General features: G+C 70.0%; 30 protein-coding genes, 1 tRNA gene, 2 pseudogenes and 1 riboswitch. Of the genes and pseudogenes, 16 read left to right on the forward strand and 17 right to left on the reverse strand.

Translation table 11 applies throughout. The features are described from left to right. Positions 1–424: 424 nt before the first annotated feature. The gene (locus FHS38_RS17500; RefSeq protein ID WP_184734518.1) at positions 425–973 is read right to left on the reverse strand and encodes a MarR family winged helix-turn-helix transcriptional regulator; all 549 of its coding nucleotides are present in this window, start codon (positions 971–973) and stop codon (positions 425–427) included. Positions 974–1,197: 224 nt separating this feature from the next. Here FHS38_RS17500 and FHS38_RS17505 point away from each other — a divergent pair, with 224 nt between their 5' ends. Next, positions 1,198–2,529, forward strand: coding sequence for an MFS transporter (locus FHS38_RS17505; protein WP_184734519.1), 1,332 nt, complete (start codon positions 1,198–1,200; stop codon positions 2,527–2,529). A gap of 101 nt (positions 2,530–2,630) precedes the next feature. On the opposite strand, the gene FHS38_RS17510 is transcribed toward FHS38_RS17505, so the two are convergent. After that, positions 2,631–4,418, reverse strand: coding sequence for an ATP-binding SpoIIE family protein phosphatase (locus FHS38_RS17510; protein ID WP_184734520.1), 1,788 nt, complete (start codon positions 4,416–4,418; stop codon positions 2,631–2,633). A gap of 287 nt (positions 4,419–4,705) precedes the next feature. After that, positions 4,706–6,049, reverse strand: coding sequence for an NAD(P)/FAD-dependent oxidoreductase (locus FHS38_RS17515; protein ID WP_184735024.1), 1,344 nt, complete (start codon positions 6,047–6,049; stop codon positions 4,706–4,708). A gap of 401 nt (positions 6,050–6,450) precedes the next feature. On the opposite strand from FHS38_RS17515, the gene FHS38_RS17520 reads away from it, so the two are divergent. Both FHS38_RS17520 and FHS38_RS17525 read left to right on the forward strand, forming a co-directional pair. Further along, on the forward strand, positions 6,451–7,188 hold the full coding sequence (locus FHS38_RS17520) for a TetR/AcrR family transcriptional regulator (RefSeq protein ID WP_184734521.1): 738 nt from the start codon (positions 6,451–6,453) through the stop codon (positions 7,186–7,188). Between the two features lie 905 nt (positions 7,189–8,093). Then, a complete protein-coding gene (locus FHS38_RS17525; RefSeq protein ID WP_373301844.1) occupies positions 8,094–9,791 on the forward strand; it encodes a sigma-70 family RNA polymerase sigma factor in 1,698 nt (565 codons plus the stop codon). Between the two features lie 281 nt (positions 9,792–10,072). On the opposite strand, the gene FHS38_RS17530 is transcribed toward FHS38_RS17525, so the two are convergent. Beyond that, complete coding sequence (locus FHS38_RS17530; RefSeq protein ID WP_184734523.1) at positions 10,073–12,256, reverse strand: asparagine synthase-related protein; 2,184 nt, start codon at positions 12,254–12,256, stop codon at positions 10,073–10,075. Positions 12,257–13,108: 852 nt separating this feature from the next. On the opposite strand from FHS38_RS17530, the gene FHS38_RS17535 reads away from it, so the two are divergent. The 10 genes from FHS38_RS17535 to FHS38_RS17580 all read left to right on the forward strand — a co-directional run bounded on the left by FHS38_RS17535 (position 13,109) and on the right by FHS38_RS17580 (position 27,147). Continuing rightward, the gene (locus tag FHS38_RS17535) at positions 13,109–14,617 is read left to right on the forward strand and encodes an NsdA family TPR-like regulatory protein (protein ID WP_184734524.1); all 1,509 of its coding nucleotides are present in this window, start codon (positions 13,109–13,111) and stop codon (positions 14,615–14,617) included. Positions 14,618–14,969: 352 nt separating this feature from the next. Beyond that, a complete protein-coding gene (lhgD, locus tag FHS38_RS17540; protein ID WP_184735026.1) occupies positions 14,970–16,178 on the forward strand; it encodes an L-2-hydroxyglutarate dehydrogenase in 1,209 nt (402 codons plus the stop codon). Between the two features lie 203 nt (positions 16,179–16,381). Further along, positions 16,382–17,107 carry a tRNA (guanosine(46)-N7)-methyltransferase TrmB gene (trmB, locus tag FHS38_RS17545; RefSeq protein WP_221495123.1) on the forward strand — a complete coding sequence of 242 codons (726 nt, stop codon included), beginning with the start codon at positions 16,382–16,384 and terminating at the stop codon, positions 17,105–17,107. A 228-nt stretch (positions 17,108–17,335) separates the two neighbouring features. Continuing rightward, entirely contained in the window at positions 17,336–18,673 is a 1,338-nt protein-coding gene (locus FHS38_RS17550; RefSeq protein WP_184735028.1) for a PrsW family intramembrane metalloprotease, read from the forward strand. A 109-nt stretch (positions 18,674–18,782) separates the two neighbouring features. Then, entirely contained in the window at positions 18,783–19,208 is a 426-nt protein-coding gene (locus FHS38_RS17555; protein ID WP_229822709.1) for a very short patch repair endonuclease, read from the forward strand. Between the two features lie 132 nt (positions 19,209–19,340). Beyond that, the gene (locus FHS38_RS17560; protein WP_184734526.1) at positions 19,341–20,879 is read left to right on the forward strand and encodes an ATP-binding protein; all 1,539 of its coding nucleotides are present in this window, start codon (positions 19,341–19,343) and stop codon (positions 20,877–20,879) included. 22 nt (positions 20,880–20,901) lie between these two features. Beyond that, the gene (locus FHS38_RS17565) at positions 20,902–21,888 is read left to right on the forward strand and encodes a PD-(D/E)XK motif protein (RefSeq protein WP_229822687.1); all 987 of its coding nucleotides are present in this window, start codon (positions 20,902–20,904) and stop codon (positions 21,886–21,888) included. Further along, a complete protein-coding gene (locus tag FHS38_RS17570; protein WP_184734528.1) occupies positions 21,885–24,872 on the forward strand; it encodes a Z1 domain-containing protein in 2,988 nt (995 codons plus the stop codon). Before FHS38_RS17565 ends, FHS38_RS17570 begins: the two co-directional genes overlap by 4 nt. Before the next feature lie 57 nt (positions 24,873–24,929). Further along, positions 24,930–25,895 (forward strand): DNA cytosine methyltransferase, encoded by a 966-nt coding sequence (locus FHS38_RS17575; RefSeq protein ID WP_229822685.1) that lies wholly within the window; start codon positions 24,930–24,932, stop codon positions 25,893–25,895. 67 nt (positions 25,896–25,962) lie between these two features. Next, the gene (locus FHS38_RS17580) at positions 25,963–27,147 is read left to right on the forward strand and encodes a DNA cytosine methyltransferase (protein ID WP_184734529.1); all 1,185 of its coding nucleotides are present in this window, start codon (positions 25,963–25,965) and stop codon (positions 27,145–27,147) included. Here FHS38_RS17580 and FHS38_RS17585 read toward each other — a convergent pair. The 3 genes from FHS38_RS17585 to FHS38_RS17595 are packed head-to-tail and all read right to left on the reverse strand — an operon-like array spanning position 27,122 to position 31,124. After that, positions 27,122–28,057, reverse strand: a complete 936-nt coding sequence (locus FHS38_RS17585) for a DUF6339 family protein (protein WP_184734530.1) — start codon at positions 28,055–28,057, stop codon at positions 27,122–27,124. The genes FHS38_RS17580 and FHS38_RS17585 overlap by 26 nt on opposite strands. Next, positions 28,054–29,028 (reverse strand): hypothetical protein, encoded by a 975-nt coding sequence (locus FHS38_RS17590; RefSeq protein ID WP_184734531.1) that lies wholly within the window; start codon positions 29,026–29,028, stop codon positions 28,054–28,056. The genes FHS38_RS17585 and FHS38_RS17590 overlap by 4 nt, the downstream gene beginning before the upstream one ends. Beyond that, on the reverse strand, positions 29,025–31,124 hold the full coding sequence (locus tag FHS38_RS17595; protein WP_229822684.1) for a helix-turn-helix domain-containing protein: 2,100 nt from the start codon (positions 31,122–31,124) through the stop codon (positions 29,025–29,027). The genes FHS38_RS17590 and FHS38_RS17595 overlap by 4 nt, the downstream gene beginning before the upstream one ends. 252 nt (positions 31,125–31,376) lie before the next feature. On the opposite strand from FHS38_RS17595, the gene FHS38_RS17600 reads away from it, so the two are divergent. Further along, the gene (locus tag FHS38_RS17600; RefSeq protein ID WP_184734533.1) at positions 31,377–31,526 is read left to right on the forward strand and encodes a hypothetical protein; all 150 of its coding nucleotides are present in this window, start codon (positions 31,377–31,379) and stop codon (positions 31,524–31,526) included. A gap of 249 nt (positions 31,527–31,775) precedes the next feature. Further along, positions 31,776–31,985 carry a DUF397 domain-containing protein gene (locus FHS38_RS17605; protein ID WP_184734534.1) on the forward strand — a complete coding sequence of 70 codons (210 nt, stop codon included), beginning with the start codon at positions 31,776–31,778 and terminating at the stop codon, positions 31,983–31,985. Here FHS38_RS17605 and FHS38_RS17610 read toward each other — a convergent pair. Beyond that, positions 31,931–32,509 (reverse strand): N-acetyltransferase, encoded by a 579-nt coding sequence (locus tag FHS38_RS17610; protein WP_221495110.1) that lies wholly within the window; start codon positions 32,507–32,509, stop codon positions 31,931–31,933. The two genes, FHS38_RS17605 and FHS38_RS17610, sit on opposite strands and share 55 nt — an antisense overlap. A gap of 125 nt (positions 32,510–32,634) precedes the next feature. On the opposite strand from FHS38_RS17610, the pseudogene FHS38_RS17615 reads away from it, so the two are divergent. Then, positions 32,635–32,934 (forward strand): annotated as a pseudogene (locus FHS38_RS17615) (hypothetical protein). A 56-nt stretch (positions 32,935–32,990) separates the two neighbouring features. Here FHS38_RS17615 and FHS38_RS17620 read toward each other — a convergent pair. The 9 genes and pseudogenes from FHS38_RS17620 to FHS38_RS17660 all read right to left on the reverse strand — a co-directional run. Continuing rightward, on the reverse strand, positions 32,991–33,935 hold the full coding sequence (locus FHS38_RS17620; RefSeq protein WP_184734535.1) for an aldo/keto reductase: 945 nt from the start codon (positions 33,933–33,935) through the stop codon (positions 32,991–32,993). A gap of 111 nt (positions 33,936–34,046) precedes the next feature. Then, positions 34,047–35,549: an MFS transporter gene (locus tag FHS38_RS17625; RefSeq protein ID WP_184734536.1), complete on the reverse strand. Its 1,503-nt coding sequence runs from the start codon at positions 35,547–35,549 to the stop codon at positions 34,047–34,049. 157 nt (positions 35,550–35,706) lie between these two features. After that, positions 35,707–36,990, reverse strand: a complete 1,284-nt coding sequence (locus FHS38_RS17630; protein WP_373301842.1) for a M23 family metallopeptidase — start codon at positions 36,988–36,990, stop codon at positions 35,707–35,709. Between the two features lie 10 nt (positions 36,991–37,000). Then, positions 37,001–37,169, reverse strand: a riboswitch (cyclic di-AMP (ydaO/yuaA leader). Positions 37,170–37,389: 220 nt separating this feature from the next. Further along, complete coding sequence (locus tag FHS38_RS17635; RefSeq protein ID WP_184734537.1) at positions 37,390–38,652, reverse strand: PP2C family protein-serine/threonine phosphatase; 1,263 nt, start codon at positions 38,650–38,652, stop codon at positions 37,390–37,392. A 307-nt stretch (positions 38,653–38,959) separates the two neighbouring features. Next, positions 38,960–40,606, reverse strand: a complete 1,647-nt coding sequence (locus FHS38_RS17640; protein WP_184734538.1) for a DEAD/DEAH box helicase — start codon at positions 40,604–40,606, stop codon at positions 38,960–38,962. A 224-nt stretch (positions 40,607–40,830) separates the two neighbouring features. Beyond that, positions 40,831–41,034, reverse strand: coding sequence for a cold-shock protein (locus FHS38_RS17645; protein ID WP_130878768.1), 204 nt, complete (start codon positions 41,032–41,034; stop codon positions 40,831–40,833). 205 nt (positions 41,035–41,239) lie between these two features. After that, positions 41,240–42,058 (reverse strand): DUF6227 family protein, encoded by an 819-nt coding sequence (locus FHS38_RS17650; protein WP_184734539.1) that lies wholly within the window; start codon positions 42,056–42,058, stop codon positions 41,240–41,242. A gap of 447 nt (positions 42,059–42,505) precedes the next feature. Continuing rightward, positions 42,506–42,578, reverse strand: a tRNA-Lys gene (locus FHS38_RS17655). 142 nt (positions 42,579–42,720) lie between these two features. Next, positions 42,721–43,018: pseudogene (locus FHS38_RS17660) on the reverse strand (DEAD/DEAH box helicase); the annotation flags it as partial.

Consider the following 43,018-nt stretch of genomic DNA (forward strand, 5'->3'; position numbering starts at 1 on the left):
TTTGGCACGCTGTTGAGTTCTCAAGGAACGGACGCTTCCTTTGTACTCACCCTCTCGGGCTTTCCTCCGGGCGCTTCCCTTCGGTATTTCGTGTTTCCAACCTTACCAGATCCGTTTTCCGTTCCGTTTCCGGTTCGGATTTCGTTTCCGGCCCCCTGTTGGAGCGGGGTGTTTCGCGCCTTCCGGCGTGATCACTACTTTAGCGGATTTCCCCCGCGGCTCCTAATCGGAGCCGAGTCACGAATTTCGGCATGCCGAAATCGTTCCCGTTCAAGGGCCGTGCAGTAGAGATTGCCGCCGGTGCGGCGTGAGTGGCTGTCGCAGAACCGTTACGGCCCCGCGGCAACCCGGAGAACATTACGTATCGCCCTGACCCGTGTCAACCCCGGTACGGGCGCCTCCCGTAGGGCCTCTCAGCCGGGGCTCAGTCGAGGTCGCTGAGGCGGCCGCCGGCATCCGGCTGGGCCTCTTCCACGCGGCGGAGCAGCCGGGTCAGCATCTCGCCGAGCTGGCCGCGCTCCTCGCCGGAGAGGTCCTGGAGCAGGTCCTCCTCGAAAACAGTGGCCCTGCGCATGGCCTCCAGCCACTTGCCGCGTCCCTCTTCCGTGATGCCGACGATGACGCGGACGCGGTTGTTCTCGTCACGCTCACGGGTGACGAGGCCTTCCGAGACCATCCGGTCGATCCGGTGGGTCATCGCGGCCGGGGTGAGGCCGAGGCGCTTGGCGAGGTCGCCGGGGCCCATGCGGTAGGGGTCGCCGGCGAGTACGAGGGCCTTGAGGACCTCCCACTCCGCGTTGCTGATGCCGAGCTCGGCGGTCTGGCGCCCGTACGCGACGCTCATGCGCCGGTTGAGCCGACTGAGTGCGGAGACGACCTTCTCCACCTGCGGATCCAGGTCCTGGAACTCGCGCTGGTAGGCGGCGATCTGTTCGTCGAGGCTCGGCTCGGGGGCGCCGGAGGTGTCAGGCATGAGCCGCAGTATGACACGAGGGCTTGCCGTTAAAGACCTTTGATGTGTACTGTTTAGCTTCGAAGTTTAGAGTTGAAGTCTTCAGGGCTGGACTCTCCGCCTCGGACTCCTCTGCTTCGGCAGAACCAGTCAGCACCAAGTCAGTACCTCTTGAACCCCTTACTCCTTCGGACCCCGTGGGCTGCTGCCAGCGGGCTCCGTTCTCTCGACCTAGGTAGGTGAGTGTGACCACCGCGATGGGCGCAGCGCTGCGCCGGATCCAGCTGGGGAACGCGTTGAGTGCGTTCGGCAGCGGCTTTACCGTCCCGTTCCTGTTCATCTATGTGTCTCAGGTGCGGAACCTCGGCGCGAGCACGGCAGGCATCGTGCTCGCGACGTTCGCCGTGGCCGCGCTTGTCGTGCTGCCCTTCGTCGGTCGGGTCATCGACCGACGGGGTCCGCTGCCTGTGGTCGTCGCCGGTACGGTCTCCGCCGCCGTCGGATCGATGGGGCTCGGCCTCGCGAACAGTGAGCCGTTCGTCGTCGCCGCTGCCGCAGCGCTCGGTGCGGGCATCGCGGCGATCCAGCCCGCGCTGGCCACGATGATCGTCTGGTGTTCGACGCCGACCACCCGGTCGCGGGCCTTCGCGACGCAGTTCTTCCTGAACAACCTCGGCCTCGGTGTCGGTGGTCTGCTGGGCGGGCAGCTCGTGGACACGTCGGACCCGTCGAGCTTTGTGCGGCTCTTCGCGATCGAGTCGGTGATGTTCCTGGTGCTGGGTGCCGTGGTGGCGACCGTGCGGCTGCCGAAGGCTCCCAAGGTCGAGGGCGCCGTGCCGACCGACGCGGCGGCCAAGGGCGGCTGGCGGACCCTGCTCAAGGACCGGGCGATGGTCCAGCTGTGCGTGCTGGGCTTCGTGATGTTCTTCGCCTGCTACGGACAGTTCGAGTCGGGGCTCGCCGCCTTCGCGGTGGAGGTCACCCGGATCTCTCCGGCGACGCTGGGTATCGCCCTCGCGGCGAACACGGCGGCCATCGTGCTCGCGCAGTTCGTCGTGCTCAAGATGGTCGAGGGGAAGCGGCGCAGCCGGGTCATCGCGCTGGTCGGCGTCATCTGGACCGTGGCCTGGGTCATGGCCGGGGTCTCCGGGCTCGTGCCCGGGGCGCACGGTGTCGCCACCGCGCTGCTGATCTCGACGTACGCGCTCTTCGGTATAGGGGAGTCGATGCTGTCGCCGACGATGGCTCCGCTGGTGGCGGACCTGGCGCCGGGGCGGCTGGTCGGTCAGTACAACTCGGCCTTCGCTCTGGTGAAGCAGTTGGCGCTGGCGGTGGGCCCGGCCGTGGGCGGTCTGATGGCCGGTGCGGGGATGTACGTCACCTATATAGCGATGCTGGTCGTGTGCTCGCTGGGCATCAGCGTCCTGGCGCTGCGGCTGGGCCGTCGGCTCACCCCGGCACAGGACAACCCCTTGCGGGGGATCATCGTCGCGCGCTCCAAGGCGCCCGAGGGCGCTGCGGCCGGCGAGGTCGCCAAGGGCGCCGACGCGCCGGAGCGGGTGGCCGTGTCCGCGTAGGGCTCATTCGTTCGCACCGCGCCTGTGGCCCCGGAACTCGACGTTCCAGGGGCCGCAGGCGCTTTGTCGTGCCCGGCTGTCGGTCGGATCCGCTCCGCTGGTCATGACGTGTGTCCGGCGGGGAGGGCGAACTCGCACCAGACGGCCTTGCCGCCGCCGGGTGTGCGGCGGGAGCCCCAGGAGGAGGCGATGGTGGCGACGATCGAGATCCCGCGGCCCGCTTCGTCGGCGGGCTCGGCCCGGCGGCGGCGCGGGAGGTGGTCGTCGCCGTCGGTGACCTCGATGATCAGCCGGCGGTCGGTGCGGCGCATGCGCAGCCGCATCGGGGGTGTGCCGTGCTGGAGGGAATTGGCGACGAGCTCGCTCGCGGCCAGGACGCCCAGGTCGCGCAGCTCGGTGGGGAAGCGCCAACTGGCCAGGACGCCCGAGGCGAAGGCACGCGCGCGTGGCGCGGCCTCGACGCCGCCGAGCAGCTCCAGCGCGGCGTTGTGGAAGAGCTCGGCGTCGTGGCCCGTTCGGGCTGGGTGCTGGAGGACGAGGACGGCGACGTCGTCGTCGTGGTCGGCGGTCACTCCGAGGGCACGGATGAGCCGGTCGCACATGACCTGGGGTGAGCCGGTGGCGCCGGAGAAGGCGCGCTCCAGGGCTTCGACGCCGTCGTAGATGTCTTCGTCGCGCCGCTCGACGAGGCCGTCCGTATAGAGGACGGCGCTGGAGCCGGGGCCGAGGGGCACGGTGCCCGAGGTGTGCAGCCAGCCGCCGGTGCCCAGCGGGGGGCCGGTGGGCTCGGCGGCGCGGCGGACGGTGCCGTCGGGGTCGCGGACGAGGATGGGGAGGTGCCCGGCGGAGGCGTAGACGAGCCGGCCCTCGTTGGGGTCGTGGACGGCGTAGACGCAGGTGGCGATCTGGCTGGGGTCGATTTCGGTGGCGAGGCCGTCGAGCAGTTGCAGGACCTCGTGGGGTGGCAGGTCGAGGCGGGCGTAGGCCCGGACGGCCGTGCGGAGCTGGCCCATGACGGCGGCGGCGCGGACGCCGCGGCCCATGACGTCTCCGATGACGAGGGCGGTGCGCCCGGCGCCGAGGGTGATGACGTCGTACCAGTCGCCGCCGACGGCGGCGTCCTTGCCGCCGGGTTGGTAGGTGGCGGCGACGCGGAGGTCGTCGGGCTGTTCGAGCTCCTGGGGGAGCAGGCTGCGCTGGAGGGTGACGGCGGCCTCGCGCTGCTGGCGCTCGCTGGCGCGCAGCCGCTCGGCGGCCTCGACCTGGTCGGTGACGTCGGCGGCGAAGACGAGGACGCCCGGCTGGGTGGCTTCCGTGCCGTCGGGGCCGTGGGCGGCGTCGCGGGTGCCGATTTCGATCGGGGAGCAGGTGAACGTGTAGTAGCCGTGCCGGGGACGGGTGGCGGGGTCCGGGTCGGCGTCGGTGGGCGTGGGCGCCTCGGCGGCGGGGTTGACGGTGCCGTCGGCGGAGACGCGGCGGGACTTGACCGTACGGGGTTTGCCGCTGCGCAGGACTTGGTCCATGAGGGGGAGCAGGCCGAGCTCGGCCAGCTCGGGGAGGGCCTCGCGGGCGGGTGCGCCCGTGGTGCGGGGGCCGAAGAGGGCTGCGTAGGCGGTGTTGACGTAGGCAATGCGGTGGTCGGGGCCGTGCACGAGGGCGACGAGGGCCGGGACCTGGCCGAGGATGTCGTGGACGGAGAGCCCGTCGAGGGTGGGGACGGGGCTGTCGGGCGCGGGTGCGCCGGCCGGGGTGGTCTCGACGCGGGCGGCGGGCACGGCGCCGCCGGTCGTGGCGGCCGTGGTCGACGAGGGTGCGGCGGTGCGGTCGGTGCGCGCTGCGGCTCGGCGCTGCGTTCCGGGGAGCCGGGCGCTCCAGCGGGTGAAGTTCACTGAGGATTACCTCGCGGAGTCGTTCCGGACCAGCTCGGCCGGCTCGGCGGCGTCCTGCGGCTCAGCCGCTGGCTGAGCCGCGCGCCCGGCACGGGGCTGCGGTTGGCGGTGCGGGGGCCGGCCCCCGAGGTAAGGCAGCAAACGTCCGAATCCTCACGCTTGTCACTCTTCGCAGGTACGAGCCCACCCATGGTCACATGACCAGTGTGGCCGACCGGACTGACATCCGTGAGACGTCGCGCCCCGAGGGGGAGTTCCCGGTGCCGTGCGGGGCCGTGCGGCGCGCCTCAACTCGCCTCCGGATGGCGTCCGGTGCCCGCGGCGAGTTCGAATTCGGCACGGGGGTGTTCCAGCGAGCCGAGCGAGACGATCTCGCGTTTGAAGAGGCCCGCGAGGGTCCATTCGGCGAGGACACGCGCCTTGCGGTTGAAGGTGGGGACCCGGCTGAGGTGGTAGGCGCGGTGCATGAACCAGGCGGGGTAGCCCTTGAGCTTCTTGCCGTAGACGTGGGCGACGCCCTTGTGGAGGCCCAGGGAGGCCACGGAGCCGACGTACTTGTGCCGGTATTCCAGGAGCGGTTCGCCGCGCAGGGAGGCGAGCACGTTGCGGGCGAGGACCTTGGCCTGGCGGACGGCGTGCTGGGCGTTGGGCGCGCACTCGGTGCCGGGTTTCTCGGCGGTGAGGTCCGGGACGGCGGCCGCGTCGCCCGCGGCCCAGGCGTGTTCGGCGCCGTCCACCTGGAGGGCGGCGGTGCACTTGAGGCGGCCGCGCTCGTTGAGGGGCAGGTCGGTGGCGGCGAGGATCGGGTGCGGCTTGACGCCGGCGGTCCACACGAGGGTGCGGGTGGGGAAGCGGGAGCCGTCGCTGAGCTGGGCGACGCGGTGTTCGCAGGAGTCGAGGCGGGTGTCGAGGCGGACGTCGATGTTGCGGGCGCGTAGCTCGCGGACGGCGTACTTGCCCATCTCCTCGCCGACTTCGGGGAGGATCCGGCCGGTGGCCTCGACCAGGATGAACTTCAGGTCGTCGGGCTCGAGGTTGTGGTAGTACCGGGCGGCGTAGCGGGCCATGTCCTCCAGCTCGGCGAGCGCTTCCACGCCCGCGTAGCCGCCGCCGACGAAGACGAAGGTCAGGGCGGCGTCGCGGACCGCGGGGTCGCGGGTGGAGGAGGCGATGTCCAGCTGTTCGAGCACGTGGTTGCGCAGACCGATGGCTTCCTCGACGGTCTTGAAGCCGATGCCGAACTCGGCGAGGCCGGGGACCGGGAGGGTGCGGGAGACGGAGCCCGGGGCGAGGATCAGCTCCTCGTAGTGGACTTCGACGGCTCCGGTGCCCTCCTCGTGGGTGGCGAGCGTCTTGATCGTCGCGGTGCGCTTCGCGTGGTCGATGGAGGTGACCTCGCCGACGACGACCTGGCATTTGGGCAGGGTGCGGCGCAGGGGGACCACGACGTGCCGCGGCGAGATGGAGCCGGCCGCGGCTTCGGGGAGGAACGGCTGGTAGGTCATGTAGGGCTCGGGGTCGATCACCATGACCGTCGCCTCGTCCCGTTTGAGCTTCCGCTGGAGGCGCAGCGCGGTGTACATCCCTACGTAGCCGCCGCCGACAACCAGAATGCGCGCCGGTTCCTTCACCAAGGCCCCTCCTCGCGTGTGGCCCGGCCCGAGGGTCGTCCGGCCGGGGTGCCGGGTCCCCCCGGCCGAGCACAGCTCCTCCCATGACGCACTGCCGACGGGAGTTTGTCCACAGGCCCGGCGAATTGTGTGACCGGCCGCGGAGCTGATCCCTCCAGGGGGAGTGGCGCATTCCGTGGGGAAAGTCCCCAGGTCAGGGGGGATGCGGTGGGGTGCCGCAGTGGTGCAGAATCGACGGGGATGGGGGCCGTACTCCAAATGGGGGTGGCCTGTGCGGAACTACCCCCTTCTTTCTTGACCGGGGCTCAACTATGTTCGTACTCCGTCGGGGTGTCGAGACGTGCCCCGGCAGTCAGGGCGGGGAGTCTCCGGGGGGAGACGTCATAACCGGGGGAAGTCTTATGCACATTCAGAGCTCTCATTGGTCGGCTGCTGTCGCGACGCCGGACGGCAATGGTGGCCGCAACACGCCGCTGCGTGTGGATGCTCAGCGCAATCTCGAACATGTTCTGCGAGCGGCTCGCGAGGTCTTCGGCGAGCTGGGGTACGGGGCGCCGATGGAGGACGTGGCGCGCCGGGCCCGGGTGGGTGTGGGGACGGTCTACCGCCGCTTCCCCAGCAAGGACGTCCTCGTACGGCGGATAGCCGAGGAGGAGACGGCGCGGCTGACCGAGCAGGCGCGGACGGCGCTGGGCCAGGAGGACGAGCCGTGGTCGGCGCTGTCCCGGTTCCTGCGCACGTCGGTGGCCTCGGGCGCCGGGCGGCTGCTGCCGCCGCAGGTGCTGCGGGTCGGCGTCGACGTGGACTCCGAGGAGCCGACGGCGCGGGTCCCGCAGCAGCGTCAGCCGGGCGCCACCGGGGGCCAGTTGCACGAGCTGCGGCTGGTCGAGCAGCGGCCCGTGGTGGTCGAGGACCGCGAGGACTCGGGTGCGGCGGCGCTGCTGGAGGTCGTCGGCCGACTGGTCGACCGGGCGCGGGCGGCGGGTGAGCTGCGGGCGGATGTGACGGTCGCGGACGTCCTGCTGGTCATAGCCACGGCAGCTCCTTCGCTGCCGGACGCGGCTCAGCAGGCCGCGGCGTCCTCGCGGCTGCTGGACATCCTGCTGGAGGGTCTCCGGTCCCGTCCGGCCGTCGGTTAGTTCTCCGGTTTCCGGGTCGGCGCCTGTCCGGGTCGGCCCGGGGCCGTAGGTCCCGACAGCCGTTGAGGATCCGGCCTCGGTCGGGTCATTGCGGGGAAGGGCGGGCAGTCCGTTCGGGCTGGCGTCCAGTTCTTGCGGCTTCCGCGCCTCTTGCGGTTCTTGGCTCGGGCGTACGCCCGAACGGGTGGGGGATGTTCGGAAAGGCTTCCTCGTTCGGGTGACGGCGAGTGGTCCTGTGTGCGAACTCGCCCCGGACGAGTGGTTGCCGGTCCGGGTGGGGTCGTTGCGGTGTGCTCTGTGCCACGCTGGCCCGATGTTCGGGTGTGCCTGCGTGTACGGGAGCCTCCGCTATGGGCGTTGACGGGCGGGACGATCCTCGCGGGGACGAGCATGCGGGTGCGCTTCCGGCGCGTCATGTGCCCAGCCAACGCGGTCCGTCCGCTGTCGGCCGGTCCGCTCCTGGTCCGGCCGCCGCCGATCCGTCGGTCCCCAGGCAGGGTGGTTCCGGCCCTACTGCTTCCGGCCCTGCTGCTTCCAGCCCGGACGCTTCCAGCCCGGCTGCTCCCCGTCGGGAGGCTTCCCACCTGGACGCCTCCAGCCCGGACGGGCGATCTGGCATCCGCTCCTCTCGCGGCCGGTCTCGTGGAGCCCCCTCGCACAGGGCCCCTTCTCGTGGCGTTCCGGGACTCGGTGGCGGACGTCGTGGCGCTGCCGGGCGGGATGGCGGGCAGGGTGGCGCCGACCGTGACGCCGATCGTCGTGATGCCTCCGTCGGCGGTGCTTCGGGCGATGGTTCGGCGGGCGGCTCCGGCCCCGGGGGAGGTTCCGGAGGCGGTTTCGAGGGGCGCGGCGCATCGGACGGCGACGGTGCCGCCCCTCCGTCGGACACCGAGTTGGTGGCGCGGATGCGCGCCGGTGACAGTGGCGCGTACGAGGAGCTGTACCGCCGGCACGCGGACGCGATCCGCCGGTACGCCCGCAGTTGCTGCCGTGACGACCACACCGCCGAGGACCTCACCAACGAGGTCTTCACCAGCACGTTGCAGGCGGTCCGGGGCGGCGCGGGCCCGGACACGGCGGTGCGCGCGTATCTGCTGACCACCGTCCGGCGGGTCGCCGCGGCCTGGGGGAAGACGGCCAAGCGGGAGCAGTTGGTCGAGGACTTCGCGGTCTTCGCCTCGTCGGCGGTCCGGGCGTCCAGGGCCTCGGACGACGACACGCTCGACCTGGGCGCGGATGTGCGGGCCATGCGCGAGGCCGAGGAGTCCATGGCCGTGCAGGCGTTCCGCAGCCTGCCGGCGCGCTGGCAGACGGTGCTGTGGCACACCACGGTCGAGGAGGAGTCGCCGAGCCAGGTAGCTCCGCTGCTCGGGCTGACCGCCAACGCGACGGCGGTGCTCGCCCACCGGGCGCGCGAGGGCTTGAAGCAGGCCTATCTGCAGGCCCACGTGAGCACGCAGCTGACCTCGGGCGGCGACTGCGCCCGGTACGCGGACCGGCTCGGCGCGTATGCGCGCGGGGGCCTTCGGCTGCGGGCCGAGCGGGGGCTGCGCAAACATCTGGAGGACTGCGCGAACTGCCGTACGGCGGCGCTGGAGGTCGCGGACGTCAACGAACGGCTGCACACGCTGCTGCCGGTCGCGGTCATCGGGTGGTTCGCCGCCGGGTACACGGTCAAGGCCATCGCCGGGCTGGCGGTGGGTGCCGCCGGGGCCGGTACGGCCGCGGGTGCGGGGGTCGCGACCGCCGCGAGCGGGGGTGCGGCGGGTTCCGGCGCGGGGGGTGCGGCCGCGAGCGAGGGGCTGGGCGTGCCCGCGAAGATCGGCATCGCCGCCGGGGCGGTGGCCGCGGCGGGTGCCGTGGTCACGTACGCCCTGACGGGCAGTTCCCCCGAGCCACCGGAGAAGCCCCGCGCCAAGGCATCGGCCGCCCCGGTGTCACCCGCTCCGCAGCCGACACCTACGCCGTCGCCCTCCCCGTCCTCGCCTCCGCCGCCGGACCCGAAGCCCCTGGCCGCTCCCCCGAAGCCCGTGGTCCCCGCACCGACGCCGCCCTCGGCCCCGCCGCCGTCGCCGGAGCCGAAACGGCCGTCTCCCGCGCCCAGTCCTCCACCGCGGCCCTCCCCCACCCCTCCGCCACCGTCGGAGCCCGCCCCGGCGCCCCTCCCCCCGGCCGTCTACCAGGTCAATCAGCTCGCCTACCGCGGTGTCGGCGACGGTACGAAGCCGGAGGTGCGGCTCCTGGAGAGCAGCTGGCTGTGGCAGCGCTACGGGATGCGGATCGGCGGCACGACGTACCGCCACGGCGTGAGCGTGCACGCGGCATCGTCGGTGACCATCGACCTGAACCGTTCCTGTACGTCCTACGACGCCATGGTGGGCGTGGACGACATGACCCTCGGTCTCGGCGCGGTCCGGTTCTCCGTCTACGCGGACGGCCTGCGGCTGTGGAGTTCGGGCGTGGTGCGGGGTGGGGAGGCGGCGGTGCCGGTCCACGCGCCGCTGTCGGGCCACCGGACCATCCGGCTGGTCGTCCAACCGCAGTCCCCCGGCGACCGGGTGGCGGTCGCGGACTGGGCGCAGGCCGGTATCAGCTGCGCATAGCCGCAGGCGGCGGTACCCGCGGCAGGCGGTGCGGGGACGGCGCAGCCGTAGGTACCGCCCGGGTGGATCCGGCGGTTCCCGGCGCGGGTCGGCGCGGCAGCGCACGGCGCGACGGCCAAGCGCCGGCCCGCCACGGAAGCCACTGCGGAAAGCCACTACGGAGACCGGCTGGTCACCTGTGTGCGTTCAGCCCCGAAGCGGCCGGGCGTCGGACCGGTCGGTCCGTACCGACACGTCTGCTCGGGCCCTGCCCGGTCCGCCAGGGCGGCCGGGTCCGCCCCTCACAGGCTCGGTCTCGGCACCACGCCGCCCGCCACCGCCCGCTGCCGGGGCGCCGCCGATCCCGTCCAGCAGGTGCCGCGCCGCGCGAGCAGGCGGCGCAGCCAGATCTCCGTCGAGACCAGCTCCGCCAGGCCGTCCAGCGGCAGTGCTTCGCCTTCGGCCGCCGCGTGGAGTGCGGCCCGTACGACCCTGGCCTCGATCAGCCCGGCGTCGGCGAGCAGGGGCGCGGCGAAGAGCTCCATCAGCGGCTCCACGGACGCCCGGAGTCCCGCCCGTGCCGCCGCCGCGTGGGCGGCGTGGGAGGTGGCGCCCCACCCCGGGGGCAGTTCGCGGACGCCGGAGCCCGCGAGGACGGCGCGCAGGACCGAGGCGCGTGCCCCCGGCTGGACGCGGAGGGCCTCGGGGAGCGCGCGGCAGGCCCGTACGACCTGGTTGTCGAGGAAGGGGGCGTGGAGGCGCTGGCTGCGGATCTCCGCGGCCTGTTCGAAGACGCGGTGGTCGGCCGCGTGGCGGGCGAGTGCGGCGGCGGCGCGGCGTTCGCCGGGGCGTTGCATGAGTCCTGTCGGCCGGACCGCGGCGGCCTGGAGGCGAACCGATACTTCGGCGAGGGCCTCGCCCGTGAGCCAGCGCGCGGCGGGCCCGGGCCGGCACCAGGTGAGGGCGGCCAGTGAGGCGTCGACGGCACCGACGGCGCCTCCCGTGGCCGCCTCGTCGGCCTGGTGCGACCCGGCGAAGCCGGGGCGGAGCAGACGGCCGGCGAGCTCCTCCAGGCCTTCGCGGTAGGACGTGCGGGCCAGTCGGCGGGCGGCGCGGTAGACGGTGAAGGGCACGAAGAGGGACTGCGCGGTGGACCCGTCGGCGCGTGCGAGGGCCGAGACGGGTCTCAGGAGGTGGCGCCGCCGCCGGTCCATCAGCAGATCGGCCAGGCGGGCGGGGTGCGCGTCCAGCACCTGGCGGGCGCCGTGGCCGACGAGGTGGTCCGCGCTGCCCGCCGCCAGCCGGTGCCGGTGCCGCTCGGCGGTGACGAGGGCGGGGCCGGGTTCGTCGGTGAGCGGGCCGCTGCTCAGGTCGGCGTACGGGAGGGCTTCCGTGCCCGCCGCGACGACGACGTGGCGGAGCCGGGGGTTGGCGGCGATGGCGTGGGCGCGGGCGAGCTCGGCCTCACGCGGCCGGCCGGCCTCCGCGGCGAGGTCGTTGAAGGTCACGGCGAGCAGCCGCTCGCCCGCGCCCGAGCCGAGGCCCGGGGGCGTGCCGGGCATGCCGGGCAGCCCGGCGGCGAGCAGCGCCAGCGTCGCGGAGGCGCTGCCGCCGGAGAGGTCGGCGCCGATCCCGGCGGCCGGGGCGCCGCGCGCGGCGCGGCGCTGCGCGGGCCCCATGCCGGGTACGGGGCCGGGGTCGAGGTCTCCGAAGCCGTGCTCCGGTGCGTGGCGAGGGGCGGCGAGCCGGGTCCGTACGGCCTCGACGAGGGCGTCCCGTACGCCCTCGACCGCTCGGTCGGCGGCGAGTTGGGGTGCGGCGACGGCGAGGGAGGCCATGGGTTCGTAGCCGGAGATGTCCCGGGCGCCGTCGCGCAGGATCAGCGCGTGGCCGGGCGGTACGCGGCGGACCCCTCTGTAGGGGGTGCTGTCGCCCAGGGCTTCGGGTGAGTCGGGGAGGGCGAGCAGTGCGGCGAGGTGGCCGACGTCGAGCTGTGCCTCGATGAGGTCGGCGAGGGGCAGGGCGGCGGTGGCGTAGGCCGTGCCGCCGGCCCAGGCGGTGTGGAAGACGGGCCGGGCGCCGGCCAGGTCCCCGGCGATGGTGACGCGCCGGCCGACCTGGGCGACGGCGGTGTAGCTGCCGGGCCAGGCGGTGAGGTGTCTCAGGGCGCCGCCGCGGGCGGCGAGGAGGCCCACGCGCAGCTCCTCGTCACTCGCGCCGCAGCGGCCCAGGACGGCGAGGCGGGTGGCGGGGTCGTCCCGGACGACGCGCACCTCGTCGGGTCTCCAGTCGCCGACGGCCCAGAGGGGGCCGGGGTCGCCCCACAGCAGCTGGGCGCCGACGGGGTGGACCATGGGCGTACCCGGGCCGTCGGGGCGATCGGGGCGGCTGGAATGATCAAGGCCCGGGGAATCGATGCCGGAGTACGCGGCGGCGCGCGGACCGGTCCCGGCGGCGGTGCTGCTCCACCCCACCAACCAGCGCATTGCCGCCTCCACAGGCTGTGGACAAACAACCGACAGCAGTCATCATGCACAGTGAGCCACTGGTTGCGACATCGAAACAGGCAACACATCGGTCGCGTTCCGTCCCTCAACTCGCCTGATAGCAGGGTGAAGTGGCGTGCCGAAGCCTCGCTCGTAGCGTGCATGCGGATTCATGCTGCCACGGGCGACTGACACCGGCCGGGATCGACTTCCCGGACTTGGGTGGCGTGGCGGGCCGGGGCGCACGGCGGGGGGCGACGGGCCGGTGCGAGGCACGCGGGCCGGGGTGGGCGACATCCGGCACGCACGCGTGGATGCCCGGAACGCCCTTACGCACGCGTGGAGTTAGCACTGCCCCGTATCGCGAGGGCGCCATGACGCGTACGCCGTCCCGGTGGCATCACGCGCGGCCACGGAAGCCTCAACGGCCGGGCATACGCTCGAATCAGGCCAAACTCCGGCCGTCCGCTTCAAGGGGGCGCACTCGCGCAGTGCTTCCGCCCGTACGTCCCTGAACGTCACAGTCCGGGAGGCGCTGACCGCCTCCCGGACCGTTCCGCCGCCCGCGGGGAATGAGGCGGCGGCTTCCCCCAGCCCACTGGATCCAGTACAGCGGGCCAACCCACGCATGTTCCATGGAAGCGCTCCCGCAATGGCCCGGACCAGAGCGCACGGGTGGGCGCACGGCCACACACAACCGGAGCACGTGCCCCTCAATGCACGTACATGCGGACCAGAATCTCGCCATCCGGGACAACGCCCCTTAACGGTAGGGATGCGGGGAACTACGCTGGGTTTACGAATGCCCCGTGCCTATGCCGGGGCGGGCGTCGCTGTTGTCGAGGGGTGCGCATGTCCAGGGAGCCACGCGGGCCGAACGAGAAGCTGGGCACCGTCCTCGCCCTCGCAGGGATCAGCAACGCCGGTCTCGCGCGCAGGGTCAACGACCTCGGTGCGCAGCGGGGATTGACGCTTCGCTACGACAAGACGTCGGTCGCCAGGTGGGTTTCCAAGGGAATGGTGCCGCAGGGCGCCGCGCCGCACCTGATCGCCGCCGCGATCGCCGGCAAGCTCGGCCGCCCGGTGCCGCTGCACGAGATCGGGCTCGCGGACGCCGATCCCGCGCCCGAGGTCGGGCTCTCCTTTCCGCGCGATGTCGGCCAGGCGGTGCGCTCCGCCACGGAGCTCTACAGGCTGGATCTCGCCGGTCGGCGCGGTGGAGGGGGTATTTGGCAGAGCCTGGCGGGATCGTTCGCCGTCAGCGCGTACGCCACGCCCGCGTCCCGCTGGCTGATATCCCCCACCGACGCCTCGGTCGCACGCGAGGCCCCGGCCGCGGCCAAGGACGGTGAGCCGTCCGCGAACGGCACCGGAAGCACCAACGGCAACGGCACCTCGGGGGGCGGCGGCCACGGCGGCGGCGGCACGGACGGCGGTTTACCCCAGCGGGTGGGCCACAGCGACGTGGCCAAGCTGCGGGAGGCGGCGGACGACGCCCGCCGGTGGGACTCCAAGTACGGCGGCGGTGACTGGCGTTCGTCGATGGTGCCCGAGTGCCTGCGGGTGGACGCGGCGCCCCTGCTGCTCGGTTCGTACAGCGACGAGGTGGGGCGCGCCCTGTTCGGGGCCACCGCCGAACTGACCCGGCTCGCCGGGTGGATGGCCTTCGACACGGGCCAGCAGGAGGCCGCGCAGCGCTACTACATCCAGGCGCTGCGGCTGGCCCGCGCGGCCGCCGACGTGCCGCTGGGCGGCTATGTGCTGGCCTCGATGAGCCTCCAGGCCACGTACCGCGGCTTCGCCGACGAGGGCGTGGACCTCGCCCAGGCGGCCCTGGAGCGCAACCGCGGTCTGGCCACCGCCCGCACGATGAGCTTCTTCCGTCTGGTCGAGGCGCGCGCCCAGGCGAAGGCGGGGGACGCCCAGGCCTGCGCGGCCGCGCTCAAGGCCGCGGAGGGATGGCTGGAGCGGGCGCGCTCGGGCGACGCCGACCCGCCCTGGCTGGACTTCCACTCCCAGGAGCGCTTCGCGGCCGACGCCGCCGAGTGCTACCGCGATCTGCGGATGCCCCGGCAGGTCCAGCGCTTCACCGAGCAGGCGCTGGCCCGGCCGACGGAGGAGTTCGTGCGCTCGCACGGGCTGCGGCTGGTGGTGTCGGCGGTCGCGGAGCTGGAATCGGGCAATCTGGACGCGGCATGCGCGGCGGGCACGCGGGCGGTGGAGGTCGCGGGGCGGATCTCCTCGGCGCGGACGACCGAGTACGTACGGGACCTGCTGCACCGGCTGGAGCCGTACGGGGACGAGCCGCGGGTCGTCGAGCTGCGGGAGCGGGCGCGGCCGCTGCTGGTGGCGCCGGCGTGACGGTGGCGGTGCGGGCTCTGTGGTCCGCTCCCCGCTGCGCGGTGGTGTCCTCCGGGCGGGCTGAACGGCTGAGCCCAGCCCGATCAAGCCCCTGGGGGCACCCCCAGCGGTAGCTGGGGGAGATTGAGGACGCGCCCGCAGGGTGCCCGCCGGCGGCAACACGGCCCGCAGCCGGAGATCCGCCGGACAGGCAAGGGCATTCCTGGCAATCCCCGCTGGTGAAGCCCCCCATCCGCTCGGGTTTCGAGCCGTTGTCAGTGGCGCAGGTCATGATGGGGACCGTGGGTGAGGCGCTGAGGGGTGCCGAGTGTTCCGGTGCCGGCTGTTCCGGGGAGCGCGGGGAGGTGACGTGGTGACGGCGTACGACTGCGATGTGCTGGTGGTCGGGGGCGGGATCGTGGGGCTGTCCACGGCGTACGCGATCACGCGGGCTGCGCCCGGCACGAAGGTCATCGTGCTGGAGAAGGAGTCCGGGCCCGCGCGGCACCAGACCGGGCGCAACAGCGGAGTGATCCACAGCGGGATCTATTACCGCCCGGGGTCGTTCAAGGCGCGGTTCGCGGTGCAGGGCGCGGCGGAGATGGTGAAGTTCTGCGCCGAGTACGACCTGCCGCACGAGGTGACCGGCAAGCTGATCGTCGCCACGGACCACGCGGAGCTGCCGAGGCTGCACGCCCTGGCCCAGCGCGGCCGGGAGAACGGCATCCCGGTGCGGGAGCTGGGCCGCGCCCAGATAGCGGAGTACGAGCCGCGGGTACGCGGCATCGGCGCCATCCACGTCGGCACGACGGGCGTGTGCGACTACGGCGCGGTGGCCGCCCGGCTCGCCGGCCTGGCGGAGGACGCCGGGGCGTCGGTGCGGTTCGGGGCCGAGGTGCGGATCATCGGGCGGCGCCCCGGGGCGGTCGCGGTGCGTACGGCCGGGGACGAGGTGCTGCGCGCCCGAGTGCTGGTTAATTGCGCGGGCCTCTACAGCGACCGCGTGGCCCGGCTGGCGGGCGACGACCCGGGCATGCGGATCGTCCCCTTCCGCGGTGAGTACTTCGAGCTGGCCCCGTCCCGCGCCGACCTGGTGCGCGGTCTGGTCTATCCCGTCCCGGACCCGGCGTTCCCCTTCCTCGGCGTCCATCTCACCCGCGGCATCGACGGCACCGTCCACCTGGGGCCGAACGCGGTCCCGGCGCTGGCCCGCGAGGGGTACGCCCGGGGGACCGTGCACCCCGGCGAGCTGGCGGGGACCCTGGCCTACCCCGGGTCCTGGCGCATAGCCCGCCGCCACTGGCGGTACGGCGCGGGCGAGGTGCGACGCTCGCTGTCCAAGCGCGCCTTCGCGAACGAGGTGCGCAGGCTGCTGCCGGACGTGACCGAGGCCGACCTGATACCGGCCCCGGCGGGGGTGCGCGCCCAGGCGGTCCTGCGGGACGGCACGCTGGTGGACGACTTCCTGTTCGCGGAGTCGCACCGGATGGTGCACGTATTGAACGCACCCTCTCCGGCGGCGACGGCGTCGCTGCCGATCGGCCGGGAGGTAGCCCGGAGGGCGCTGGCGGCGATGGGGTGAGAATTGACCGTCGGGCTGGTCATCAGTGGCCCCCGCCGGGTGGCCCGCGCGGTGAGAATCCTTGACCCCACCGCCCCCTGACTCCCCCCTGTCCTCACCCTTTCCGCCGTCCGCCCCACCCCCCGTAGAATCGAACCACTGTGTCCGAGAACCTCACCTCCCCAGAAGCCGACGTCCAGCCCGGTCGTGACCGGCGCGAGCCGATGTTCCCCGGCGGCCCCGCCGCCGACCCGGCGGGCTCGCACCACGAACGCCGCATCCGCTCGTTCCAGCCGCGCCGCAGCCGGGTGACCACCGGCCAGGGCGACGCGCTGCGCCGCCTGTGGTCGCGGTGGGGCCTGGACATCGACGGCCTGCGCCCCCTCGACCTCGGCGAGCTGTTCGGCGACCCGAACCTGCCGGTGGTCCTGGAGATCGGCTTCGGCATGGGCGAGGCCACGGCCCAGATGGCGGCCGCCGACCCCGGCACCGGCATCCTGGCCTGCGACGTGCACACCCCCGGCCAGGGCAACCTGCTCGGCCTGGCCGAGCGGAACGGCCTGAACAACGTCCGGGTCGCGAACGGCGACGCGATCATCCTGCTCCGCGAGATGCTCGCCCCCGACTCCCTCGCCGGCATCCGCGTCTACTTCCCGGACCCGTGGCCGAAGGCGCGGCACCACAAGCGCCGTCTGATCCAGCCGGAGTTCCTCGCGCTCGCCGCGACCCGTCTGGCGCCTGGTGCGCTGCTGCACTGCGCGACCGACTGGGAGCCGTACGCCGAGCAGATGCTCGAGGTCCTCACCGCCAGCCCCGACTTCGAGAACACCCACCCCGACGGCGGCTTCGCCCCGCGCCCCGAGTTCCGTCCGCTGACGCGGTTCGAGGGCCAGGGCCTGGACAAGGGCCACGTCGTGCACGACCTGCTGTTCCGCCGCAAGGCGTCGTAGGTACCGGCGAGCGGGGGCTGCCGGGGCCGGCGCAAGCGCACCAGGCAGCCCTGACCTGCACGAACACTTGCAGGATCACCTGCACGAACACCAAACGGTACGGAACGGCACGATCGAGACGATCATGCCGTCGGACGGGCGGAAAACCGTCCGCTCCCCACTCCACCCCTTCGTTAGGGTCATCGAGTGCACGAGTCCCCGTCCCCTCAGCAGTCGCTTCCCGGGCCCATGCCGGCCTACGGGCAGCAGCCGTACGCCCGGCCGGTGCCGGCCTACGAACAGCAGCCGAGCTTCGCCGCGGTCCCCGCGCCGGCAGGCTGGCGCTACAAGCCGCGCCGCGCCCTGTGGGACAACAAGGCGGTACGCGCGGGGGCGGTGATGCTGCTGCTCGCGCTGTGCGGCCTGATCATCCTGGCGCTCGTGCGCGAGCAGACCGGCACCGAGGGCTTCCTGGTGGGTCTCGGCCTCGCCGTGCTGCCCGTCCCCCTGCTCATAGCCGCGTTCCGCTGGATGGACCGCGTCGAGCCCAAGCCCTGGCGGAACCTGATCTTCGCCTTCGCCTGGGGCGCGTGCGCGGCCACCCTGGTCGCCCTGCTGGCGAACACCTTCGCCACGAAGTGGCTCGTGAGCGCCATCGACGTCGCCCAACGCGCCGACACCTGGGGCGCCACCTTCGTCGCACCGGTGGTGGAGGAGAGCGCCAAGGCGGCCGCGATCCTGCTGCTCTTCGTCTTCCGGCGCCGCGACTTCAACGGCATCGTCGACGGGGTCGTGATCGCCGGCCTCACCGCCACCGGCTTCGCCTTCACCGAGAACATCCTCTACCTCGGCAACGCCTTCGCCTCCGACCAGAGCTTCGGGCACTCCGGGCTGGGCTCGACGACGGTGGCCACGTTCTTCATGCGCGTGCTGATGTCGCCGTTCGCCCACCCGCTCTTCACCTCGATGACGGGCCTCGGCTTCGGCATAGCGGCGACCTTCGGCCCCCGCCGCCCCGTCCTGCGCGTCGTCATCCCCATCGCCGCGCTGCTGACCGCGATGGTCCTGCACGGCGTCTGGAACGGCTCGGCCACCCTCGGCGGCCTCGCCTTCCTCGCGGTCTACGCCCTCTTCATGGTCCCGGTCTTCGGCGTCCTGACCTGGCTGACCATCTGGTCCCGCCAGAACGAGCTGCGCACGGTCCGCGCCCACCTCCCCGCCTACCAGGCCGCCGGCTGGCTCACCCCGCCCGAGCCCATCGCCCTGTCCTCGATGCGCGCCCGAGGCATAGCCCGCGACGTGGCCCGCCGCCACGGCGGAAAGCCCGCGGCCCACGCGGTCGCCGAGTACATCTCCTTCGCGACGTCGCTGGCCTTCCTCCGTCAACGCGCTTACCGCGGCACGGCGGGCCCGGACTTCACCGCCCGCGAGCAGGAACTCCTCCACCACCTCTGGCAGCGCAAGCACGTGGCCCAACCGGCGCTCGCCAGCGCGGCAACGACGGTCCCGATGCCGTTCGTGCCCCCGCCGGGGCCGTGGGTGGGTGGGTACCCGGGGTACCCGCAGCAGCCGGGTCGGCATTTCTGACGGGGAACCGCCCGCCCAGAGTGCATGCCGAGGGAGCGCACAGGCGTCCGCTCCGTCTTCTCCACCACCCCGGCGGAATCACCGCCGGCACAATGGTCTCGTGCCCGTCATGCCTTCCTCACCCGGCGTCTCCGCCCGCATGAGTCGCCAGGCCAGCCGAGACACCAACCCCGAACTGGCCGTACGACGGCTGCTCCATGCATCGGGGCATCGCTACCGTCTGCAGCGGCCGGTACCCGGCATGTCCCGTCGAACCATCGACATCGCCTTCCCCAAGGCCAAGGTGGCCGTCTTTCTCGACGGCTGCTTCTGGCACGGCTGCCCGCAGCACGCCACCAGCCCCAAAGCCAACGCTGATTGGTGGCGACAGAAGCTGGACCGCAACATCTCCCGCGACCGGGAGACGACTGCTCACCTGGTCGCGGCGGGCTGGACGGTGTTGCGCTTCTGGGAGCACGAGAATCCGGTCGCTGTCGCCGCAGACATCGCCGCAGCAGTCGCCGCAACGCATGGGTCTGATACCGAACAGTCCTAAAGGTGGCGAGGGTAGACCATGCCGTGACATGCATCCCAAGAATCGAATCCGAGCACCAGCGCCACTATTTAGCGTGCAACCATCGTGACAGCGAGTGAATCCCCGTCTCCGACCGGACACCAAGGGCTGCACATGACCGACTGGAAGTTCGACGTCCCCACCACCGGCACCAAGCGCCTCCCGCCGGATTCCCGCTATGTGCAGGCGTTGAGCAGTCAGGGATACGGCTTCGAGGTAGCCATCGCCGACCTCGTGGACAACTCCATCGACGCAGGTGCGAACGATGTCGTCATCCACTTCCTTCGTGACGGTGATCAGCTGGTCTCCCTCCTGGTCGTCGATGACGGGCGTGGCATGGATGACCAGGCGCTCGACATCGCGATGACTGTCGGAGGGCGCCGCGACTACGAGCCCAGAGCGCTCGGCATGTTCGGTACGGGCCTGAAGTCTGCCTCGCTTTCGCACGCGAACGCCGTCTCGGTCATCAGCACGACGAAGCGCACCAGGACAGTAGGACGCCGCTGGCTGATGGAGCATGCGCGCTCCGACTTCCAGTGCGACATTGTCGATCCGGACTACGCCCAGGCCTTGATCGACCGGTACGACAACAAGCGCCCCATCGAATGGCAGGGAACCGTCATCCGTTGGGACGGCGTCAAAGACTTTCCCAAGCACGGTGGCGGCGGCCAGACCGACCGGTATCTGCAGCGGACCATCAACAAGCTGGGGCTGCACCTCGGCTTGTACCTCCACCGCTTTCTCGCCCGCGACAACTTCAACATCACGATCGCGGTGGAGGATGTCCGTACCCGCAGGGTTTACCTGGACTTCGGCGTCGAGCCACTGGACCCGTTCGGCTACCCCGTGACAGGTAGCGCCGACTATCCGCGAAGGTTCACAGCCGCCATCCCGGGCCTGGATTCGATTCTCACCCTCGATGCCCACGTCTGGCCACCGAAGTCCAACCTCGACGAGTACCGTGCCGTCGGTTCAGTGATCGACCGCCAGGGCTTCTACTTCTACCGTAACGATCGTCTTGTCCAGGCCGGAGGCTGGAACAACTACCGCCAGCCCGAACAGCACCTCTCCCTTGCTCGGGTCGCCATGGACCTACCCACCGAGCCGGGTGACCTCTTCCGACTTACGGTCAAGAAAGCCGGCGTGGAGACGTCCCCTGATTTCATCACCGCGTTGGAAAAGGCCACCGATCCGGTTGGAAATCCGTTCACCCAATACCTCGGTGACGCAGAAGCCGTCTACCGAGAAGCCCGCAAGCGGTCCGGCACCGTTCGCAAGCCGGTGATCGGACCGGGGCGTGGCATCGCCCCGGAGGTGCGCGCCACCATCGAGGAAGAACTCCCCCTGATGCCAGGCGAGGAACCGATCTCGATCCTGTGGCAGAAGCTCAACAGCAACGTGTTCTTCGAGCTCGACCGTGAAAATCGTGTCGTCACACTCAACAACCACTATCGGCAAGCGATCCTGGGCGGCCGGAGCGGAACCCTCAACGATGCACCACTGCTCAAGTCGCTGATGTACCTGATGCTGCACGGGATCTTCGAAAAGGAGTACAGCGGCTCCCGGGAGAAGGACAACCTGCAGCTCTGGCAGTCGATTCTGGTGGCAGCCGCCCGCAGCGAACTCGACCGTGTCGCCGATCATGACAGCTGATTCGCGAGCTGCCTGGTCCGAGGTGGAGGAGTATCTGGCGTCGGGTCGCGGCGTCTCCTTTCCGCTGGCCGGCCCGGCGTCCCCTCGCGTCGACTACGTGGTGACGGATGACCGCGACATCGCGCTCCACCTCCAGTTGGGCCCCAGACAACGGCTTCCCCGCTCTCCGCACCCCCTGATCCGCGTGGAGGAGATCGCCCACCGGGGAATCCGCATGGCCCGGCTGCGAACCACTCAAAGGGAGTTGCTCCGCGACTTCCACGACCTGCTGTGTGCTGTTGCCGACCGTGTCACGGTGGACGGCCGCACGCCCGAGCAGGCATTCGGAGAAACCGTGCGGGCTTGGCGCGCCTTGCTCGACAGGCCCCGGGAACTCGGTGCGGAGAAACGAATCGGCCTGATTGGCGAGCTTGCCGTGTTGACCAACCTGGCCCGGTTCGACGGATGGGCGAGCGCGATCGAATCGTGGAAGGGCCCCCTGAGCGAGGAACACGACTTCAGCCCCGCCGGATACGACGTGGAGGTCAAGGCCACCGCCTCCGAGAAGCGTGTGCACTCCATCCATGGACTCGACCAGCTCACCCCCACCCCCGGACGCCCGCTCTGGTTCGTCTCCATCCAGGTCACCCGAGGCGGGCGGGACGGTGTGACTCTCAGCAACTGCGTGGAATCCGTACAGCGCGAGGTGGCCGAACAGGCACCGGCGGCACTCGACCGGCTCGACCTGCTTCTACATCGACTGTCCCTGCCTCACGGCCGGGACGACGAGCGGTGGCGGTTGCGCAGCAAGCCTCTCGTCATATCGGTTGACAGCCTTTTCCCCCGCTTGGATCGCTCGGTTCTGGACAAGTTGCCCGACGGCGCCGCCGACCGGATAGACACCATCGACTACCGGATCGACATCACGGGGCTGGCGCCTTCTCCACACCCTCCCGCTGCCCTTTGTGACGGGTTCGAGTTCGCATGGCCCCCCTCCGTCTCGGAGCAACATCGAGGAGAGACCGTATGACCGCAAACGAGAGCGGCTCAGTTCAGACACTCCTGTCCCTGCACCACACCGTCCTGGCCGGGATGCAGGCCGGCGTCCCCATGCCTCTGTCCGAAAGCGTCGAGTTCTACGCCCGCATGCAGGCCGCCCTGGTGGACTCGTCCGAAGCGGCCTTCCGTGACGCCCTTGCCGGTGACAGCGAGGAAACGGGCGCGCTACTGCGGTTGTGGCGTAAACAGCTCACGGAATGGGACTACGCGGCCGGCGCAGCCACCGACGTATGGTGCGCCGGCACCGAGGCCCGCACCGACGAACGCCGCACCGTGGTGTTCGATCGGCTCGGCCTGGAACCGGCGACGCGCAAACTGCTCGACACGGAGATTCCAGTCAACAAGCAGGCGGGCCCCGTCGTGATCAGCCGGGAGTACACCCCGTGGCGCGGGCACAGTGCGCCTCGGGGCACGGACTGGTACTGGCCCGCCTACGAGCGCTACCTGCGCGACACCAAGGGCTGGTCGGACGACAGGGTGGCGGACCTGGGCGAGGCTGCGGAACGCGTCGTGGAGCGGATGGCCGACCCCACTTCCGCCGAGGCGTACCAGTCCAAAGGTCTGGTCGTCGGATACGTCCAATCCGGTAAAACCGCCAACTTCACGGGCGTCGTGGCCAAGGCCGTCGACGCCGGCTACCGTCTGGTCATCGTTCTCGGCGGCACCCTCAACCTGTTGCGGGGGCAGACCCAGCGGCGGCTGGACATGGAGCTGGTCGGCAGGGAGAACATCCTCCGCGGCACTGTGGAGACCGAATCCGACTACGCCGACGACCGTGACTGGCTTCGTGGCCGCTTCCTCAGCCATACCGGGCTGCCATCCGAACGCGGCGGCTTCGACATCGAGCGGCTGACCACGCGCGACAACGACTACAAGTCCCTGGCCCAGGGGATTCGCGCACTCGAGATCGAGAAGCGGGAAAAGTCACTCCCCCTGTACGACCCACGCAATCTGGATCAGGCCGCTGCCCGCTTGATGGTGGTCAAGAAGAACAAGTCGGTACTGACCAAGCTCGTCAAGGACCTCAAAAAGATCAGCGGGCTCCTAGGTGAGATCCCGACGCTCATCATCGACGACGAATCGGACGAGGCGTCCGTCAACACCACCAACCCACGCCGCAGCGGCAACGCCGAACGCACGGCCATCAACGAGAAGCTCTCCGAGTTGCTCGGGCTTCTCCCCCGCGCTCAGTACGTCGGCTACACCGCTACTCCGTTCGCCAACGTCTTCATCGACCCCAGCGATTCTGCAGACATCTTCCCCAAAGATTTCCTGATCTCCCTGCCGCGCCCGAAGGGCTACATGGGGGTGCAGGACTTTCACGATCTCGACTCGCACATCCCTGAGGACGAGCGCACCTTCGCAAACTCCAACGAGCTGGCCTATATCCGGTCGATCGACGCAGCTGAGGAGGAGGACGACGACTCCTCGCTGCGCCGTGCCATGGACATGTTCGTCCTCACCGCAGCGGTGAAGGTCTACCGGGAGTCGCAGGATCCGCACGTGCCGGCGGAGGCCTACCGCCACCACACCATGCTGGTCCACGAATCCCGGCTCACCGCCGATCACCGCGAGCTGAAAGGGCGCCTTCTGCGCCTCTGGGACGAATCCGGCTACACGAGCGCCACGGGGTATGAACGCCTCCGAGAACTCTTCGAGTCGGACCTTCTCCCGGTGTCCCACGCGCGGGCCGACGGCTACGCTGTGCCCGGCAGCTTCGACGAGCTCGCCCCCTACATCGGTGCAGCAACAGCCCGCATCGGCGGCGATCTCAACCCTGTCATCGTTGTGAACGGCGACAAGGACATCGAGCGCGGCGAGGCCGACTTCGAACGACGATCCATCTGGAAGATCCTGCTGGGTGGTCAGAAGCTCTCCCGCGGCTTCACCGTCGAAGGCCTGACTGTCTCGTACTATCGGCGTCGCGCGGGCAACGCCTCCACAATGATGCAGATGGGGCGCTGGTTCGGATTCCGCGCGGGCTACCGCGATCTGGTCCGTCTATGGATCGGACGTAACGAGTCGGCAGGCACCAAGGAACTCGACCTCTACGAGGGCTTCGAAGCCATCTGCCGCGACGAGGAGTCCTTCCGTGCTCAACTCGCGAAGTATGCGGTCCTCATCAATGGCCACCCCCAGGTCACTCCCGCTCAGGTGCCACCTCTGGTCTCCCAACATCTGCCGTGGTTGAAGCCGACCAGCCCGAACAAGATGTACAACGCCCGCCTGATGGAGGTGCGCTCGCCGGGCGAATGGCAGGAACCCACCGCCTATCCCACCCAGTCGGCGGCACTGCGGCACAACACCGGTCTGTGGGCACCGGTTCTTGAGGGCTTGTCGTCCACTCCCTCAGACTTCGCCCACCGTGAGGAAGCAACCGGAAGGTTGCACAAGTTCAGCGCGCTAACAGGCATTCTCGCTCCGCATGATCTGCTCGTGCTTCTCCGTTCCCTGAAATGGGGCGCCGAGCAACAGTTCGCGCCCCATCTGACCTACCTCGAAGCGATCACAAAGGTGACCGGTCAGGTGAACGATTGGCTCATCCTCGCGCCACAGCACGCCACCGGAGGAAAGCGTGCTGCCCTTACATCGGACCGCACCTTCTCCTGGTTCGGTCGCGACCGGCGCCGTGGCCCTCTCTTCGGCGCCATAAGCGAACCGAAGCACCGACCCGCCGCCCATCGCATCGCCGGAGCCTTCCCCTCCTGCGGTGACACCGAGACCGAGCGGTACGTCGCCGAACGTCGCGGGGTGGTCACCCTGTACCCCGTGGTGGAGTCCGAATACCGGGCAGCGGTCACGGAGACCGGACGTCTCGACCCCAGCAGGCTGGTAATGGCCTTCTCGTTCATCGCCCCCACCTCGGCGACAGGAACCGACAACAAGGTGGTTCGTTTCACGACTATCAACTCATCGGACGAGCCGATCATCGAGGTTCAGTCTCGAGGTTTTTAGAGGTAATGCTGCCGCGGCATGTACCCATTCGAATCAGTACCGGCCCGAGGGAGAGGAATGGCGATGCCCCCTATACGCTTCACATCATTCGAGATCTGCGCAGGTGCGGGTGGGCAAGCGCTCGGCCTGGAGCAGGCGGGGTTCGATCCGGTGCTGCTCATCGACAGCAATGCTCACTGCTGTAGGACCTTGCACCAGAACCGCCCCCACTGGAATGTGCTGCAGGCTGACGTCATGGACTTCGACCCTGCCGAGCACGACAAAGTGTACGACGTAGATCTACTGAGCGGTGGGCTTCCACGCGTAAAGTCAGCGGCAACCATTCAGCGCGCAGATTCGGATACCGAATGGAAACTCCTTCAGGCCGCGGTATGGATGGCTCATTCCGTACAACCTCGTGCCGTGTTGCTCGAGAATGTTCCCGAACTGGTCACCTCCGAGAAATACGCATCGGACCGCGAGTGGATCGAGGAATGCCTGTCCGACCAGGGATACCGTTGCTCGTGGCAGGTGCTCAACTCGGCCGACTTCGGAGTTCCGCAATACCGAAAGCAGGGCTTTCTCGTGGCTCTGCGTGACCCTCACCACTCCGCCTTCCGCTGGCCCGAGCCCAATGGCACATTCGCGCCGACAGTTGGCGAAGCCCTCGGCTCCTCCATGGCTTCCCGGGGTTGGCCCGGCGCGAGCGCCTGGGCTGCGGCCGCGAACAAGCCTGGTCCTGCCCTGGTGGGAGGCTCGGACAAGCGCGGTGGGGCGGACCTTGGGCCGACCGGGCAGAAGAAGGCGTGGGCCCGGCTAGGGGTAGAGGGCAAGAGCATCGCCGACGATGTCCCGGGACCCCATGACCCGATCGACCTCCTGCCGATGCTCGACGTCCGACAGGCAGCCACACTCCAGTCGTTCCCCACTGATTGGACCTTTCACGGACGCAAGACCTCTGTCTACCGCCAAGTGGGACACGCCTCCCCTCCACCTGTCGCCGAAGCCGTTGGCAAGCGGATCGCGCAAGCTCTGAGCAGATGACAACACAGCGGCCCAGGCGGGCGGGTGGGTTAGTGAACCACCCGCCCCGCCGGCTACACTCGTCGACATGGCCGCCGACAGCACCACCGAACCCATCAGCATTGTTGATCTCTTCGCTGGATGCGGTGGCTTCACTCAAGGGTTTCATTCCCTCTTGACAGCAGGCTCAGGAAAACCGGCCTTCCGCTCCGTCGCCGCCGTCGAGCACGATATCGCCGCAGCATCGACCTACGCCTTGAATTTCGCTGAAGAGGCAGGCGGCATTGATCACATCCATGCGGGTGACATCGAGACATGGTTTCCTGAGGAACTTGGCATTCAGGCCGAAGTGATCCTCGGTGGGCCTCCCTGTCAAGGTTTTTCCGGTCTCGGTAAAGAAGATGCCGACGACCCGCGAAATCAATTGTGGCGCGAATACCTGCGCATCGTGAACACCATCAAGCCGAAGATCTTCGTGATCGAGAACGTGGACCGCTTCCTGCGGTCCCCCGAGTTCGCCCTCCTGCATGCCGCGACGGAGAAGCCTGATGGGGATCTGCGCGACTACCGACTCGTCGAGTTCTCAGTCCTCAACTCAGCCGACTTCGGTGTTCCACAGGCCCGCCGCCGAGCAATCGTCATAGCGGTTCGCCGTGATCTGCAGGGCCTCGCCGAACTCCGGTATCCGCCGCGTACGCACGCGAAGAACGCTGTGGCCGGCGACTCGCTTCTGACCGGGACCGAAATATTGCAACCCTGGGTGAGTGTAGGCCCGGAGGTTTTCGCAAAGACTCCCTACTGGGCGCTGACCACGTCACTCCCCGCCGGCAGATGCGCCCCACTCGGGAAGAGTCTGCCTGGGATTTTCGAGACCACCGACCTCCATGTCGGACGCCGCCCGGTCGAACTGTCGGTACGGCGCTACATGTCCATTCCTCCCGGCGGCAACAGACACGATATTCCCGACGAACTCTCCACCCCGAATTGGATCGCTCATCGGACCGGTTCGCACGACGTCATGGGGCGCATGTACTGGGACCGGCCGTCCGTGACCATTCGCACAGAGTTCTACAAACCGGAGAAGGGGCGCTACTTGCACCCCACGGCCCACCGGCCGATCACGCACTACGAGGCAGCACTGATCCAGGGCTTTCCTCCCGAATTCAAGTGGTGTGGCAGCAAGGTACAGATCGGGCGGCAGATCGGGAACGCCGTACCTGTCGGGCTGTCACGAGCCATTGCGGGGGTCATTCACCAAGCTTTGCGAGGCTGACACCGCCTTGCGGCCCGCTGCCCTCTGCTCCCTTCCGCTGGCGAACAGGCGCCGCCTGCAACAGTTCCTCGAAGTAGCTCGTCAGGCGGTCCACAGATTGTTGTGGAACAGGGCCGTCGTCCGGGCCCTCAGGCAGTCGGTCCCACGGCACGGACGCACTCCACTCGGCATCCCTGATCCAGCCCATGAGGCCGTCTAGATGCAGCGGTTCGTCCGGGGCGAGTACCTCGTACATCAAAGTACATCCTGCCGCGTTGACGGCCGAGGACAGCGCATTCACCTTGTCGCCGAGAAGCGACGTTTCGGCTGCCGTCAAGGACTCGAGGACTCGAACCAGGGCACGCGCGGTGGGGCGGTGGTCGACGACAGAAAGTCGCAGCGTCGTGTTCACCATGTCCTGGTTACTGCAGGCCACCTCTGCAGGCCTGTAGTCCTCTCCGTCGCGGAACATCTCGGCAGCCCACCACAACCTGGCAAAGGCTTGTTTGTAGTGCGGGCCGAGGAAGCGGTCTCCGGTCGCGGACGGACTACCGCCGTCCTTGCCGACAGCCCCCTTGTGCCGCCACACGACATAGTCCGGGGCAACAACCATGGCAAGGTAGGCCCACAACTCCGGCTCAGCTGCCTCGGCCCGGGTCATCCTGATCGTGGCATGCAACCGTGGAGCCAACCAGGCGTCCGCCCGTGTCCGTCGGTCGGCGAATCGTCTCATCGCTTCGTCGAGGAGCCCCCGGACGGGAGCGGTGGCCCATCTGACCCCGGTGTCGGCCAATGGCTTGCTTTCACGGATCAGCGCAACTCGTGGCGGCTCATCGGCGCCACTGCGCACCCCTTCGCTGAGGTACCTGCTCACAATCGGCCCGGGGAGCAACGCCAGCTGCTCCGGAAGGCACGTGTCGGCCCGGCTCATCGGCGAGCCCCCTCATCAACACGATCCAGTACGCGCACCGCGTCTCTCAATCCCTTCGCCACCTTGCTGCGACGAGCTGCCGCGTACTGGATGCTCGCCTGCATCTCCGACCAACTCTGTCCGTCGTTCCGCCGTTTGTGCACCTCATGCAGCGCGCTCTCCAGCGATGCGGCAGGTACGACCTCCGGAAGCATGGACCGCAGGACAGCTCCTCTCCACCCAGAAGGAAGGCGGGGAGTTCCGTCCTCGTCGAAGTCGAGGTCAGTGACAGCGGAATGGAACATAGCCGTCCATGCTTCCTCGGCGATCTGGGCTGCGACGACGTCCCGCATGGCCTTCTCCACCGGGCTACCGGATCCATTCAGGAGATCGATGACGCCCTCGAAGGCAGTGTTGAGGCGTACGGTCGGCATGTCGCCTGTCGCGTCCACCAACCACGGTGCCTCCTTGAACGGCCTGAGCCATTGCTCGGGCCCGTCACGGAAATCAACCTCAATGATGTTCAGCTCCCGCTCACGACGGGGGTCACGGGCGGCCAGGTCCAAGTACCACGGCCTCTCCGTGCCGCCGATCACCCGTCCGGGCACACCTCCGACGGTGGCGACAACAGAGGCGGTCAACACTGCTCGATTACGGTGCATGGCCCGGGCCATGTGGACCCTGCCCGTCCAGGCCCCTTGCTGTGTGGGTGCGAGCCGTGTCACCGAACGCGCGTTGGTGGCACCTTCGGCGAGCACCGCTACACACACCACGTCTTCCCAGGGGCCTTCTGCGATCTCCCGCTCCGGCAGCGTGACACGTACCTCGAAGCGTGCTTCGTCCCAACGCGCGCGCTCGACCTCGTGCAACGCGACTGTCTGCTGTTCTCTGGAGATCCTGGAGTACGGGAGGTCGTGACTGTCGATCTTCGCACTCGCGACCTCCAACCGAACGTCGCCTGCCAACGTGCGGTAGGAAACCGTAGACCTCATGCCATCGCTCCCCGGGCAGTCTGGAGGTCGACGACGAGTCGTGCCAGCGTGGCCGGCACAGGGTGACTGTCCGGATCGGTGACACCAGAGAAGTAAGCGCTTCTCACGCCGGGCTCGATCCGTAGAATTCCATTTTCGATCCGGCAGTTCTCACCTGCCGACAGTTCTGCCCATGCCAACACGGGCCGGCCTCCCGACCGCACATCGAACTTCGCAACAGGCGTGGCCAACCAGGGATCGTCCCGCTGCGGCACTCGCAACTCCGCCTCGATGTGCCAAGCTCCCGTCTCGTCCACACGAGCCGAAAGGCCACAGATTGTCGGCGGGCTCTCGCTTCTCCGACGACTGACCTCGGCACCCAACCGCAACCGCTCCCTGAGAGCCGCCGGGCCGGTGTCGTTTCGGGACTCCTTGCGACCGACGATGCTGCGGACCGCGTTGTCCATCGCGCTACGGAACTCCGCGAGGCGCGTCAAAGCGCCACGTACATAGACAGCTGCCAGCTCGTCCGTCCGGTCCCACTTGTTGTGCTCGGGTGGCTCGGAAGCACGGAGGAAGGCTTCTGCCAATCTGACGTCCTCTCCCTCCCGCCCAGTCGCATAACCGGCGAGAAGGACAGCCTGGAAGGGGTCCGTGCCGAGCGGAATCTCACGCGGTCGCCGTGTCTCAACGGTCATTCGGTTGCCGCGCATGCACACCAGCCTGTTGTACTCGTTGTCGGCGCCGTCGGCGGGAGTCACCAGTAGCACCGCTTCGTGCGACACACCCTTGCCTGCCCGGGCTCCGTCGGTACGCAGGGGAGGAACCCGCAGTTCCACGGTGGTGAGAGCTACCTGGTCACTGGCCGTCAGAACGTCCACTGTCTCGCGGTCCAAGTAGGCCTTGAGCGCCCGTGTCTCCGCAGGGCGATGCGCGTGGGGGTCTACCCGCTCCTCGGGAATTACCTCCTTACCGTTGCGCAGCGCCGTCACCGAAGACTGAAGCAGTGGCAACGTGGAGCGGCCAGAAGTCATGGCTGCCCAAAAGTTCTTCGCCAAGGCACCGACGAGCTTTGCATGCATGTCCGCCAAGCCGAGGGAGTCCTTCTCGGCATCGTCGCCGGCATCGTGGGCGCCGACGATCAGGAACGAGGTACCCGGTTCGGCGCTCTCACGTTGCAGATACAAGCGTTTCGTCGTCTCCTCGTCCGCCCACCAGGATCGGGAGACCCCCTTGTAGGCGGGGGCAGTGTCGGGCTCGCCCAGCCACGCGGGGCCGGCATACGGAACGCCGTCGACCTCACGCCACGGCAGGTCCAACCGCCCGATGAGCCGCCGCTCGGTCCGCCCTTCGTGTGGCTGCGAGAGCGTGCTGTTCATCAGCACCAGCCCCAACCGGCTCGTGGCCCAGAGCGTTGCCTTGCCCAGGCCGTAGGAACCTCCGGCCCGCCCGCCGTTCTCCTTGTGACTATCGAGTTGCCGTCGCACAACAGCAGCAAATCTGCCGTCGTCGTACTCGGAACCGGTCAGCCCCGACGCGTTGTAGTCGTCGATGCGGAGCAGCAACAAGCTGCTGGTGTCACGGAGCCTCCGCAAGCCCTCGGCCAGCACCCGGCCGACCTTCTGCGGGTGCTGCGCGGCCGCGTCGTAATGGGCTTCGAGGTCACTCCAGTGCAGAGCCTCGAGGAAGTTACTGAGGTATTCGCCCGTGAGCTCGTGCAGCGTGTACCGCACGCGTACCGGGCGACCCTGGTCAAGCCTCTCATCGAGGCTGTTCTGGGTGGCCTCGCGCGCCAGGATGGCCAGATCCGCGTCGAACGCGAAGGCTGCGGCGTTGCCGAACTCCCGTCCGCCATCTGCATGAGCCTTCCGGTGGTACCACCTGGCGGCCCCACCGCCTGGTTCCGGTTCACCCATTGCCGTCGTCGCGCCCGGCTCCAGTTGCAGGAACTGCTCAATGGCTCGCAGCTTGTCCGCCCGTGGCATGGCCCGGTTGTTGACCCACGCCGAGACTGCAGCGCGACTCACGTCCAGAGCAGCAGCCAACTGACTCTGGCTGACCTGCTTCCTCTGGAGTTGTCGTTCGAGCCAGGCGCCGAAGGTGTTGGTCTCGCTCATGGTGCTTCTCCGCATCGCCGCACTGTGCACATCAGCACCACCGAGGTTAACTTTGACGTTTGAGCGTCGTCAATTTCCAGTTGACGACCTAGCGCGCAGCCCCGCGAGAACATTCCTTACGGCCGGAATTTTACGCCGGCATTTTGTAAACCCAGGATTGACGTCGCCGCCGGGGTGGGTGCTACGGTTCCTGACGTCCCACCAGACGATCACTCCCAACCCCTCGGGGTTCCTGCCTGGAAGGCTGCGCTCATGTCCGAGCAGAATCGCGTCGAGTACACGGTCGAGGTCGACGAGGAGAGCCCGTCCTCCGTCACCGTTCACCACGCGAAGGGGGGCACCTCGATCATCGTGGACCCCGGGGCCGACACCGTCCGTATCTCATTCAAGCGCGCCCTCTAGACCCCACTGCGCCCTCCTGCGAGTGCCTCGACGGTCGCCCTGTCTCCCTCCGGCAAGTCCTCAGCCGGGGGGAGAGGCGCGAAACGGTCCCCACAGAACCCGACATCTTGCTCAAGCCTTCGCGCGGCCTCGTCCCAAGGTCACGCCATGTCGTTCTCCGCGCACGGCAGCGCAGCGGCCGCAGCGCGTGCCAGCCCAGGCGGTGGCGGCTACCTCCGCCCTTATCGAGCGTGCCCTGAGGGAGATGTGATGCACGACGGACCTTCGGCGATAGCCGCAGACGCATGGTTCAAGTCCTCGTACAGCGGGGCCGGTACGACGGAGTGCGTCGAGGCGGCCTTCCGCTCGCACCACACCGCCGTCCGCGACTCCAAGAACCCCGGCGGCGCCGTCATCGCGTTCCCTCACGGCGCCTGGGCGGACTTCGTCGGGGCCATACGGATCGGGCGGCTCGGCTGAGGGCGCTGGCCGCCGGCGGTGGCGCCCGGGTGGGTCGGGGACAGGAAGACCGCTATGTCGTTCTCCGCGCCCGGCAGCGGGCGTAGTTCGTGCCAGCCCAGGCGGTGGTACGTCGCCATGGTGGCCGTGGCCTTGCGGGCCGTGAGGAGCCAGGAGCGGGCCGCGGGGGCGTCCGTGGTGAGTTCGGTGAGGAGGCGGCGCCCCAGGCCGTTGGCTCGGGAGCGGCGGCGGACGGCCAGTTCGTCGACCTCCAGGGCGCCCATCAGCAGGTCGGTGACGCGTTCCGGGCCGAGCTGGGCCGTGACCTTGCCGTATGCCCGCGCCGTCGGGAACGGGTGCTGGGTGAGCCAGCCCGTGGCGAAGCCCTCGATGCCCGCCGAGGACTGGGCGACGGCCGCGCGGAAGCCGAGTCGCTGTGCATCAGTGGTGAGGCGGGTGCGGAAGTGACGAACGGATTCCTCGCCCTCGTTCCACGGCGGTTCCGTGAACACCTCGGCGTACGCATCGACCAGCGCATCGGCCAATCTCAGGACATTAGGCCCGTACCAGATCACCTGTGCGCTCCTCGGGTCGAAGCCTCCCTCAAGTATCGAATCTACGCGGCGATAGCCTCTGGGGACCGAGCTTTTCCTTAGCCTGGAGGTGCCTTATGGGTCGGATTCCGACGTCTGTTGTAGCCGCGAGCGGGCTTGTGGGTGGTTACGGCGTCGCCCGCTGGACCAAGCAGCGGCCGCTCGGCGGTGTGGCGCTGGCCGCCGCCGGGGCCGTGGCCGCGCGGCAGTGGGCACGGTCGGCCGGGGCGGGGAAGGCCGCCGCGCTGAGCGGGCTGTACGTCGCCGCGTTCGCCGGGTCCCATCCGCTCGCCAAGAAGGTCGGCGCCTGACCGTCCGTCTTCGCCGTCGCCGGTGGGGTCGCCCTCGCCTCCTGGGCCGTCGAGCGCAGGGCCTGACCCGGCCCGTCACGGGGGAGGGCCGGGGGCTGACCCCGGCCCTCCCCCGACCCCCCTTACGCCGACGCCTCCGTCAGACGCTTCAGCTCCGCCTCCGTGAGCGTCACGTCCGCCACCGCCAGCAGTGCCGGCAGCTGCTCCACCGTGCGCGCGCTCGCCAGCGGGGACGCGACCGTCGGCTGGGCGTTCAGCCAGGCCAGGGCCACCGTGGCGACCTCGGCGTCGTGGGCCGCGGCCACCTCGTCCAGGGCCGTCAGGATGCGGCGGCCGCGCTCGGACTCCAGGTGCTTGCCGGCGCCCTCCGCCCGTGCGCTGTCCACGGTCCGGCCCGGACGGTACTTGCCGGTCAGGAAGCCCGAGGCCAAGGCGAAGTACGGGACGGCCGCGAGGCCGTGGCGGGCGGCGACGTCGGCCAGGTCGCCCTCGTACGTGTCGCGCGAGACCAGGTTGTAGTGGGGCTGGATCGCGGCGTACTTCGCGAGCCCGGATTCGTCGGAGAAGGCGAGGGCCTCGGCCAGCCGGTCCGCGGTGATGTTGGAGGCGGCGATCTCGCGGACCTTGCCCTCCTTCACCAGGGCGTCGAGGGCCGTGATGAACTCTTCCACCGGCACCGACGGGTCGTCGAAGTGCGTGTAGTAGAGGTCGATGTAGTCGGTGCGCAGCCGCCGCAGCGATTCCTCGACGCCCGACTTGATGGCGTTCGCGGACAGCCCGCGCTTCTCGGGTTGGCCGCCGCCGACCTTGGTGGCAAGGACGATGTCGGCACGGTTGCCGCGGGAGGCGAACCAATTGCCGATGACGGTCTCGGATTCGCCGCCCTCGTTGCCCGGTGCCCACACGGAGTAGATGTCCGCGGTGTCGATGAAGTTGCCGCCCGCCGCCGCGTACGCGTCGAGGACGGCGAAGGACTCCGCCTCGTCGGCCGTCCACCCGAAGACATTGCCGCCGAGGGCGAGCGGGTGGACGGAAAGATTGCCGATCTTCTTGTGAGTGTCAGCCATGCGGGGACACAACGTCCGGGCGGGGGTTGCTATTCCGCCCGCTTCCGCCGACCGGCCACCCGCTTCCGCCGACCGGTCGCCCGCTACCGCCGCGCGCTCGCGTCGGCCCTTTCAAGCCTCCGCCGTCACCGCCCCCGCCTCCGGCGTCGGTGGGTCCGGCGGACCCGGCGGCGACGACTTCGATGCCGCCGACAGCGGTGCCGCGATGTCCTCCAGCGAGCGGCCCTCCGCCGGTACGGCCAGGAACGCCGCCACCAGCCCGGCCACGCACATCAGCGCCGCGCCGATCTGGAAGGCCAGGACCGTGTCGCCGACGACACCGTTCGCGGTCAGTGAGGCGAACAGCAGCGGGCCGCTGATACCGCCCGCCGCCGTGCCCAGGGCGTAGAAGAAGGCGATCGCCATGGCGCGGGTCTCCATCGGGAAGACCTCCGACACCGTGAGATAGGCGCTGCTCGCGCCCGCCGAGGCGAAGAAGAGGACGACGGCCCAGCAGGCGGTGAGGGTATTGGCGCTCAGATGCCCGCCGCCGAAGAGCGCGGCCGTGCCGAAGAGGAGCACACCGGACAGCAGATACGTCGAGGAGATCATGATGCGGCGGCCGACGGTGTCGAAGAGCCTGCCGAGGAACAGCGGGCCGAGGAAGTTCCCGACCGCTATCACCGCGAAGAAGTAGCCGGTGTGGGACGTGGACACGTCATAGAACGTGGTGAGAATGGCCCCGAAGCCGAAGGTGATCGCGTTGTAGAGAAACGCCTGGCCGATGAAGAGCGCGAGGCCGAGAATCGCCCGTCGCCGGTACTTGGAGAAGACCGTGCGGGCGATGGTGCCGAAGCCGATGCTCTTGCGCTGGTGGATCGTGATCTGCCTCGTGGGTGGTGGCAGCACCTCGCCTTTTTCCATCTCGATGCGTTGCTCGATGGAGGCCACGAGCACTTCTGCCTCTTCGCCGCGTCCGTGGATGAACAGCCAGCGTGGGCTCTCCGGCACATGGCGCCGTACGAGCAGGATGGCCAGCCCCAGGAGGACGCCGAAGCCGAAGGTGACCCGCCAGCCGAGGTCGGCCGGGAAGATGTTCGTGTCCAGCATCAGGATGGACAGCAGCGAGCCGCCGATCGCGCCGAGCCAGAAGCTGCCGTTGATGATCAGGTCGACGCGGCCGCGGTAGGTGGCGGGGATCAGCTCGTCGATGGCGGAGTTGATGGCCGCGTACTCGCCGCCGATGCCGAATCCGGTCAGGAAGCGGAAGGTGAAGAACCACCACGTGGAGAAGGAGAACGCGGTCATCGCGGTCGCCGCCAGATAGACGGCGAGCGTGATCATGAAGAGCTTCTTGCGGCCGAAGAGGTCGGTCAGCCGGCCGAAGAAGAGCGCTCCGACGCAGGCCCCCGCGACGTACAGCGCCGCCGCCAGGCCCGTGACCTGCCCCGAGGTGATGGACAGGCCGCTGCCCTTCTCGGAGAGGCGGCCGGCGATATTGCCGACGACCGTGACCTCCAGGCCGTCCAGGATCCAGACGGTGCCGAGGCCGATCACCACCGTCCAGTGCCACCGGGACCAGGGCAGCCGGTCGAGGCGGGCAGGCACGGAGGTGGTGATCGTCGCATTCGTCACACACCCCGAGTTCCCACTCGAACCTGAAGCATTCGCGGCAAAGGTGTGGTTATCGGGACCGATTATCGACGTCGTACAGGACAGGCAGGCTACGTAGGGCTTCTACGTTCGTACGGACCACTTCGGCCCTGCACCCCTTACGGACCCCGTGCGGCCCTTACGGCTCCAGGCCCCGGCCGCGCAGCCACGACAGCGGGTCGACCGGCGAGCCGCCGCCCGGCCGGGTCTCCAGGTGCAGGTGGGGGCCCGTGACGTTGCCGGTCGCGCCGACCCGGCCGATCACGTCGCCCGCCGAGACCTGGCCCGAGGTGACCACCATCGAGGAGAGGTGGCAGTACCAGATCTGGGTGCCGTCATCCAGCGTCAGCACGACGCGGTAGCCGTACGCGCCCGCCCACCCCGCACTGGTGATCGTGCCGCCGCCGACCGCCTTGACCGGGGTGCCGGTCGGGGCGGCGAAGTCCGCGCCCGTGTGGTTCGCGGACCACATGTCGCCGGCCTGGCCGAAGCCCGCGGTCAGCGTGTACGAGCCGACGGGGAGGGAGTACGAGCCCGAGCTGTGGCCGCCACCGCCCGAGGACTCCGACCCGCCGCCCCCGGATTCGCTCGAAGATTCGCCAGAAGATTCGTTCGAAGACTTCTCGGCGGCCTTCTCGGCCGCCTTTTCCGCTTCCGCCTTCTTCGCCTCGGCCGCGGCCTCGGCTTCCGCCTTCTCCTTCTCGGCCGCGGCCTGCTCCGCCTTCTCGGCAGCCGCCTTCCGGTGGGCCTCGGCGGCCTTCTTCGCCTCGGCCTCGCGGGCCTCCTCGTCACCGAGGTTCTGCTGGTGCTCGGCCTGCTGGAGGATGCGGGCGCGCAGCGCCTCGCCGGCGTCGGACGTGCCCCGGGCCGCCTCCTCGGCGGACAGTCCCGCCTGGGTCAGCGGCTGGTCGGCGCCGGGCGCCTGCGCCGCGGCGGAGCCGGAGGCGGCAGCGGGGTCCGACTTCTTGTCGTCGTCACCCAGCAGCGCGCCGAAGCCGGGGATGTTCTGGGTCACGTCGGGCACGGATATCGGCGCCGCCGGGCGGTCCTGTGCGGTCGCCATGCCGCCCGCACCGACCGCCGCGATCACACCGACGCCGAGGACCGCACCGCTACGGGCCATCGTGCCGCCGCGCTGCTTGACGACGCGGTGTCTGCCGCGGACCGGGGCGATGGAGTCCTCGGTGGGGTTCCACACCTCGCCGGGCTCCCCGGCGGGCCCGGCGGCCATGGGGGACACGGCGGGCTCGACGGCAACGGCGGGCTCGGCCGGGGGCGTCAGAGGAGCCATGTACGCGGGCACGATCGAAGGCTCCGGCGCGTAAGCCCCGTACGGCTCGGACGGCTCCGGCTGGTCGTACGACCCGTACGGCCCGTAGGGCTCGTACGAACCATCGCCGAGGGCAGGCTTGTTGGACGCCACGAGGGCGACTCCTTTCCTTCCTTCTCGCCTACCGGGTTAGCTGACGGGTTCGGAACAGGAAGGTCTCCTACAGGCCGGAGTACGGCCCGATTCACCCCAAGTTTGGTGGTTCCCCGGTTCCCGGTTGTCGCTGGTGGTGCAGATGGTGCTGTGCCCGCGGGATTCGGCGAAGGCGCACGGTGCCGCCTCTTGCGGCGGCTGTGACGACCGCGCTGCGTTATCGAACGTTAATAGACATGACTGGCGGATTCCAAGCTGAACGCCCGAACCCACCGACTTCCGAGGCCGGACTTCACGGGACACGCGGGTTGCGCACGGGGCGAGTTACTGCGCGCTACCGGAACACCACGGAGTTGATCCTTCGTCAGTCGATATTCGGCGGCACGCGCCGATTCGAGATCAATCAGGGTCGGCGGGAGAGGCGTGCGTGAGCGTGGACGTCACGGTCGCGCTGAGGGTGCCCCGCGCGGCGGCCACGGGATGGTGGAGGCCGTCACCGCGCCGGATCGCCAGAAGGGCCATGTCATCGGCCGTGTGTCCGCCCGAGTGGTGGGCCACGTCCGCGGCGAGTGTGTCGAGGAGTGCGTCCGGGCTCCGGAACTGCTTGCCGCGCAGCCGCTCCTGGGGGACGTAGAAGACGCCGTCCGCGTCCCGGGCCTCCGTCACCCCGTCGGTGAACAGCAGCAGCGTCGTACCCGCCGGGAACTCCCACTCCTCCGCCCGGTCCGGCCACCCGCCCAGGTCCCCCATGCCGAGCGGCAGCGCGGGCGCCTCCGGATACGTCTCGGCCACCCGCCCGTCGGCGTGCAGCAGCAGCGGGGGCGGGTGGCCGCGGTTCACCAGGCGCAGCGTGTTCGCTCCGGGCGGCACCTCGGCCAGTACGGCAGTGGTGAAGCCCTCGGACTGGTCCAGGTTGGCGCGCCGCGTGCCCTCGCGCCGCAACGCGTGCTCCAGCCGTGCCGCGAGCGCCTCGAGCGTGTGCTCCTGCTCGGCGGCTTCCCGGAAGGCGCCGATCACCACCGCGACGGCCTCCACCGCGCCCAGGCCCTTGCCGCGTACGTCGCCGACGATGACGCGCACGCCGTGCGGGGTGTCCTGGACGGCGTAGAGGTCGCCGCCGATCCGGGCGTCGGCCTGCGCCGCGACGTAGCGCGCGGCGACCCGTAGCCCGGCGATGCGGGCGGGAGGCGTCGGCAGGACCGCGCGCTGGGCGGCCTCGGCGATGCCGCGCGCGGAGGCGAGCTGCTGGTCGCCGTGGCGCACGATGCGGTTGAGGCCGAGGGCGAGGAGGGAGACGGCCATGACCGTGGTGACCTCGGTCGCGGACTCGGCCGTGTCGTGCACCCGGTGGTAGACCGCGAGGGTGACGGCCGCGCCCACGGCCGCCAGGGCGGTCGCCGCGGTGGCCCGCAGGGACAACAGGGCGGCCGCGACGAGGGGGGCGGAACAGAAGAAGGGGGCGTAGGTGTAGCGGGGAGGCGTGAAGTAGTCGAAGGCGGCGCCGCCGACGATTAGTACGGCCGGAAGCCATCTCGCTGCGCGGCGGGCCGCGGTCCAGTGCGATTCCCCGTTCTGCGGGGGCGGGGTCCGTGCGGGGTTCCGTGCGGGGTTCCGTGCCGGGCCGCGCGTCGAAGCCGATCCGGGCTCGCCTCGCTTCCCCACCGTGTTCTCTCCTGACCGGCCGTCCCGCGCGTATCCCTCAGCCTTGCGCGTGCCGGACGCGCGGGCGAGCGGGGTTCCGCCGTCGGAGTGGGGCGGGGCCCGGATACGTCTGGGGGCTACGGGCCCCGCCTGCGGCGGCGGGCACCGCTCGCCCGTCCGGCGGATCTTCGACTGCGGGCCGTCTTGCCGCCTGCGGCGGCGAGCACCCTGCGGGCGCGTCCTCAAACGCCGGACGGGCTGGATGTGGCTGAGCTCAGCCACATCCAGCCCGTCCGGCTTTGAAGACCGTCAGGTCACTCCGTACGCGTCACGCCGCGGACGGGCGGCGGCCGCCGCCGCCCGTGCCGCCGCCACCGCCGCCGCTGCGACGGCCACGGCCGACCGCGTTGCCCGGGCGGGTGCCGGAGCGGCGGGAGCCCTCCGTGCCGTTGCCGAAGCCGCGGAACGGGCGGCTGCCGCTGTTGCCCGAGCCGCCCGTGGCGGAGCCGGAGGCGTCCGTGCGGGTGCGGCCGCGGCCACCGCGGCTGCCGCGGGAGCTGGAGGACTTGCCGGTGCCCTGCGGCTGGGCCGGGGCCGGGGGCGTGATGACGACCGGGACGCCACTGGGCTCGCGGGCGCCGGTGATGCGGGCGAGCTCCGGGTCGGTCGGGTACGTCTTGATGACGTTCGGCGTGATCTGCGCCGTGGTCATCATCCGGGACATCTCACGGCGCTGCTCGGGCAGCACGAACGTGACGACCGTGCCGGACTCGCCGGCGCGCGCGGTGCGGCCACCGCGGTGCAGGTAGTCCTTGTGGTCGGTCGGCGGGTCGATGTTCACGACGAGGTCGAGGCCGTCGATGTGGATGCCGCGCGCGGCGACGTTCGTCGCGACCAGGGCGGTGACCTGGTCGGTGCGGAACTGGTCCAGCGTGCGGTTGCGCTGCGGCTGGCTCTTGCCGCCGTGCAGCGCGGCGGCCCGGACGCCCTCGGACAGCAGCTTCTTCACCAGGCGGTCGGCGCCGCGCTTGGTGTCCACGAACATGATCACGCGGCCGGCGCGGGCGGCGACCCGGGTGACGGAGTCCTTCTTGTCCTGGTCGGTCACGTGGAACAGGTGGTGGTCCATCGTGGAGACCGCGCCGACGGAGGCGTCGACGGAGTGCGTCACCGGGTCGGTGAGGAAGCGGCGGACGAGCCGGTCGACGTTGCGGTCGAGGGTCGCGGAGAACAGCATCCGCTGGCCGTCCGGGTCGACCTGGTCGAGCAGCTTGGTGACCTGCGGCAGGAAGCCCATGTCGGCCATCTGGTCGGCCTCGTCCAGGACCGTGATCCGCACGTCGCCGAGCTTGGCGTCGCCGCGCTGGATGAGGTCGGCGAGGCGGCCGGGGGTCGCGACGAGCACCTCGGCGCCGCGCGCGAGGGTCTGCGCCTGGCGGCCGATGGACATGCCGCCGACGACCGTGGCGATCCGCAGGTTCACGGCGGTCGCGTACGGGCTGAGCGAGTCGGTGACCTGCTGGGCCAGCTCACGGGTGGGGACGAGGACCATCGCGAGCGGGCGCTTGGGCTCCGCTCGGCGGCCCGCGGTACGGGCGAGCAGCGCCAGGCCGAAGGCAAGGGTCTTGCCGGAGCCCGTGCGGCCGCGGCCGAGGACGTCGCGGCCGGCGAGCGCGTTGGGCAGCGTCGCGGCCTGGATCGGGAACGGCTCGGTGACGCCTTCGCGGGTCAGCGTGGCGAGCAGGCCGTTCGGCATGTCCAGCGCGTCGAAGGTCTCGACGGGCGGCAGCGCGGGGGTCGTGCTGACCGGCATCTCGAACTCGCCCTGGAGGGGCGCGGCGGCGGGCTTGCGGCCCTTGGACTGGCCGCCACGGGGCTGACCGCCACGGGAGGACTGCGGGCCACGCGCGCGCGACGGGCGGGCGGAGCCGCCGTCGGCGGAGGACGAGCGGGCAGGGCGGGCTGAGCGGGTCATTCGGGGACCTTCCCTCAATGGGGTGGCACGCCCGAGATCAAGGACTTCGCATCGCGAGGCCGTCCGGGACGGACAGCGGCGGAAAAGCCTGGGCGCGCTGGTGCGGGGGCAACAATGGGGCCCGCACCCAGTGGTGCGGGCCCCATTGCGTCATGCTCTATGCGATACCCGGTCGAGTCATCGGGCCGAAAGGCCTTTCAATCGACCGGGCGGGCATCCGATCGTCAGGCAGCGACGATGTTCTCGGCCTGCAGGCCCTTCTGGCCCTGCGTGACGTCGAAGGAAACCTTCTGGCCCTCGAGCAGCTCACGGAAGCCGGAGGAGGCGATGTTCGAGTAGTGGGCGAAGACGTCCGGACCGCCGCCGTCCTGCTCGATGAAGCCGAAGCCCTTTTCAGCGTTGAACCACTTCACGGTGCCAGTAGCCATGTCTATCTCCTTGTGAATGGGATGGGCCCCACACCGGAATAGACCGGCAAAAACAAAAATGCGCCTTCGGTTACAAAACCGTCAGGCGCACACGAGTTCATGGGTACCACAACTGCAACTTGAACGACCATAGCACACACTGGCGGCCCCCCGTAACCCCCACCGCCGCCCCGGTTCCCCGGGGATCCCGCCGCGGGCCGCCCGGCTACAGCTCCACGCCCTGCGCACGGGCGTGCCGGTCCGCCGCCACCTCGGCCTCCGCCTCGTCGAGGTAGACCTCGCACACCAGGCGGCCGTCGGCCGTCAGATTGTGCTCCAGCTCCCAGAGGCTGACCTCGCCGCCGCCCTCCAGCAGGAACGCGTGCTCGTAGAAGCGGCACCACGTCGCGTCCCGCCCCGCACCCCGCCGGCGGGGCTTGGTGATCAGCGCGATGTGGTGTCCGAGCGCCCCCTGGAGCAGCTCGCGCACCACCTCACCGGGCCCGTCCGCGTTCTCCGCGCGGCGCAGCAGACGGCGCGCGTGGTCGGGCGAGGCGTCGCAGACGTACTCCCGGTGGGGACGCGTCGGTCCCATCGCGAGCAGCAGCTCCTCCGCCAGCCAGGCGGGCAGCTCCTCGGCCTCGGTGCCGGGGCCGATGCCGCCGCCGATCCGCTCGTGCACCCGGCGCTCGGCCTGGTCGAGCGCCTCCTCGCGGGCGTACACCTCGTAGAGGAAGCGGTCGTCCGGCCCGGTGTCGTGCTCCAGCTCGTACAGCAGCCGGCTGCTGCCGTCGGAGAGCAGGAAGATGTGCCGGTAGGTGTTGCAGCGCAGTGGCCGCGGCTCGTCATTGCGCTGGCGGTACGAGCGCAGCTCCGACTGGTGCATGAGCGCGCTCCGCAGCCGGTCCAGCAGCGGCTCGTCGAGCTCGAAGCCGTTCTGCGCCCGCTTCAGCAGCTCCTCCACCTGGTCGGCGGGCGTCGGCTCGCCGCCGCCCGCCCCGGCCCGCGTCTCGCCCTCGCCCTCACCCGCTCGCGAATGCTCCACGTCTTTGACCTCCCGACCCTCGCCTCACCCACCCCGCGCACTTACCGTAGCGGCGCGAACACGCCTCGGGGGCGGGAATTTCACTAACTGAGCGCGGTTCAACGGGGTTTCGGACGGGAATAAGGGAAGAATGTCCGGGAAGGGGACGTACGCCCGGGCCGACCGCCAGGCCGCGCCACCCTCTCGCCACAACTCCCCGCCATACACAGGCAGTCACGCGGGAATCCGGCCGTCCGTCAGGAAACACCCCTGGTCGCCGCCTTCGGCACGCGTGGTGGGGCGGGAGCCCGCGGACACCGCCGGGCACGCCGTAGCCCTCCGCCGAGCGTCCTGATGGGCGCGCAATGGGCACGCACGGGCCCCACAACGCCGGAGCGCCCCGCCCGGTAGGAACCAGGCGGGGCGCTCGACCGCAGGTCGGAAGGGGTAACCCCCACCTGCGTCACGTAGGCCGTGTGGGACTCGAACCCACAACCAATGGATTAAAAGTCCACTGCTCTGCCAATTGAGCTAACGGCCCGCACCCCGCAGCATAGCCCGGCCGACCGCCGGAGCCCGAGTCGTATTCGCCGGGGCCGCGTCGGGGGTGTCGAAGGGGGCGTACGCAGAAGGGCCCGTACGGCACAAAAGTGTCGTACGGGCCCTCAGATCAGCTGCGGCTATCAGCCGTTGCGCTTCCAGCGGGGCTTGTCGTCCCGGCGACCGAAGGAGCCGGTGGCGGTGCCGCCACCGCGGTGGTCGTCACGACGGCCGGCCGGACGGTCGCCACCGGAGCGGAAGCCACCGGTCGAGGGGCGGTCGTCGCGACGGTCGCGGTTGAACGGGCGGTCGCCGCCGCCGGAGCGGAAGCCGCCACCGGAGGCCGGACGGTCGCCACCGGAGCGGAAGCCACCGGACGGACGGTCGTCACGGCGGAAGCCGCCACCGGAGCGGTCGTCACGACGCTCGTCGCGACGGAAG

It is taken from the genome of Streptomyces netropsis (assembly GCF_014203545.1).
Classification (GTDB): domain Bacteria; phylum Actinomycetota; class Actinomycetes; order Streptomycetales; family Streptomycetaceae; genus Streptomyces; species Streptomyces netropsis.

Coding starts and splice junctions, on each gene's coding strand:
- FHS38_RS17590 (WP_184734531.1), bottom strand. CDS start 29,028: ATGAGGTCTACGGTTTCCTACCGCACGTTGGCAGGCGACGTTCGGTTG.
- FHS38_RS17570 (WP_184734528.1), top strand. CDS start 21,885: ATGACCGCAAACGAGAGCGGCTCAGTTCAGACACTCCTGTCCCTGCAC.
- FHS38_RS17530 (WP_184734523.1), bottom strand. CDS start 12,256: ATGCGCTGGTTGGTGGGGTGGAGCAGCACCGCCGCCGGGACCGGTCCG.
- FHS38_RS17535 (WP_184734524.1), top strand. CDS start 13,109: ATGTCCAGGGAGCCACGCGGGCCGAACGAGAAGCTGGGCACCGTCCTC.
- FHS38_RS17620 (WP_184734535.1), bottom strand. CDS start 33,935: ATGGCTGACACTCACAAGAAGATCGGCAATCTTTCCGTCCACCCGCTC.
- FHS38_RS17525 (WP_373301844.1), top strand. CDS start 8,094: ATGCGCGCCGGTGACAGTGGCGCGTACGAGGAGCTGTACCGCCGGCAC.
- FHS38_RS17645 (WP_130878768.1), bottom strand. CDS start 41,034: ATGGCTACTGGCACCGTGAAGTGGTTCAACGCTGAAAAGGGCTTCGGC.
- FHS38_RS17585 (WP_184734530.1), bottom strand. CDS start 28,057: ATGAGCCGGGCCGACACGTGCCTTCCGGAGCAGCTGGCGTTGCTCCCC.
- FHS38_RS17575 (WP_229822685.1), top strand. CDS start 24,930: ATGGCGATGCCCCCTATACGCTTCACATCATTCGAGATCTGCGCAGGT.
- FHS38_RS17550 (WP_184735028.1), top strand. CDS start 17,336: ATGCCGGCCTACGGGCAGCAGCCGTACGCCCGGCCGGTGCCGGCCTAC.
- FHS38_RS17555 (WP_229822709.1), top strand. CDS start 18,783: ATGCCTTCCTCACCCGGCGTCTCCGCCCGCATGAGTCGCCAGGCCAGC.
- FHS38_RS17560 (WP_184734526.1), top strand. CDS start 19,341: ATGACCGACTGGAAGTTCGACGTCCCCACCACCGGCACCAAGCGCCTC.
- FHS38_RS17520 (WP_184734521.1), top strand. CDS start 6,451: ATGCACATTCAGAGCTCTCATTGGTCGGCTGCTGTCGCGACGCCGGAC.
- FHS38_RS17500 (WP_184734518.1), bottom strand. CDS start 973: ATGCCTGACACCTCCGGCGCCCCCGAGCCGAGCCTCGACGAACAGATC.
- FHS38_RS17595 (WP_229822684.1), bottom strand. CDS start 31,124: ATGAGCGAGACCAACACCTTCGGCGCCTGGCTCGAACGACAACTCCAG.
- trmB (WP_221495123.1), top strand. CDS start 16,382: ATGTTCCCCGGCGGCCCCGCCGCCGACCCGGCGGGCTCGCACCACGAA.
- FHS38_RS17605 (WP_184734534.1), top strand. CDS start 31,776: ATGCACGACGGACCTTCGGCGATAGCCGCAGACGCATGGTTCAAGTCC.
- FHS38_RS17640 (WP_184734538.1), bottom strand. CDS start 40,606: ATGACCCGCTCAGCCCGCCCTGCCCGCTCGTCCTCCGCCGACGGCGGC.
- FHS38_RS17580 (WP_184734529.1), top strand. CDS start 25,963: ATGGCCGCCGACAGCACCACCGAACCCATCAGCATTGTTGATCTCTTC.
- FHS38_RS17600 (WP_184734533.1), top strand. CDS start 31,377: ATGTCCGAGCAGAATCGCGTCGAGTACACGGTCGAGGTCGACGAGGAG.